The organism is Streptomyces sp. NPDC001157 (assembly GCF_053598255.1).
In genome coordinates this window covers 225,686-281,618 of record NZ_JBSFJW010000009.1, presented here as the reverse complement: position 1 = coordinate 281,618, position 55,933 = coordinate 225,686, and the positions used below count along the sequence as shown (strand labels likewise).

The window sequence follows — 55,933 nt, the reverse complement described above, 5'->3', positions numbered from 1 at the left end:
ACCGCGGCGGGCCTGGCCCTGGCCGGCTACGTCCTGCGCCTCGACGCCGAAGCTCGGGGCAGCGCCCAGCGCCTGCTCGCCCAGGAGCGTGCCGCCCGGGCCGCGGAGGCGGAGTCGGCGGCGCTCGCGGAGCGGGCCCGCATCGCACGGGAGATCCATGACGTGCTGGCGCACAGCCTCTCGGCCCAACTCGTGCACCTTGAGGCAGCCCGGCTGCTGATCGAGCGAGGCGCCGGCCGGGAGCAGATCCTGGAGCGGGTGGTGGCGGCAAGGGGAATGGCCCGTGACGGTCTGGACGAGACGCGGCAGGCGCTCTCGGCGCTACGCGGAGAGCTGACTCCGCTGGAGGACTTCCTCTCGCAGCTCGTCGGTGCATCGACCGGTGCCGAGGTCACCATTACGGGTGAGCGCAGGCCGCTGCCCGCAGAGGCGTCGCAGGCCGTGCGCAGAGTCGCGCAGGAAGCCCTGACGAACGTGCGCAAGCACGCGCCGGGGGCCAAGGTGCGGGTGCAGCTGGACTACACCGACCATCAAGTGACGTTGGATGTACGGGACTCCGGCGGTACGCCGGGCGAACTCGCCGGGGCGGGCGGCGGGTACGGTCTGCTGGGCATGCGCGAGCGTGCCGAGCTGTTGGGCGGTTCGCTGGAGGCCGGACCGGACGAGGAGGGGTTCGCGGTGACTCTGAAGGTGCCCGTATGACGGAAGGGGCGGAGCTGCGGCCTGCGCGCGTGGTGGTCGCGGACGACCAGACCGTGGTGCGTGAGGGCATCGTGATGCTGCTGGGCCTGCTGCCCGGGATCGAGGTCGTCGGTGCCGCGGGGGACGGGGACGAGGCGGTGCAACTCGTGGCGGAACTGGCCCCGGACGTGGTGCTGATGGACCTGCGCATGCCGCGCTGCGACGGTGTGGAGGCGACCCGGCGCATTCGCGCGGAGTACCCCGGGACGCAGGTCGTGGTGCTCACGACGTTCGCGGACGACGAGTCTCTGTTCCCGGCGTTGCGGGCGGGGGCGCGGGGCTATCTCACCAAGGACGCGGGTGGGGACGAGATCGTACGGGCCGTGCAGAGCGTGCTGTCCGGGGACGCCGGGCTGTCGCCGAGCATCCAACGGCGGCTGCTGGAGCGGTTGTCCGGCCCCGAACCACAGCCGCCTGCCGTGACCGAGGTGCCGGACGGGCTCACCGCGCGCGAGACCGAGGTGCTGCTGCTGATCGCCGAAGGCCTCAGCAACCAGGAGATCGCCCGCAAGCTGCATGTCTCCACCGCAACCGTGAAGACTCACATCAACAACCTCTTCTCCAAGACGGGACTCAAGGACCGTGCCCAAGCGGTGCGTTACGCGTATGCAAAGGGGCTCGCGCGGCCACCGGCGGGATGAGTCACCTGATGGGGTGAAGAGCGCGGAGAAGCAGAGTCGGGGATCTTTCCGTTCTGTCCATCCTTGGACATGCAGTCAAGCAACGGCCGTCCCCGCGGCGGCGGGGGTGGTGCCGATGGTTCGGCCGGGCACCGCGATCACGACTCGTCCCCTGCAGAGGCTTCCGGAGGCGCGAGGTACGACGACCCGTGGTACGACGCGCTTGCCTCCGGATGGGGCGAGTCGGACGCCGTCGGGAGCCCCGTGCCCGAGGCCGGGCCTGCACGCCGGGCGGGCGGGGACGAGACGGCCGCTGCGGCCGACGTGTATCTCGAGGTGCAGCGCAGCGCGGCGTTCCAGGAAGTGCGCAGCAGATACCTCAGGTTTGTCGTGCCGGGAGTCGCCGTCTTCCTCGTCTGGTACGTGGCGTATCTCGTGACCGCCACCACCGCGCCCGGGCTGATGGCGCATCCCGTGGCCGGCGCCCTGAACGTGGCGATGCTCGCCGGGCTGGGCCAGTTCCTCAGCACCTTCCTGTTCGCGTGGGCCTACGCCCGGCATGCGCGGCTGCGCCGGGACCGGGCTGCTCTCGAACTGCGGTGGAACACTCAGGAGTTGGCGCGGGGATTTCGGGGTGGTGCGTTGTGACGGGCGGCCATCAGACGCTTTCGTTGTTCCTGTTCAGCGTGTTCGTCGCCATCACGCTGGCGATCACGACGTGGGTGAGCCGCAACCGGCAGGGTTCGGCGGAGGAGTTCTACGCGGGCGGGCGTCTTTTCTCGCCCATGGAGAATGGTTTTGCCATCGCGGGCGACTACATGTCGGCCGCTTCCTTCCTGGGCGTCACGGGGCTCATCGCGCTGTACGGCTACGACGGTCTGCTGTACGTGGTCGGCTTCCTCGTCGCCTGGCTGCTGGTCCTCTTCCTCGTCGCCGAACTGGTGCGCAACTGCGGGCGGTTCACGCTCGCCGACGTGGTCGCGGCGCGCATGAGCGAGCGGCCCGTGCGGATCGCGGCGGGTACTTCCTCGGTGACCGTGTCCGTCCTGTATCTGGTGGCGCAGATGGTGGGGGCGGGCAGCCTGGTCGCGCTGCTGCTCGGGGGTACGAGCGCGGCGGCGCGCGCCTGGACCGTCATCGGTGTCGGCGCGCTCATGGTGATCTATGTGTCGCTGGGAGGGATGCGGGCCACCACCTGGATCCAGATCGTCAAGGCGGTGCTGCTGCTCGCCGGTACGGTCGCCTTGACCGTGCTCGTCCTGCTGCGGTTCCACGGCGACTTCGACCGGCTGCTGCTGACGGCGGCCGAGCGCAGTGGTCACGGCGATGCGTTCCTGGCGCCGGGGCTGAAGTACGGCGGGGACTGGACCTCCCGTTTGGACTTCATCAGCCTGGGGCTCGCCCTGGTGCTGGGCACGGCAGGGCTGCCGCACATCCTGTCCCGCTTCTACACGGTGCCCACGGCCCGGGCGGCGCGGTGCTCGGCGCTCTGGTCGATCGGGCTCATCGGCGGCTTCTACCTGATGACGATCATCCTCGGCTTCGGGGCGGCCGCGATCGTAGGGCCGGATGCGGTACGTGGGTCGAACGCGGCAGGGAACACGGCCGTCCCGCTCTTGGCGCTCGCTCTGGGAGGCGGCGCGAACTCCACAGGAGGAACGGTTCTCTTCGCGGTCGTCGCCGCCGTCGCCTTCGCCACCATCCTCGCGGTGGTCGCCGGAATCACGCTCGCCTCCTCGGCGTCCGTGGCACATGACCTGTACGCGTCCCTGAGGCGCAGCCGTGCCAGGCCGCGCAGCGAAGTGGCTGTGGCGCGCGTCGCCTCGGTCGGCATCGGCGTGGTCGCGATCGCCCTGGGCCTGCTGGCCCGGGACCTCAACGTCGCCTTCCTGGTGGGCCTCGCCTTCGCGGTCGCCGCATCCGCGAACCTCCCGGTGCTGCTCTACTCGCTGTTCTGGCGCGGCTTCACCACCCGCGGTGCCGTGTGGGCCGTATACGGCGGACTGGTCCCCGCACTCGCCCTTGTCGTGCTGTCGCCCGTGGTCTCGGGCAGTCCCGAATCGCTGTTCCCGGCCGTCGACTTCCAGTACTTCCCGCTCCAGAACCCCGGCCTGGTGTCGATCCCGATGGGCTTCCTGGCGGGCTGGCTCGGCACCGTCACCTCCGACGAGGTGCCCGACGAGGCCAAGCACGCGGAGACCGAGGTGCGGGCGCTGACGGGGGCCGGGGCCGCGTAGGAGCCGCCGCCCTCACCGCCGAGGGACGTCCACATCATCGTCGTACACCTGCCGTACCGGCGTTCGGCGCACAGCTCAGACTTCGGGCTACGGCGCCACCCACGCGTACCGGTGTTCCGGGCGCCCTGTGTCGCCGTACTTGAGGGAGAGGCGGAGGCGGCCGGCCTGTTCGAGGTGGCGGAGGTAGCGCTGTGCGGTGGAGCGGCTGAGGCCGGTCTCCGCGGCCACCTCGTGGGCCGAGAGCGGGTGTTCGGCGTGGTGCAGGACCCGGCAGATCAGGTCGGTGGTCGGTTCCGAGTGGCCGCTGGGCAGGCCTGGTGACGACGGCGCCGGCGTGGTGCGCAGGGCACCGAAGATCCGGTCCACCTGCTCCTGGCCTGCGATGCCGCGGCCACCGACCCGGTCGACGGTGCGGCGCAGGGCGGCGTACGAGTCGAGGCGGGTACGCAGAGCGGCGAAGGTGAACGGCTTGACCAGATAGTGCAGCGCGCCCAGGCGCATCGCGGCCTGCACGGTCGCCACGTCGCTTGCCGCGGTGATCATGATGACGTCCGTACCGAGGCCCTGTTCCCGCATGCGGTGGACGAGTTCGAGGCCCGTCTGGTCGGGCAGGTAGTGGTCGAGCAGGACCAGGTCGATGGCCCCGCGCTGCACGCTGGCCAGCGCCTGGGCAGCGCTGTGCGCGCGGGCGGCGACCCGGAAGCCGGGAACCTTTCCCACGTACTTGGCGTTGATCTCAGCAACGCGGAAGTCGTCGTCCACGACCAGGACATCAATCATCGGGCCTCTTTCTGTCAAGGCCTGGCGGGCGTTAAGCCCGTGTTTCGGCTCCGCTGTTGTAGCGCGCGCAAAACGAGCACAACAGGCTGTTGCAAGCAAAAGAACGGCATGCGCTCACAAGGCTGCTGCTGTGGCCCGGGCCACATCTACCGTCCCCGGCCATGAGCGCAGACACCAGCCCCGCCATCCAGCTACGGGGCGCGAGCAAGATCTTCAGGACCCCGTCGGGGGGTCTGCACACGGCCGTCAGGGAGCTGGACCTCACGGTCGGGCGCGGTGAGTTCGTGGCGGTCGTCGGCCCTACGGGCTGCGGCAAGTCGACCACGTTGACCCTGGTCAGCGGCTTGGAGGAGCCCACCGAGGGTGACGTTCTGGTCGCCGGGGAGCCCGTTCGCGGCGTCGGCGACAAGGTCGGTTTCGTCTTCCAGCAGGACGCCACCTTCCCCTGGCGCACCGTGCTGTCCAACGTCATGGCGGGCCCGCGTTTTCGCGGCGTGCCCAAGGCGGAGGCGAAGGAGAAGGCGCGAGAGTGGCTGGCCCGGGTCGGGCTCGCCGCCTTCGAGGACCGCTACCCGCACCAGCTCTCCGGCGGCCAGCGCAAACGCGTGGCGCTCGCCGCGACCTTCGTCAACGACCCCGAGATCCTGCTGATGGACGAGCCGTTCTCGGCGCTCGACGTGCAGACCAGGGCGCTGATGTCGGACGAGCTGCTCGAGCTGTGGGAGGGCACGGGCGCCTCCGTGGTCTTCGTCACACACGACCTGGAGGAGTCGATCGCGCTGGCCGACAAGGTCGTCGTCATGACGGCCGGTCCGGCCACCGTGAAGCAGGTCTTCGACATCGACCTGCCGCGGCCGCGCAAGGTCGAGTCGGTGCGGCTGGAGCCGCGATTCATCGAGATCTACCGCGAGATCTGGGAGTCCCTCGGCGAAGAGGTCCGCATCACCCGTGAGAGGGGTGCCGCCAATGTCGCCTGACGTCATGCCTGAGGCACAGGTCGCGCTGACCATGACCGAGCCCGGCAACAAGACGGACCGTGCGCAGTCTCGCGCGCGTGCCGCCCGTAGACGCACGATTGTCGTTCTGATCACCCGCGTGCTGCTTCTGGTCGCCGTCCTGGGGCTGTGGGAGATGCTCTCCCGGGCCAAGGTCATCGATGCGTTCAACTTCTCGATGCCCTCGAAGATCTGGGACCAGATCTACACCTGGGTGATGCACGGGACGGCGCAGGGGTCTCTGGGAGAGCAGATCTGGTACACGTTGTACGAGGCACTGCTCGGTTGGGTGCTTGGCGTGATCGCCGGTGTCGTCCTCGGCATTGCGCTCGGGCGGATCGCCTTCCTCGCCGATGTCCTTGGTCCATACATCAAGGTACTCAACTCGATGCCGAGGATCATCCTTGCCCCGATCTTCCTGATCTGGTTCGGTCTCGGCCCGGCCTCCAAGGTTGCCTCGGCTGTGGTCCTCGTCTTCTTCCCGGTCTTCTTCAACGCCTTTCAGGGTGCCCGTGAGGTGGATCGCAATCTGGTCGCCAATGCCCGCATCCTGGGCGCCAGTGACCGTCGGGTGACCCTTCAGGTCGTCATCCCGTCCGCCACCTCGTGGATCTTCACCAGCCTCCACGTCAGCTTCGGCTTCGCACTCATCGGAGCCATCGTCGGCGAGTACATCGGAGCCACCAAAGGCATCGGCCTGCTCGTGTCGCAGTCCCAGAACACCTTCAACCCGGCCGGTGTGTACGCCGCGATGGTCATCCTCGCCGTCGTCGCGCTGGCGGCCGAAGGGCTGCTCACCTTCGTCGAACGCCGTGTCTTCCGCTGGAAGCCGACGAACTCGTAGCACCGAGCGCCCTCTTGGGGCTCCCTGTCTCCTCACCTCCCCGCACCGCTCTCTCACAAGGACGTGAATCACCATGCGCAAGTCCGTCAGATATGGCACCCTGGCCGCCGCCGGCCTGCTCACCCTCTCCTCCCTCACCGCCTGTGCCAACGACGCGGCCAGTACCGCCTCCACCAGCAAGGGCGACGGCAAGGGGACGAAGGTCAAGATCATGGTCGGTGGCCTGGACAAGGTCATCTACCTCCCCGCGATGCTCGCCCAGCGGCTCGGTTACTTCGACGCCGAGGGCCTCGACGTCGAGATGCTGAGCGAGCCCGCCGGTGTCCAGGCCGAGACCGCGCTCGTCTCCGGGCAGGTCCAGGGGGCCGTCGGCTTCTACGACCACACCCTCGACCTGCAGACCAAGGACAAGGCTGTGGAGTCCGTGGTCCAGTTCTCGCACGCGCCCGGCGAGGTGGAGATCGTCTCCAGCAAGGCGGAGGGTGACATCAAGTCGCCCAAGGACTTCAAGGGGAAGAAGCTCGGCATCACCAGTCTCGGCTCGTCGACCGACTTCCTCACCAAGTACCTTGCCGTCAAGAACGGAGTGAACGTCAGTGACTTCACGCCGGTCGCGGTCGGAGCGGGACCGACCTTCATCGCGGCGCTCCAGAAGGGTGCCATCGACGCCGGCATGACGACCGACCCGACCGTCGCCACCGTCCTGGACAAGAAGGCGGGCAAGGTTCTGCTCGACATGCGCACCCCTGAGGGCTCCCAGGAGGCGCTCGGCGGCCCGTACCCGTCGTCAAGCCTGTACATGCAGACGGACTGGGTCAACAGTCACAAGGACACCGTCCAGAAGTTGGCCAATGCATTCGTCAAGACGCTCAAGTGGATGTCCACCCACAGCTCGACGCAGATCGCCGACAAGATGCCCGCCGACTACTCGCAGGGCAACAAGGTCCTGTACGCGGCAGCCATCGACAGCACTCTGCCGATGTTCACCAAGGACGGCGTCATGCCCAAGGACGGCCCTGAGACCGTCGAGAAGGTCCTCAAGGCGTTCAACCCCAACATCAAGAATGCCAAGATCGATCTGAGCAAGACGTTCACCACCGAGTTCGTGGAGAAGGCCGCGGGCTGAATCCGTAAGTAGGGAAGGGGCACGGCTCCTTCCCCCACCCCCACAGGCCGTGCCCTCAGGCGCGGGTCGCCCACACGTAACGGTGTTCAGGGCGGCCCGCGTCGCCGTATTTCAGGGTGAGCCGGGCCCGCCCTGTGCGCTCCAGGAGCTTCAGGTACCGCTGGGCGGTCTGGCGGCTCACGCCGGTCCGGTCGGCGATCTCCTGGGCCGACAGCGGACCTTCGGCGCTCATCAGCGACTGACGTACCAGCTCCGCCGTGTTGGGGGAGTGGCCCTTGGGCAGCCCAGGCTCCGAAGAGGCCGACAGGGCGCCGAAGATACGGTCCACCTCGGCCTGCTCCGCCTCGCCGCCGCCGTCGAGCGTGCGGCGCAGCTGCGCGTACGCCTCCAGCTTGGCGCGCAGGCCCGCGAAGGCGAACGGCTTGACCAGGTACTGCAGCGCGCCGTGCCGCATCGCGGCCTGGACGGTCGACACGTCGCGCGCAGCCGTCACCATGATCACGTCGGTCTGGTGGCCTCGTCGGCGCATCTCCTGGACGACCGCAAGACCCGTCTCGTCGGGCAGGTAGTGGTCCATGAGGACCAGGTCCAGACGGGGCAGCGTCTCCAGCTGACCCAGCGCCTCGGCGGCGCTGTGCGCCACGCCGGCGACACGGAAACCCGGCACCTTCTCGACGTAGGCGGCGTTGACCTGCGCGACCCTGGTGTCGTCGTCCACGACCAGGACCTCGATCATCGCGACTCCTCCTTGACGGTCGTGTCCGCGGTTGCGGTCAGAGCCGGCTCCGGTTCGGTCAGTGCTTCCGGCAGCACGACGGTGAATTCCGCGCCGCCACCGTCCGCTTCGCCGACCGCCGCGCTGCCGCCCTGCCGCTCCGCGAGCCTGCGCACCATGGACAGGCCGATGCCGCGCTTGCGGTGTGCGGGCGGCTCCTTCGTGGACCACCCGTCAGTGAAGATCAACTCGCGTTGTTCCACCGGGATTCCGGGCCCGGTGTCGCGCACTCTGAGGACGGCGGTACGCCCTTCGGCGCGCAACTCGATCTCCACGCGCGCGTGGAGGGTGCCCGCGACCGCGTCGAGCGCGTTGTCCACCAGGTTCCCGACGATCGTGACGAGCCCCCTGGGGTCGATCAACCGGTCCGGGAGCCGCGTCCGGTCCGAGACCCACAGGGCGACACCGCGCTCGGCCGCCACCGTCGCCTTGCCGACCAGCAGAGCAGCGATCAGCGGGTCGTGGATCTTTTCGGTGACCTGTTCCGCCGTGACCCGGTGGTCACCGACCACCTCTCCCACGAACTCCACGGCGTCGTCGTACATCTCCAGTTCGAGCAGTCCCAGGAGCGTGTGCATACGGTTGGCGTGCTCGTGGTCCTGGGCGCGCAGGGCGTCGATCAGGCCGCGCGTCGAGTCGAGTTCCCGGCCGAGCTGCTCCAGTTCGGTGCGGTCACGCAGAGTGGCCACGGCGCCGCCGTCGTCGGTGGGCATGCGGTTGCAGACCAGGACGCGCTGGCCGCGGACGGTGAGCAGGTCGGTGCCGGTCACCCGGCCGGCCAGGATGTCGGCCGTACGTCCTTCCCCGAGCGCCTCGTCGGGGGACCGGCCGACGGTATCCGCGTCGATGCTCAGCAGCCGGTGTGCCTCGTCGTTCAGGAGACGTATCCGACCGGCCCGGTCCAGGGCCACGACGCCCTCCCGGATGCCGTGCAGCATCGCCTCGCGCTCCGCGAGCAGCGCCGAGATGTCGGAGAAGGCCAGGTCGCGGGTCTGTCGCTGGACCCGCCGCGAGATCAGCCAGGCGGCCAGCGCGCCGACCGCGAGTGCGCCGCCGGCGTAGGCGAGCAGCCCGGGAATCGCGCCGATGAGGTCGGCCCGCACGCTGTCGTACTTGATCCCGACCGAGACGGCCCCGATGATCTCGCCGTGGTCGTCCCGCAGGGGCACCTTGCCGCGGGCCGAGCGGCCCAGGGTGCCCTTGTCGATCTCCATGACCTCCTTGCCGGACAGGGCGTCTTCGGGATTCGTGGAGACGATGTGGCCTATCTGCGACGCCGTTGGGTGCGACCAGCGCACCCAATTCCGGTCCAGCACCACGATGTACTCGGCGTGCGTGGCTCGCCGGATCCGCTCGGCCTCCTTCTGCACCGGACCGTCCTTGGTCGGCGGGGTGTGCAGGACTCCGTCGGCGATCTGCGGGTTCTGCGCCGTGGTCTCGGCTATGGCGAGCGCCTGGCGCATCGCCTCCTCGTCGAGCTGCTTGCTGAGCGGCGCCAGGAACAGCCCGGTCGCGAGCACCGCGACTCCCGCGGCGATCGCCACCTGCATCAGCAGCACCTGCGAGAACACCCGCTTCGGCAGACCGAGGCGCAGGCGGCGTGCGGGGGGAGTGGGGCTCATACCCACGACGGTACGTGGACGGGCCGAAACCGCCGTAGGGGGTGTGGCATGCATCTCTTGATCAATGCTGAGCCCAAGTGGTCGAAGCGTTGACGCGCCGGGTCAACTCGCGAGGGCGGTCATGCTCAGCTCGTGCACCGCCAGGACCTCCATTCGCGCAGGTGAGCCGAGAATCGACGTCCCGCAGCTTTCCGGACGGGGTGGCAGGGACGCACCCTGGGCCACCTCGACGCGCCACCGGCGTCCGTCCGTGTGGGCGACGGTCACCTGCCAGTACGGCGTGGCTCCGTCCGTTCGTACGACGCTCAGGGCGTCCGCGGCATACTCGCGCGCGGCGGTGCGCACGGCCAGCTCGGCCGCCTGGCCGGGCCGCTCCCAGGCGGAGCTGCCGCGGCAGCCCTCCACGACGATCCGTCCTTCCTGGACGCCGTGCAGGACCTCCGTCACGGCGTCGGCCTCGGCGCGGCCGTATGCGTATCCGTACGGAAGGACGAGCAGCGTGGGCGAGAAGCGATGGCCACCCAGATGAGTGACCTCCCAGACGCCCTCGACCTCGGAGGCGGCGAGCTCGGCCGCGAGCGGGCGACCGAGCAGCGCGCAGCAGCGGTCGCGCTTGCCGTTGGTGCAGACGAGCGCGAGAGGGCCACCGGCGTGCGGCCGGGCGCCGAGCGCCGTGTCGAAGGTGTGGTGCTCGCCCCTGCCGAGCGCGGCGAAGTCGAGGTCGAGCAGAGCCCGCGGATCGCAGACCGTGGCGGAGTGCAGCCATGCGTTGCCGGGCACGGTGTGGGCCGCGTACACCTGCCGCGTGGTGGGAGTGCCGCAGTCGGCGTGCCGTCCCGGGCGGCGGATCAGCGCGATACGTACGCCCGTGCCGTCCGTGGCCGCCTCCAGGGCGCGGCCGAGGGCCGGATCGAGGTGGCTCGAAGTGAGCGCCTTGGCGCCCCAAGGACCTGGCTGCTCCAGCAGCAGCCAGGTCCTCGCGGTGGCCGCGGTTCCCGAAAGGGGCTCGTCGAGCTCCTGGGAGACGATTGAGCACGTACTCACAGAGGTGAGCCTAACCTGAGTTGACTCACGGCGACTTCCGGCCGCGTCGGTGTCCGGCGCCGGCAGGCGCCGATCCGGCTAGGGCAGCGGCTGGGGCGGCCTCGGGCCGACGTAGTGTCCACTGGGCCGCATGCGCAGCGGGCGTTCGCCGTACTCCTCGAGCGCATGGGCGATCCAGCCCGCCGTACGCGCCACGGCGAAGATCGTCTCGCCCGCGGTGGAGGGCATGCCCGAGGATGCGGTGAGCACCGCCAGCGCCAGGTCGACATTGGCATGCAGCGGGGTGTGGCGGGCGGTGGTGGCCACGATGTCGCGGGCCGCGGCGAGGGCGGGGGCGGCGCGGGGGATCTCCTCCAGGAGGCCGAACAGGACACGCGCGCGTGGGTCCTCGCCGGGATAGAGCCGGTGGCCGAGGCCCGGGATGCGGCGGCCCGCCCGCAGCTCTTCCGCGATGACGGGGCCGGCGTTGCCCTCGTCGAGCACGTCGAGCAGCAGCCGGTGGGCGAGGCCGCTGGCCGCTCCGTGCAAGGGGCCCTCCAGCACGCCGAGCCCGGCGGAGACGGCCGCGTAGGCGTGGGCGCGGGCCGAGGCGGCGACGCGCACTGCAAGCGTCGAGGCGGCGAGGTCGTGGTCGACGAGGAGGGCCAGCGCGGTGTCCAGCACGCGCAGCGAGGCCTCGTCCGGGTCGACTCCGCTCAGCCGCGCCCACAGGCGGTGCGCCAGCGGACCCTCGTCGCGGTGGCCGCGCCGGGCCGGTGGCAGGGCCGCGACCAGGGTGGGGATGAGGGTTCGCGCGGTGCCGAGCACGGCGTCCTCGGAGAGGTCGAAGCGCAACGGGTCCGCCACCGCGGCGGCGATCGCGGCAACCCGCAGCCGGTCGGTCGGTCCGGTGTGTTCGGGCAGCGTGTCGACGGCGCGGCGGGCCAGGGCGACGGAGGCCTTCGGTGCGGTGAACGCCATGCCGGGGCGCAGTCGGCCGGTCCACAGCCACTCGGCGACCTCTTCGTAGGAGTGGTGCGTGGCCAGTTCGGTGGCGTCGACGCCGCGGAAGAAGTACCGGTCCGCCTCGATGAGGGTGATGCGGGTCCGCACGGAGAGCTCGCCGCTTGAGGGTGAACTCCCGCTGCTCTCCCGTCTGTTGCGCCGGGCGAGTGCCTCCACCTCCTTGACGTCGAAGGTGCTGCCCCGGCCGCCGGGCACGCGGCGGCTGCCGAGCTGGCCGCGGCTCACATACGCGTACACGGTCTCGGGCTTCACGCCCAGCAGTTCGGCGGCTTCCTTGGTGGTCAGCCGGCGTTCGGCGTGACCGGCGGAGGGGTCTTGATCGCGCATGGGGTCACCGTATCCGCATCACGACGCATGGATCCAAAGCATTGATCCAATCAATATTGACAGAGAATGAGTCAAGCATCGACAGTTGAATCAAGTCCAGGGAGGAATCATGTCCGTCAACAGGTCAGCCGTCGCCGCCGTCGACGTGCCGCGGGGGCTCGCCGGTGTCGTCGTCACCGACACCGAGATCGGGGACGTCCGGGGGCTCGAGGGCTTCTACCACTACCGCCAGTACTCGGCCGTCGAACTCGCGCAGACCCGTGGTTTCGAGGACGTCTGGCATCTCCTGGTCCACGGCGAACTGCCGGACGCGGCGCAACGTGCGGTGTTCGTCTCCGAGACGACGGCCCTGCGGCGGCTGCCCGACGAGGTGCGGGCGGCTCTGCCCGCCATTGCCGCGGCGAGCGGGAGGTCGGGCCCGCTGGCCGGTATGCGCACCGCGCTGTCGCTGCTCGGCGCGGCGAAGGGCTTCCGGCCGGTGTACGACATCGACGCGCCCGACCGCCGTCAGGACACTCTCGTGGCGGCCGCGGCCGTCCCGACCCTGCTTACGGCGCTGCATCGGCTGGGCCGGGGTCTCGAACCGGTGGAGCCCCGGGACGACCTTTCCTATGCGGCCAACTACCTCTACATGCTGACGGGTTCGGTGCCGGAGCCGAAGCGGGCCCGGGCGGTCGAGCAGTACTTGATCTCAACCATTGATCACGGCTTCAATGCATCAACCTTCACCGCGCGGGTCATAGCGTCGACCGGAGCGGACGTTGCCGCCTGCCTCGTCGGAGCCGTGGGGGCGCTCTCCGGTCCGCTGCACGGTGGTGCGCCCAGCCGCGCGCTGGACACGCTGGATGCGATCGGTACCCCGGATCGCATCGACCCCTGGATCCGTGAACGCGTCCTTGCCGGCGACCGGATCATGGGCTTCGGCCACCCCGTGTACCGCACCGAGGACCCCCGTTCCCGGATGCTCCGTGAGGTGGCCCAGAGCTTCGGCGGCCCGCGCGTGGAGTTCGCCGTGGAGGTGGAACGTCACGTCGAGAGGATCCTGACGGAGCTGAAGCCCGGCCGCGAACTGCACACGAACGTCGAGTTCTACGCGGGCGTGGTCATGGAACTGTGCGGCCTGCCCCGCGAGATGTTCACCCCGACGTTCGCGGCGGCGCGGGTGGTGGGCTGGAGCGCGAACATCCTCGAACAGGCGGAGGACTCGAAGATCATCCGTCCGGTGGCGCGGTATGTGGGGCCGGGGGCGCCGGTGCGGGTGCCAGAGCCGGCCTGAGAGATGCGTGCGGCCTGGTGCCGTTCTGGCGCCAGGCCTCATCGGTGGTGATCGAGCAGGAACGGGGTGCCGGCTGCTCATCGAGGGATGCCCGGCTCGGACCGTGGTTGTGTGGGGCCGGGACACGAACGGGACGGGGGTGGTCAGGCGTCGGGGATGTCCGCCTTGGCGCGGATCAGAGTCTCCCGACTCACGATGACGATGCGTTCGTAGTCGGCTCGGGAGGCGTCTGCGGGCAGTTCCCCCTCCAGCGCCTCGGTGGCCTCAGTGCCGATGACGGCGAAGTTGCCGTCGTTCAGTTCGAAGACGTCCGGGCAGTTTGCTCCTGAGGCACTGCCGCGGGCACTCGGAGGCACACCGATGCGGCGCACGATTTTCAAGGGTACCGGTCCTTACACAAGATGTGGGCAGAGTGGTGTGGAGCACGTTACTGGGATTGCTGATGCACGTGCGTCTGCATCCACGAAAGTCACCCAAACCGCCCTGGTGACGTCCCTCCGTTGACCGGGCCCTCCCGAAGATCAATCAGTGGGTGGGTTACCCACCACCCACCACTGGTCAGCGTCGGACTCTTCGATCTCCTTGATGAGATCGTCGACCATCCGTCCGAGCCTGGCCTCGTCGGACGACGCCTTCAAGGTCGCGCGCTGCCCCTTGGAGGCCTCCCAGTACTCGCGCATCAGGGGATTCTGGAAGAGCTCGCGTGCGTGACCGTAGAACTCCCGCTGGTCAAGGATCCCTGCCCGATGGAGGTGGTAGAGGTTGATGTACCAGGCGTTGGCATAAAAGTACTGGCGCCGCTTGGCTTCCGGGATGTTCGCGTCATAGGTGTCGATCACGGCGGCAAGGGAGGGATCGTCGATCGCCCTGGACAGCAACTCCCAATGCATGCGCTGCTGGTGTGCCAAGGCCCTGCGGCGAGCGGCCAGTTCCTCGAGCTCCAGCCGCTTCACCTGCAGTTGCTCTGCTTCGAGTCGCCGTCGGCCTGCGGCCAGTGTCAGCCCGGCAGTGGCGAGCAGGCCGGCCGTGACGAAGGCGAGCCTCCCCGCTGATGTATTCCGTGTGGCCATGTCAACCCCCGAGTCAGGCGGCCGTCCGCCGGTCGTCGGAATGCGGGTCGACTGATGGGGACCGGCGAGCGGTGGGCGGCGCTTGCCGTCTCCCAGGGTGCCGAGCGGCTCTGATCGGCAGGGAGGCGGAGAGGCGGCGCACGGAGGGAAGCGAGGGTCGCACACTCCGGCGCCTTGCCCAACGTCTGCCCCGCAAGTGCTGCTAACAATCGTTCACTTCGCGGTGATTATTCCGGCTCGTATCCTGGTCCGGCATTCAATCCTCGTGCGTGCGCCGGGACCGCGATCCGGTGTGCGCGTCGGTGTCAGAGAGGTCGCACGTTGAGTCAGCCGAGCCACAGCCTCCGGCAGATCCCGGTCGTCGTACTCGCCGGATTCCTGGGCTCCGGCAAGACCACCCTCCTCAATCACCTCCTCCACCGCAGCGGTGGCAGTCGTATCGGCGCCGTCGTGAACGACTTCGGCGCCATCGAGATCGACGCCATGGCCGTGGCCGGAGCGCTCGGCGATTCCACCGTCTCGCTCGGAAACGGCTGCCTGTGCTGTGCCGTGGACGTCAGCGAGCTCGACCTCTATCTCGAGCGGCTCGCCCGGCCCTCCGCCGGCATCGACGTCATCGTGATCGAGGCCAGCGGCCTCGCCGAACCCCAGGAACTGGTGCGCATGGTGCTCGCCAGTGAGCAACCGGGGATCGTGTACAGCGGCCTCGTCGAGGTCGTCGACGCCGCCGAGTTCGACGACACGCGCGCGAAGCACCCCGAGGTCGACCGGCATCTCGCCCTCGCCGATCTCGTCGTCGTCAACAAGCTCGACCGGGTGCAGGACGCAGAGCGCGTCCTCGGGCTCGTCCGCTCGCTCGTCGACCGTGCAGCCGTCGTCCCGGCCACCTACGGCCGCATCGATCCCGAGTTCCTCTTCGACTGCAAGCCGAGCGAGGAGCGCATCGGGCAGCTGTCCTTCGACGACCTGCACGAACACGGCGAGCACGGACACGCCGACCACCTCCACGCGGCCTACGACAGCCTGTCCTTCAGCTCCGAAGTGCCCCTGGACCCACGTCGGTTGATGGAGTTCCTCGACAGCAGGCCAGAGGGGCTGTACCGGATCAAGGGGTACGTCGACTTCGGGGCGTACGACGTCCACAACCGCTACGCCGTGCACGCGGTGGGGCGCTTTCTGCGCTTCTACCCTGAGCCCTGGGCACCGGGCGATGCCCGCCTCACCCAGCTGGTTCTCATCGGCTCCGGCATCGACGCGCCCGCCCTCGGCAAGGAACTGGAGGCGTGCAACAGCGACGCCCCGCACACCGCCGACGAGCACGGTATGTGGGGCGTCCTGCGCTACGTACAGGATCCGGAAGAGGACCCGGACCTGGTGGAGCCGTCGGCCTAGACGGGTCCTGCCACCACCGCCACCGTCTTCCCCAGTGACACGCCCGAGCCGTCGCGGCGCGGGTCGATCTCGGGGAGGTCGGCCGGGGTGCCGTTCTTCTGCGCCGCCTTGGCCGGAACGGTGCCCGCCCAGGCCAGGGACAGGCAGTCCTCGCCCTTCAGGAACCGCTGGCAGCGCACCCCGCCGGTGGCGCGGCCCTTGCGCGGGTACTGGTCGAACGGGGTCAGCTTGGCCGTCGTCTGGACCGAGTCGTCGAGTGTGCCGCGCGAGCCCGCGACCGTGAACACGACCGCATCCGCCGCCGGGTCCACCGCCGTGAAGGAGATGACCTTCGCGCCCTCGGTGAGCTTGATGCCCGCCATACCGCCCGCGGGGCGGCCCTGGGGGCGGACCTGCGAGGCCTGGTAGCGCAGCAGCTGCGCGTCGTCCGTGATGAAGACCAGGTCCTCCTCGCCGGTACGCAGCTCGACCGCGCCCACGATCCGGTCGCCGTCCCTGAGCGTGATGACCTCCAACTCCTCCTTGTTGGACGGGTAGTCGGGGACGACACGCTTGACGACGCCCTGTTCGGTGCCGAGGGCGAGGCCGGGGGAGGACTCGTCCAGCGTGGTCAGGCAGACCACCGTCTCGTCGTCCTCCAGGGAGAGGAACTCCGACAGGGGCGCCCCGCCGGAGAGGTTCGGCGCCGACACCGTCTCCGGCAGCTGGGGAAGGTCGACGACGTTGATCCGCAGCAGACGGCCCGAGGAGGTCACCGCGCCGATCTCGCCACGTGCCGTCGCCGGCACCGCGGACACGATCACGTCGTGCTTGGTGCGCCGGGCGTCGGCGTCCTCCGGGAAGGGCTCGCCGTTCGACGTGCGGGCCAGCAGGCCCGTGGAGGAGAGCAGCACCCGGCAGGGGTCGTCCGCGACCTGCAGCGGTACGGCGGCTGCCGGGGCGCCCGAGGCCTCCAGCAGGACCGTACGCCGCTCGGTGCCGAACTTCTTGGCCACCGCGGCCAGTTCGGAGGAGACCAGCTTGCGCAGTTCCGCGTCCGACTCGAGGATCCGGGTCAGCTCCGCGATCTCCGCGTTGAGCTTCTCCTTCTCCGATTCCAGTTCGATGCGGTCGTACTTGGTGAGGCGGCGCAGCGGCGTGTCGAGGATGTACTGGGTCTGGATCTCCGAGAGCGAGAAGCGCTCCATCAGGCGTTCCTTCGCCTCCGCGCTGTTCTCGCTGGAGCGGATGAGGCGGATGACCTCGTCGATGTCGACGAGCGCCGTGAGCAGGCCTTCGACCAGGTGCAGACGGTCGCGGCGCTTGGTGCGGCGGAACTCGCTGCGGCGGCGCACGACATCGAAACGGTGGTCGAGATAGACCTCCAGGAGCTCCTTGAGGCCCAGTGTGAGCGGCTGGCCGTCGACCAGTGCGACGTTGTTGATGCCGAAGGACTCCTCCATCGGCGTCAGCTTGTACAGCTGCTCCAGGACTGCCTCCGGCACGAAGCCGTTCTTGATCTCGATGACCAGGCGCAGGCCGTGCGCGCGGTCGGTGAGGTCCTTGACGTCGGCGATGCCCTGGATCTTCTTGGAACCGACCAGATCCTTGATCTTGGCGATCACCTTCTCCGGGCCGACCGTGAAGGGCAGTTCGGTGACGACCAGGCCCTTGCGGCGGGCGGTGACGGTCTCGATCTCGACCGTGGCACGGATCTTGAAGGTGCCGCGGCCCGTCTCGTACGCGTCCCGGATGCCGGCGAGGCCCACGATGCGGCCGCCGGTGGGCAGATCCGGGCCGGGGACGTGCTTCATCAGGGTGTCGAGGTCCGCGCCCGGGAAGCGGATCAGGTGGCGGGCGGCCGAGATGACCTCGGCGAGGTTGTGCGGCGGCATGTTCGTCGCCATGCCGACCGCGATGCCCGACGCGCCGTTCACCAGCAGGTTCGGGAAGGCCGCGGGCAGGGCGACCGGCTCCTGCTCCTGGCCGTCGTAGTTGGGCGCGAAGTCGACCGTGTCCTCGTCGATCGACTCCGTCATCAGGCTCGTCGCCTGGGCCTGGCGGCACTCGGTGTACCGCATGGCGGCCGGCGGGTCGTCGTTGCCCAGCGAGCCGAAGTTGCCGTGGCCGTCGACCAGCGGCACGCGCATGGAGAAGGGCTGGGCCATGCGCACCAGGGCGTCGTAGATCGACGCGTCGCCGTGCGGGTGCAGCTTGCCCATGACCTCGCCGACCACGCGCGCGCACTTCACATAGCCGCGGTCGGGGCGCAGCCCCATCTCGTTCATCTGGTAGACGATGCGACGGTGGACCGGCTTGAGGCCGTCGCGGGCGTCGGGCAGGGCTCGGGAGTAGATGACCGAGTACGCGTACTCGAGGAAGGAGCCCTGCATCTCGTCGACGACGTCGATGTCGAGGATGCGCTCCTCGAACGAGTCGTCGGGCGGCGGGGTCTTCGTGCTGCGGCGGGCCATCGCTGCCGGCTCCTCTTTTCTGGCTGCTCGCCTACGGGTCGCTCACGTCCCCTTCGGCTCGCTCATGCTGAAGCGTGAACGGTATCTGTCGCGGACCATTGTGGACCGCGGCACTGACAACGCGGGCCAGGACCCTGTGTCGGCGGTCCGGGCCGGTGGGCGGGGCCAACCTCGCCGCGGCTGCCCGCAGGCTACGCGATCCGCTGTGGGCGTACGTCGTCCGGGAACTTCGCCGACGATCTGCACGCTTGCATACAGTGGCGGGACCGGCAGGAAAACCGCGGTTCGAACCACCGCATCCGCGAGGCGAAGGGATGTACATGCCCATGGGTCACACGGCCACAGACCAGGCAGGCACCGGGGGCCTGACAGCGACGGAGCACCGCCTGGCCAACGGCCTGCGCGTGGTGCTCTCGGAGGATCACCTGACCCCGGTGGCGGCGGTGTGCCTCTGGTACGACGTCGGCTCGCGCCACGAAGTCAAGGGACGTACCGGCCTGGCTCACCTTTTCGAGCACCTGATGTTCCAGGGCTCCGGGCAGGTCAAGGGCAACGGGCACTTCGAGCTGGTGCAGGGCGCCGGCGGCTCGCTGAACGGCACCACCAGCTTCGAGCGCACCAACTACTTCGAGACCATGCCCGCCCACCAGTTGGAGCTCGCCCTCTGGCTGGAGGCGGACCGGATGGGCTCCCTGCTCGCCGCCCTCGACGACGAGTCCATGGAGAACCAGCGGGACGTCGTCAAGAACGAGCGCAGGCAGCGCTACGACAACGTGCCGTACGGCACGGCGTTCGAGAGGCTGACCGCCCTCGCCTACCCGGAGGGCCACCCCTACCACCACACACCGATCGGCTCGATGGCCGACCTGGACGCGGCGACCCTGGAGGACGCGCGCGCGTTCTTCCGCACGTACTACGCGCCGAACAACGCCGTCCTCTCGGTGGTCGGCGACATCGACCCGGAGCAGACGCTCGCCTGGGTCGAGAAGTACTTCGGGTCCATCGCCTCGCACGACGGGAAGCCGGAGCCCCGCGACGGCTCGCTGCCCGAGATCATCGGTGAGCAGCTGCGCGAGGTCATCGAGGAGGAGGTCCCGGCGCGTGCCCTGATGGCGGCCTACCGGCTGCCCGAGGACGGCACGCGCGCGGCGGACGCCGCCGACCTGGCGCTCACCGTCCTCGGCGGCGGCGAGTCCTCCCGCCTCTACAACCGGCTGGTACGGCGTGACCGCACGGCCGTCGCGGCCGGATTCGGCCTGCTGCGGCTGGCCGGAGCGCCCTCCCTGGGCTGGCTGGACGTGAAGACCTCCGGTGACGTCGAGGTGCCGGTCATCGAGGCCGCCATCGACGAGGAGCTCGCCCGGTTCGCCGCGGAGGGCCCCACGGCCGAGGAAATGGAGCGCGCCCAGGCCCAGTTGGAGCGCGAGTGGCTGGACCGGCTCGGTACGGTCGCGGGCCGCGCCGACGAACTGTGCCGGTACGCCGTCCTGTTCGGCGACCCGCAGCTCGCCCTCACCGCCGTCCAGCGCGTCCTGGAGGTGACGGCCGAGGAGGTCCAGGAGGTCGCCAAGGCCCGCCTGCGGCCCGACAACCGCGCGGTCCTCGTCTACGAGCCGCTCTCGCCCGAGTCCGCGGAGCACACCCAGGACGAGGACTTCCCCGAAGACCCCGAGTCCGAAGCCACGGTGGAAGCCACCGACCAGAACGAGGAGGCGGCCAAGTGACCGAGCTCGCCACGATGCAGTTCCACCCGCAGCCCCGGGCGGGCGAGGCCAAGCCGTGGGCGTTCCCGTCCCCCGAGCGCGGCGCGCTCGACAACGGCCTGACCGTCCTGCGCTGCCACCGCCCCGGCCAGCAGGTCATCGCCGTCGAGGTGCTCCTGGACGCGCCCCTGGAGGCCGAACCGGCCGGCTTCGAAGGCGTCGCCACGATCATGGCGCGGGCCTTCTCCGAGGGCACCGACAAGCACTCCGCCGAGGAGTTCGCCGCCGAACTGGAGCGCTGCGGCGCCACCCTCGACTCGCACGCCGACCACCCGGGCGTCCGCCTCAGCCTCGAGGTCCCGGCCTCCCGTCTCGCCAAGGCGCTCGGTCTGCTCGCCGACGCCCTCAGGGCGCCCGCGTTCGCCGACAGCGAGGTCGAGCGGCTGGTCCGCAACCGCCTGGACGAGATCCCGCACGAGCTGGCCAACCCGTCCCGCCGTGCCGCCAAGGAGCTCTCCAAGGAGCTGTTCCCGGCGACCTCGCGCATGTCCCGCCCGCGCCAGGGCACCGAGGAGACCGTCGAGAAGATCGACGCGGCGGCCGTACGCGCCTTCTACGACCGCCATGTCCGGCCCGCCACGGCCACCGCCGTCGTCGTCGGCGACCTCACCGGCATCGACCTGGACGCGCTGCTCGGAGACACCCTGGGCGCCTGGACCGGCTCCAAGGCCGACCCCCGCCCCGTGCCGCCGGTGACCGCCGACGACACCGGGCGCGTGATCATCGTCGACCGCCCCGGCGCCGTCCAGACGCAGCTGCTCATCGGCCGCGTCGGTGCCGACCGGCACGACCGTGTGTGGCCCGCCCAGGTGCTCGGCACGTACTGCCTCGGCGGCACCCTCACCTCGCGCCTGGACCGCGTCCTGCGCGAGGAAAAGGGCTACACCTACGGTGTGCGTGCGTTCGGCCAGGTCCTCAGGTCCGCCCCGGACGGCTCCGGAGCCGCGATGCTCGCCATCAGCGGCTCCGTCGACACCCCGAACACCGGCCCGGCGCTCGAAGACCTCTGGACGGTGCTGCGCACGCTCGCCGAGGGCGGCCTCACCGACGCCGAGCGCGACGTCGCCGTGCAGAACCTCGTCGGTGTGGCACCGCTGAAGTACGAGACCGCGGCGGCCGTCGCCAGCACACTGGCCGACCAGGTCGAGCAGCACCTGCCCGACGACTACCAGGCGACCCTGTACCAGCAGCTCGCCGCGACCGGCACCGTGGAGGCCACCGCGGCGGCCGTGAGCGCCTTCCCGGTGGACCGTCTGGTGACGGTTCTCGTCGGTGACGCGGCCCAGATCAAGGAGCCCGTCGAGGCCCTCGGGATCGGCGAAGTCAAGGTCGTGGCAGCCGAGTAGAGGCTCGGTCAGCGGCACGCGCGCGTAGGGGCCCTGGTGACTGATGCGTCACCAGGGCCCCTTAATGTCCGAATTGAGGGAGAGGTTGCCTGTCTGCCCTGTGGCATGCGCTACAAAAGCCGTGATCCGTTTGGGGATTGAAAGATGCCCCGCTTAGCGTCGTCCGGGCTGTCCGTCAGGCACCGCGCCGCATCCGCGGCACCGGACAGCCATCGCCGAGTCCCCGTACGGCGCGAGCCAGGGGAGCCGGGGACCCATCGCAGTCCCTGGGGTGAATCGGACGCCCGCGCGTGCAGCGAGGGGGTCCGTAGGAGACCTTCCTGCTCCGAACCCGTCAGCTAACCCGGTAGGCGAGAGGGAAGGAAAGGACCAGCCACTACATGGCGTTCACGCGCGCCACCGGGAAGCACCGTCGTCCCCGCCGGATGCATCGCACCACCACGGCCGCCGCAGGCGTCGCGGCCCTCGCCACCACCGGCGTCATCGGAACCCTCGCAGCCCCCGCGCTCGCGGCCGAGAACTCCGTCGAGCAGACCGGCCTCACCCCCGTCATCACCATCGGCGACACGATCGCCGACAAGATCGACGCCCAGGCCGACGCCCAGAAGCAGGCAGCCGAGGAGGCCGCGCTCAAGAAGGCGGCCCTGGAAGCGGCACGCGAGAAGGCCGCCGCGAAGGCCAAGGCGGAGCGCGAGGCCAAGGAGCGCGCCGCCCGCGAGGCCGAGCGCAAGCGCCTCAACACGTTCGTCGCGCCGATCTCGAACTCGTACGTGTCGACCGGCTACCAGGCCAGCAGCTCCCTGTGGTCCTCCGGCAGCCACACCGGCATCGACTTCCACGCCGCGAGCGGCACGACCGTCCACGCGGTCGGCTCCGGCACCGTCGTCGAGGCAGGCTGGGGCGGGGCGTACGGCAACCAGATCGTGATCAAGATGGCCGACGGCATGTACACCATGTACGGCCACCTGTCGTCCATCGGCGTCTCGGTGGGCCAGACGGTCACCCCGGGCCAGCAGATAGGCCTCTCCGGCGCGACCGGCAACGCCACCGGACCGCACCTGCACTTCGAGGCCCGTACGACCTCCGAGTACGGCTCGGACGTCGACCCCGTCGCCTACCTGCGCTCGCACGGCGTGAACGTCTGACGACGTACCGCAAGATCTCCTGAGGCCCCGGCTCTTCAGCCGGGGCTTTCGGCGTTTCTGCTTCCCCGCTGTCCAAAAAATATCCCTGGATTCCGCCCCGCCGTCGGAAATTCCGGCTCCGTGCAATAGAGTCGCCGATACACGTCAATCATCGACGTTTCACGGGGATTAAGTCGGAGGTCGGTCATGCGTATTCCGGCGCACTCGGTGTGCACGGCGATCCGGGACGACATCGTCGCCGGTGTCTACGAGCGCGGCAGCCGGCTCACCGAGGAACTCCTCGCGCGCCGCTACGGCGTCTCGCGTGTCCCCGTGCGCGAGGCGCTGCGCACCCTGGAGGCCGAGGGCTTCGTGGTGACCCGGCGGCACGCGGGCGCGTGCGTCGCGGAGCCGACCGAGCAGGAGGCCGCCGACCTGCTGGAGATGCGGATGCTCCTGGAACCGCTCGGCGCCTCCCGGGCCGCCCAGCGGCGCACCGACGCCCATCTCAAGGTCCTGCGCGGCCTGGTCAGACTGGGCCAGGAGCGGGCCAGGAGGGGCAACAGCGAGGATCTGCGCTCCCTGGGGGGCTGGTTCCACGAGACGCTCGCCCAGGCCTCCGGCAGCCCCGCGCTGACCTCGATGCTGACCCAGCTGCGCCACAAGATCGCCTGGATGTACGCCGTGGAGGCCCCGGCCAACCCCGTGGAGTCCTGGGCGGAGCACGGCGCGATCGTCGACGCCGTGGCCCGCGGCGACAGTGAGCGCGCGCGTGCGCTCACCACGCTGCACTCCGAACGCTCGAGCGCGGTGCACCGGCTGCGCTTCGGCGTCCCGGAGCGGGTGAACGGTGTGAGGAACTCGCAACATCCCGTAAACATGTCGGGCCTGCGGCATTAACACGGGCGCCGTATACAAAGAGGGAACAATTCGCGGGGCATTACTTCTGCTGCCCGCGATCGGAAATTGCACCACCCTTGTGCGGGAAATGCGAAGGGCTCGCCCGGCAATTCGGACGAGCCCTTCTGTGGTGCCGTGATCAGACGGTCTCGGGAAGCTCCTCGAGCCCCTCGGAGACCAGCTTCGCCAGACGGTCGAGGGCGACGTCCGCGCCCTCGGCCTCGGAGGCGAGGACGATCTCCTCGCCGCCCTGGGCGCCCAGGCCGAGAACGGCCAGCATGGAGGCCGCGTTGACGGGGTTGCCGTCGGCCTTGGCGATCGTCACCGGGATACCTGCGGCCGTGGCGGCCCGGACGAAGATGGAAGCGGGGCGGGCGTGGAGGCCCTCGGCCCAGCCGACGTTGACGCGGCGCTCAGCCATGTGATGCTGCCCTTCAGTGTCTCAGGGTTGTCTAGACCAGTTTCCCACATGTGAAGCGTCTCCGGAGCGGTCCTGTGTCCCGTCCGGGGTGGGCAGTCGGACCGCGGCCTCGGCCCGACTTTCGTCCTTGTTCTCTTCTCGAAGGACTGCGGTGTTCTCCACAGACTGCCCCGCGCCGTTGTCGGACGCGAGCCGTACTCTGGGGCCCATGCAGACCTCGCCGGACCGGCACGAGTACCCCGCCCACTGGGAGGCCGACGTGGTGCTGCGCGACGGCGGCACCGCGCGCATCCGCCCCATCACCGTTGATGACGCCGAGCGCCTGGTCAGCTTCTACGAGCAGGTTTCGGACGAGTCGAAGTACTACCGCTTCTTCGCGCCCTACCCTCGTCTGTCCGCAAAGGACGTCCACCGCTTCACGCACCACGACTTTGTGGACCGGGTGGGACTCGCGGCCACGGTCGGCGGCGAGTTCATCGCCACCGTACGCTATGACCGCATCGGTGCCGATGGCATGCCCGCGTCAGCTCCGGCCGACGAGGCCGAGGTCGCCTTCCTCGTGCAGGACGCCCACCAGGGGCGCGGCGTCGCCTCCGCCCTCCTCGAACACATCGGCGCGGTCGCCCGGGAGCGCGGCATCCGCCGCTTCGCCGCCGAGGTGCTGCCCGCCAACACCAAGATGATCAAGGTGTTCACGGACGCCGGGTACACCCAGAAGCGCAGCTTCGAGGACGGCGTCGTACGCCTGGAGTTCGACCTCGAACCCACCGACCGTTCCCTGGCCGTGCAGCGCGCGCGTGAGCAGCGCGCCGAGGCCCGGTCCGTACGGCGGCTGCTCGTGCCGGGCTCCGTCGCCGTCGTCGGCGCCGGCCGTGCCCCCGGCGGCGTGGGCCGCAGCATCCTCGACAACCTCCGCCGTGACGCCGGCTTCACCGGGGCGCTGTACGCCGTGAACAAGGCGCTCCCCGAAGACGTGAAGGAGCTCGACGGCGTCCCCGCCCACCGCTCGGTCCGGGACATCGACGGGCCCGTCGACCTCGCGATCGTCGCCGTGCCGGCCGAGCACGTCCCCGAGGCCGTCACCGAGTGCGGCGAGCACGGAGTGCAGGGACTCGTCGTCGTCTCCGCCGGGTACGCCGAGAGCGGGCCCGAGGGGCGCGAGCGCCAGCGCGAACTCGTGCGGCACGCGCGCACGTACGGCATGCGGATCATCGGGCCGAACGCCTTCGGGATCATCAACACGTCCCCGGACGTCCGGCTGAACGCCTCCCTCGCCCCCGAGATGCCCCGCCCCGGCCGGATCGGCCTGTTCGCCCAGTCCGGCGCCATCGGCATCGCACTGCTGTCCCGGCTGCAGCGACGCGGCGGCGGCGTCACCGGAGTCACGGGCGTGTCCACCTTCGTGTCGTCCGGCAACCGCGCGGACGTGTCCGGCAACGACGTCATCCAGTACTGGTACGACGACCCCGACACCGATGTCGTCCTCATGTACCTGGAGTCCATCGGCAACCCGCGCAAGTTCACCCGCCTCGCCCGTCGCACGGCCGCCGCGAAGCCCCTGGTCGTGGTCCAGGGCGCCGGATCCGCCCCGCAGGGACATGCCGTACGGGCCACGCGGTTGCCGCACGCGACGGTGTCCGCGCTGCTCAGACAGGCCGGCGTGATCCGCGTGGACACGATCACCGAGCTGGTCGACGCGGGCCTGCTGCTCGCACGGCAGCCGCTGCCGGCGGGCCCACGGGTGGCGATCCTGGGAAACTCCGAGTCCCTCGGGCTGCTGACGTACGACGCCTGCCTCTCCGAGGGGCTCAGGCCGCTGAGGCCCCTGGACCTGACCACCGGGGCCTCGGCGGAGGACTTCCATGTGGCGCTGCTGCGGGCGCTCGGGGACGACTCGTGCGATGCGGTCGTGGTCACCGCGATCCCGGCGATCGGCGAGGGGTCACCGGGGGAGGCCGAGCTGGCGGAGGCGCTGCGATCGGCCGCCGAGTCCGTTCCGGGCAAGCCCGTGCTCGTGGTGCACGTGGAGCTCGGCGGCCTCGCGGAGGCGCTGTCGGCCGCGACGAGCACGGCACCGCAGCCGGGCACCGCGGCGACCGGCACCCGCCGGCTGCGCCCCTCACAGCAACTGCCCCCTCCGGTGCGGACACAGGAACCCGCAGCCCCCGCCACCTGCTCCCGCCTCATCCCCGCCTACCCCGCCGCCGAGCGTGCCGTCCGTGCCCTCGGCGAAGCCGTGAAGTACGCGCAGTGGCGGCGCGAGAGCGCCGACCCCGGCAAGGTGCCCGAGTACGAGGACATCGACGAGAAGGGAGCCGCCCGGCTCATCGGCGGGATGCTCGCACGCGGGCAGGGGCTCACGCTCGGCACCGAGGACACCTGCGAGCTGCTCGGGCAGTACGGCATCCCCGTGCGCAGGGCGGTGCCCGCGTTCACCCCGGACGACGCCGTGCGGGCCGCCGAGACCCTCGGCTACCCCGTCGCCCTCAAGGCCACCGCCCCGCACCTGCGCCACCGCGCCGACCTGGGCGGCGTACGCCTGGATCTCGCGGACGAGGAGCAACTGCGCCGGGCGTACGCCGAGTTGACGGAACTGTTCGGAAAGCCGGAGGAGCTCAGGCCGGTCGTGCAGGGGATGGCGCCACGCGGCGTGGACACGGTGGTACGGGCCGTCATCGACCCGGCGGCCGGGGCCGTCCTGTCCTTCGGGCTCGCCGGAGCCGCCTCCCAGCTGCTCGGTGACATGGCGCACCGACTGGTCCCCGTCACGGACCGGGAGGCGAGCTCGCTGGTCCGGTCGATCCGGACGGCGCCGCTCCTGTTCGGCTGGCGCGGCTCGACGCCGGTCGACACTCCTGCGCTGGAAGAGCTGCTGCTGAGGGTGTCCAGGCTGGTCGACGACCACCCCGAGGTCGTCGCGGTGACCCTGGAGCCGGTCGTGGTCGCACCCCGTGGTCTGACCGTCCTCGGCGCCTCCGTCCGCCTCGCGCCGCCGCCCGCCCGCGACGACCTCGGGCCGCGCACCCTTCCCGTCTACTGAGACGTCCGCTCGGACAGCGCTGACCGGTGCCTCGCAGTCAGTGCGCCCCCGTAGGATGGACGTCATGGCCAAGACCAGTACGACGACCCAGGGGCTGCGCGCGGCGATCGAGCGCAGCGGCTACTACCCGGCCCTCGTGGCCGAGGCGGTGGAGGCCGCCGTGGGCGGCGAGCCCATCCGGTCGTACCTGGTCCACCAGGAGACCACCTTCGACGCCAACGAGGTGCGCAGGCACGTCACGGTGCTCGTCCTCACCGGCAACCGCTTCATCGTCAGCCACACCGACGAGCAGGCCGCGGACACCACCTCCCCGACGCCGTACGCCACGACCTCGACGGAGTCCGTGAAGCTCGGCCGGATCTCCTCGGTCGTGCTCAGCCGCGTGGTCGCCAACCCCGAGCAGTACCAGCCCGGCACCCTGCCCCGTGAGGTCGTCCTCACCATCGGCTGGGGCGCCGTCGCCCGCATCGACCTCGAACCCGCGGCCTGCGGCGACCCCAACTGCGACGCCGACCACGGGTACACGGGCAGCTCGACGGCGGACGACCTCAGCCTGCGCGTCAGCGAGGCAGGCGACGGGCCGGAGACCGTCCGCCAGGCGCTCGCCTTCGCCCAGTCGCTCTCCGAGGCCACCGCGGACACCACCCGCTGATGTCGCAGTCCGCTCCGTGGGACACCCACCCGGAACCCCTCACCGTCGACTCCGCGCCGCCGCCCGAGTACGGCAGCGGCTCCCTCGCCGACCTGCTGCCCACACTGGCCGCCGGCATGGCCGTACCGGGCATGACCGCCGCGATCACCGAGCTGACCCCTGCCGACCGGAACTGCGTGTTCCTGATCGACGGGCTCGGCTGGGAGCAGCTGAGGGCACACCCGGACGAGGCGCCCTTCATGACCTCGCTCCTCGGCACCTCGCGCGGCGGCACCGGTCGCCCCCTGACCGCCGGCTACCCGGCGACCACCGCGACCTCCCTCGCCTCCGTCGGTACCGGTCTGCCGCCCGGTGCGCACGGCCTGCCCGGCTACACCGTGCGCAACCCGGAGACCGGCGAGCTGATGAACCAGCTGCGCTGGCGGCCGTGGACGTCGCCGCGCGCCTGGCAGCCGTACCCCACCGTCTTCCAGCTGGCCGAACAGGCCGGCGTGCACGCCGCCCAGGTGACCTCGCCGACCTTCGAGAACACCCCGCTGACCAAGGTCGCGCTCAGTGGCGGAACGTTCCACGGGCGGCTGTCCGGCGAGGACCGCATGGACCTGGCCGCCGGGCAACTGGCCGCCGGCGACCGCTCCTTGGTCTACACGTACTACGCCGAGCTGGACGGCGCCGGCCACCGCTACGGCGTCGCGTCGGACACCTGGCGCGGCCAGCTCATGCATGTCGACCGCCTCGTCCAGCGCCTCGCCGAGCAACTCCCGCCGCGCACCGCGCTGTACGTCACCGCCGACCACGGCATGGTCGACATCCCCTTCGACGAGCAGCACCGCATCGACTTCGACGAGGACTGGGAACTGCGCGCCGGTGTCGCCCTGCTGGGCGGCGAGGGCCGCGCCCGGCACGTGTACGCGGTCCAGGGCGCCGAGAACGACGTACTCACCGTCTGGCGCGAGGTGCTCGGCGAGCAGTTCTGGGTCGCCTCCCGGGACGAGGCGATCGCGGCGGGCTGGTTCGGACCGCACATCGACGAGCGGGTGTACGCCCGCATCGGCGACGTGGTCGCGGCCGCCCGCGACGACGTCCTGATCATCGCCTCCGAGCGGGAGCCCAAGGAGTCGGCGATGGTCGGCAACCACGGCTCGATGACCCCTGCCGAGCAACTGGTCCCCCTGCTCGAAGTACGCTCCTGAGGCCCACCCTCCGATCCCCTTCACCGAAAGGTGCTCAACTCCCCATGCCCGAGCTGGTGTTCTTCTCCGGAACCATGGACTGCGGGAAGTCGACGCTGGCTCTGCAGATCGAGCACAACCGCTCGGCACGCGGCCTGGCAGGGATGATCTTCACCCGTGACGACCGCGCGGGCGAGGGCAAGCTCTCCTCCCGCCTCGGCCTGGTCACGGACGCGGTGGAGGTCGAGGACGGACAGGACCTCTACGCCTACCTCGTCGACCACCTCTCGCAGGGCGGCCGTGCGGACTACGTCATCGCGGACGAGGCGCAGTTCCTGGCACCGGAGCAGATAGACCAACTCGCTCGCGTGGTGGACGACCTGGGCCTCGACGTCTACGCCTTCGGCATCACGACCGACTTCCGCACCAAGCTGTTCCCCGGCTCCCAGCGCCTGGTCGAGCTGGCCGACCGCGTCGAGGTCCTCCAGGTGGAGGCCCTGTGCTGGTGCGGCGCCCGCGCCACGCACAACGCCCGGACGGTGGGCGGCGCCATGGTCGTCGAGGGCGCACAGGTCGTCGTCGGCGACGTCAACCAGTCGGAGGCAGTCGGCTACGAGGTCCTGTGCCGTCGCCACCACCGCCGCCGCATGACGGCGACGACGTCAGGCTCGGCGGCCCTGTCCCCGGACGTGCTGCCGGTCTCGCAGAGCTAGAAGGACCGCTCGGCCCCTACTGCGGGCTCTCGATCAGTGAGAAGCGGGCGCCCTCGGGGTCGGCGACCGTGGCCACGCGGCCGTGGGCGCTGTCCCTGGGGGACTTGAGGACGTGGCCGCCCAGGTCCACGAGGCGGGTGACTGCTTCGTCCGTGTCGGCGACTTCGAAGTACGTGATCCAGTGCGGGCCCCGATCGCGCGGCAGGGCGGTGCCCACGCCGTGGATGCCGGCGACCGGACGGCCCTCGATGTGCAGACTCACATAGTCGAAGTCGGCGGAGACGACCGGCTCCTCCTCGTAGCCGAAGACCGTCTCGTAGAACTTGGCCACGCTCGCCGACTCGAAGGTCAGCAGCTCGTTCCAGGCCGGAGTGCCGGGCACGCCCGTGAGAGCCGTGCCGAGGTGCTCGGCCGCCTGCCAGATGCCGAAGACGGCACCGGCGGGGTCCGAGCCGATCGCGAGACGGCCGGCCTCGGCGGCGTCCAGGGGCCCCACCCCGATCGTGCCGCCGCACAGCCGTACCGTCTCCGCGGTCAGGTCCACGTCGTCCGAAGCGAGGTAGGGCGTCCAGGCGATCGGCAGATGGCGGTCCGGCGGCAGCTGGCCGATGCCGGCCACCTCGTAGCCGTCGAGCAGGGCCCGTGCGTACGGGCCGAGCTGCTGGGGGCCCGGCTGGAACTCCCAGCCGAACAGCGCACCGTAGAAGTCCTGGGTCGCGGCCAGACCGTGCACCATCAGGCTCACCCAGCAGGGCGTGCCGGGTGCGTGCCGAGCGTGCGTCTCGCCGTTCGGGCCGGCCGACCCCCGTGCCTCCGTCATCGTCACTCTCTCCTCGACCCCTCGCGGTCGCCGTGTCGCTTCCGCACTCCGGATCTCCGTGCAGATGCTCGCACCACAGATGCGACCGCGCGCTCCGGGCGCGCCGCATGCCAGGAGGATGCCCGGTGTGCGGTTCGTCGTCCGTTTCTGTGCGATTGCCGACGGATGGCGATCAGCTGTACAGCATGTGCCCGAACCCGTACGCCTCGTGATCGGGCCTGTCCGGCCGAGCAGAGTAGCCGGACAGGGACGATGCGGCCACCCCGTGCGCAAGGATGGGGGCCATGAACGCCATCATCTCCGCGTCCGAACTCGCGAGCGCCCTGGCGGGGCCGCGCCCGCCCGTAGTGCTCGATGTCCGCTGGCAGCTCAGCGTGGCCAAGGCGGCCGGCGAGCCGCCCTTCGACGGCCGGGCCGCATACGCGGCCGGCCACATCCCCGGTGCCGTCTATGTCGACCTGGACTCGGAGCTCGCCTCCGCGCCCGGCGAACGCGGCCGCCACCCGCTGCCCGGCCTCGATGTCTTCGGCGCCGCGATGCGACGGGCGGGTGTCTCGGCCGGGACGCCGGTGATCGTGTACGACGGCGGGCAGGGCTGGGCCGCGGCCCGTGCATGGTGGCTGCTGCGCTGGACGGGTCACCCGGACGTGCGGGTCCTCGACGGCGGGTTGCCGTCGTGGGAGGGGCCGCTGGAGACGTCGGCACCCGCGCCGGCGGAGGGCGACTTCGAGCCGGTTCCGGGCGGTGCGGGGCTGCTGGACGCCGACGGCGCGGCGGCGCTCGCGCGGGCCGGGGTGCTGTTCGACGCGCGGGCGGGGGAGCGGTATCGCGGGGAGGTGGAGCCGATCGACCGGGTCGGCGGGCACATTCCCGGGGCGGTGTCGGCGCCCACGAACGAGAACGTGGGGGCGGACGGCCGGTTCCTGCCCGCGGAGGAACTGGCCGAGCGCTTCAAGGCTCTTGGCGCGGCCGACGGTTCGCCGGTCGGCGTGTACTGCGGTTCGGGTGTCTCCGGGGCGCACGAGGTGCTGGCACTGGCGGTCGCGGGGATCGACGCTGCGCTGTACGTGGGCTCCTGGTCGGAGTGGTCGTCGGACCCGACTCGCCCTGTTGCTGTGGGGGCTGATCCTCAGTAGCCCTGGGGTGCGGCGCGGGGTGGGTGCGCTTGCCGGCGCCGGCGGGTGCCGCCTTTCCTCGGGTCGGGAGCCGCCCTAGGCGGCACGCATGCCCGCAGGCTACGCCGGGTGGGGGGCTGCCCCAGGCGGTACGAGTGCTTGCGGGTTGGGCAGGGTCGGATGCCGCCCCAGGCGGTACGACCAGCGCGCAGGGCAGGCAGGGCCGCGCAGGGGCGGGGGCTGCCCCAGGCGACTCGCATGGCCGCAGGCTGCGCACGTGGCCGATCGGGTGCATGAGTGAGGGCCGTGCCCGGTCGGCGCGGCCCTCACCCCCGTACAGCCGTCTGCATGGCTGTGCGACCGACTACTCCTGCTTCTTGCGCCGTGTCCCGAACACGATCTCGTCCCAGCTGGGGACCGCCGCGCGGCGGCCGGGGCGGACGCCGTCGGCCTCGGCCTGGCGGTCCGTGGCGCCGACGAGGCGGTCGCGGTGGCTGGTGACCGAGCGGGGCATGAGGACGTCCGCGTAGGCGGAACCGGCCGAGGCCGCGGGGGCCGGGGGTTCCTCCTCCTCGGGTTCGGCAGCGGCGGCGGGCTCCTCCGGCGGTGGCGGCGGAGGAGACGCCTCTGCGGGGCGCTCCGGGACCACCAGGTCGCCGCGGAAGCTCGGTACCGCCTCCAACAGGCTGGTCAGCGAGTCCCGTTCACCCGAGCTCTCCTCGGCGGGCTCGGACGCCTGCGCAGGCAGGCTCGGCCGATCGAGGGCACGGTCCAGAGGGCGGTCGCGCGGCAGCCGTGCGATGCGCGGGACGAACGGAAAGCTGGGCTCCGGCGCGGCGAGGTCCTCGGACTCGCCGATCAGCGAGCGCGCCTCCTCGTCGACGGCCTGGACGAGCCGCCGGGGCGGGTCGTACGTCCAACTCGCCGAGTGCGGTTCGCCCGCGACCCGGTAGACCAGGAGGACCTCCCAGGTGCCGTCGTCGCGGCGCCAGGAGTCCCACTGCACGGTGTCCTTCTCGGCGCCGCGCAGCAGCAGTCGCTCCTGGACGGCCTCGCCGAGCTGGGGTCCGGCGTTCTCGCCGGGCCGCCGGACGGGTGTCTTGCGGGCCCGCTCGGCCATGAACGCGCGCTCCGCGAGCACGGGGCCCTCGAAGCGTCGTACGCGGTCGACGGGGATACCGGCGAGCTGGGCGACTTCTTCCGCGGAGGCACCGGCGCGTATACGCGCCTGGATGTCACGGGGGCGGAGATGGCTCTCCACCTCGATCTCGATCTGGCCGAGGCGGGGCCGGTCGCCGCGGACGGCGGCACGCAGCCGTTCGTCGATCGGAAGCGTGTACTCCGTTGCGTCGGCAGCCTTCAGCACCAGCCGTGTGCCGTCATTCGAGACGGCCACGACACGCAGTTCGGGCATGGGGACCTCCCGGGTGGTGCCTGCCGACGTCACGTGCGTCGCTGCTTCCGCTAGTCGAGTGTGGCCTGCCCGGGTGCAGCCTGCCACAACCTTGCCGAGTTGCCCGGCGTGTCGGGCCAGGGCCCTGGATCGCCGTTATGGCACGGTTACCTATTCGCAACGCTAAGTGACCAACTCCGTCACCCTGTGCAACTGGCCCCCTCCCGGCGGTCCTTGAAGGTCACGGACGCCCTGGCGGGAGACCGGACCCAGGGCTCGCAACAGTACTCCATTCGGGCCACGTGCGTGGATTGGCGCGCCGCCCAACTTCTGGCAACGGACCGGACGCGGCCGCCCGTTGCGCGGATTCCGGGATCTTGAACGTGGCGTACTTCACGGAATCGGCAGAAACGGAACCAATGGCTACGGCCCCAACACCCGCCGCAGGTAGTCGTTCTGGAAGCGCCGGTCCGGGTCGAGCCGGTCCCGCAGCGCGGTGAACTCGCCGAAGCGCGGGTAGACCCCGGAGAAGTACTCGGCGTCCCGTGTGTGCACCTTGCCCCAGTGCGGCCGGCCCTCGTGAGCGGTGAAGATGCGCTCGGCGGCGGTGAAGTACGCCTGATAGGGCGTCCCCCGGAACATGTGGACGGCGACGTACGCGCTGTCGCGGCCCGATGCCGTGGACAGGGTGATGTCGTCGGCGGGAGCCGTGCGCACCTCGACGGGGAAGCTGATCCGCAGACCGGAGCGGTCCAGCATCGTCTTCAGTTCGCGCAGCGTCTCCGTGAGGGCCTCGCGCGGAACGGCGTACTCCATCTCCACGAAGCGCACCCGGCGCGGTGAAGTGAAGACCTTGTACGGAATATCGGTGTAAGTGCGCGAGGACAGGGCCTTGCTGGAGATCTGGGCGATCGTCGGGACGGTCGCGGGCGCCGCGCGACCCACCAGCTGGGCCACCTGGAAGACGCCGTTGGAGAGGAACTCGTCCTCGAACCAGCCCGCGATCTTGCTCACCGGCTTCTCGGGGCCCGCGCTGCGGTTGTTGCGCTTGGTGTTGGTGGAGCCGGTGTGCGGGAACCAGTAGAACTCGAAGTGCTCGTTCTCGGCCCACAGTTCGTCGAACTCGGCGAGCACCCTGTCGAAGGGCATCGGTTCCTCCCGCGCCGTGAGGAGGAAGATCGGCTCCACGGCGAAGGTGATCGCGGTGACGACACCGAGGGCGCCGAGGCCGATCCGGGCGGCCGCGAAGACCTCCGGGTTCTCCTTCTCGGAGCAGGCGAGCACCGATCCGTCGGCCGTGACCAGCTCAAGTCCCTTGATCTGCGCGGCGATCGAGGCCGACTCGCGGCCCGTGCCGTGCGTGCCGGTGCTGGTGGCGCCGGAGATCGTCTGCTCCATGATGTCGCCCATGTTGGTCAGCGACAGACCCTCGCGGGCCAGAGCCATGTTGAGCCTCTTGAGCGGGGTGCCGGCCTCCACCGTGACCGTCATGGCATCGCGATCAATCTTGCGGATGCCGGTCAACAGTTGAGGGCGGATCAACACACCGTCGGTGGCCGCGATGGACGTGAAGGAGTGCCCCGTGCCGATGGCCTTCACCGTCAGCCCGTCCTGAGCGGCCTGCCGTATCGCCGCCGACAGTTCCTCCACGGAGGCCGGCTCGACCTCCCGCGCGGGACGGGCCGTGACGTTGCCGGCCCAGTTACGCCACGTGCCGTTCTTCCCGCTCGCTGTGCTGCTCAACGACGCCTCCCCGACGCGGAGCCGGCCTGCTGAGCCGGCGGTACCCGAGGAAACCGACCGCGACCGCGACGGCCCCGGACACCGCCGGAACCCCGTACCCGGCACGCGCGCCGGCCGCGTCGATGACCCAGCCGGCCACCGAGGAGCCGAGTGCGACACCGACCGCGAGGCCGGTGCTCACCCAGGTCATGCCCTCGGTCAACTGTGCGCGTGGTACGTGCTCTTCGATCAGGGACATGGTGGTGATCATCGTGGGAGCGACGGCCATGCCCGCAACGAACAGCGCCACGGCCAGAAACGGCAAGTTTCCGACCAGTAGGAGGGGGATCATACTCACGGCCATCGCGCATATGCCCAGCAGCCAGCGGCGTGCGGGCACCCCCTTGAAGTGCCGCAGCCCGAACACCGCTCCGGCCGCGCAGGAACCCGCCGCGTACAGCGCAAGCACAAGGCTCGCGGCGGCCTTGTGGCCCCGCTCGTCGGCGAAGGCCACGGTGACCACGTCGACGGAACCGAAGATCGTCCCGGTCGCCACGAAGGTGGGCACGAGGACCTGCAGGCCACGCGCGCGCAGTGCCGTACCACCGCCGTGCTGCTCCCGGGGGTGTGGATCGGGCTCGGTGGCGCGCTGGGCGGTCAGCCAGAAGACGCCGGTCGCCAGGAAGCAGGCGGCGAGCAGCGGCCCCGCCTCCGGGAACCAGGCCGTGGACAGACCGATGGAGATGATCGGCCCGAAGATGAAGCACACCTCGTCCACCACCGACTCGAAGGAGTACGCGGTGTGCAGCTGCGGAGTGCCCCGGTACAGGGCCGCCCAGCGAGCGCGGATCATCGCGCCGAGGCTCGGCACCGAGCCGATGCCGGCGGCGCACACGAACAGCACCCCGTCCGGCCACCGGAAGTGTGAGGCGAGCAGCAGCCCGGCCGCCGAGGCGAGCGCGACGAGCGTCGCGGGCCGCAGCACCCTGCGCTGCCCGTACTGGTCCACCAGCCGGGATATCTGCGGCCCGATCGCCGCGGCCGCGAGCGCGATGGTCGCCGACAGGGCGCCTGCGAGCCCGTAGCGCCCGGTGAGCTGGGAGATCATCGTGACCACGCCGATGCCCATCATCGACAGCGGCATCCGGCCGATGAGGCCCGCGGCGGAGAACCCCTTGGTGCCGGGGGCGGCGAACAGGGCGCGGTAGGGGCTGGGCACGGGGTCTCCGATGGCTACGGCTCAGAAAGGTGCTGGCGACGACAGCGGTGCTGGCTGGAACTCAGTAAGGTGCGAACTTGGCTGATACAGCTTACGAGTGAGGTCACCCTAATGCACCCGGCGATTCGGCCGGTGAACGCGTCCGGAATGCGGCCCGCCGCTCGCTCGTCACCCCGCCGTTTCCCGGCTGTCAGTGCCGGGTGGCAGGATCGACCCATGTCAGACGCGCTCGATGCCACCCCCTACGACGCCCTGCTCCTGCTCTCGTTCGGCGGCCCGGAAGGCCCGGACGACGTGGTCCCGTTCCTGGAGAACGTGACGCGCGGGCGGGGCATCCCCAAGGAACGCCTGAAGGAAGTCGGGCAGCACTACTTCCTGTTCGGCGGGGTCAGCCCCATCAACGACCAGAACCGCGCCCTGCTGGACGCCCTCCGCAAGGACTTCGCGGACCACGGCCTGAACCTTCCGGTCTACTGGGGCAACCGCAACTGGGCGCCCTATCTGACGGACACCCTGCGAGAGATGGTCGCCGAGGGCCACCGCCGCATCCTGGTCCTCGCCACCAGCGCCTATGCCTCGTACTCGGGCTGCCGTCAGTACCGCGAGAACCTCGCCGACTCGCTCGCCGAGCTGGAGGCCGAGGGCCTGGAGCTGCCGAAGATCGACAAGATCCGGCACTACTTCAACCACGAGGGCTTCGTGGAGCCCATGATCGAGGGCGTGCTGCAGTCCTTGGCCGACCTCCCCGAGGACGTCCGGGACGGAGCGCACATCGCCTTCTCGACGCACTCGATCCCCACCGCGTCCGCCGACACCTCGGGCCCGGTCCAGGACCACGGGGACGGCGGCGCGTACGTCGAGCAGCATCTGGAGGTCGCTCAGCTGATCGCCGACGCGGTCCGCGAGCGCACCGGCATCGACCACCCCTGGCAGCTCGTCTACCAGTCACGCTCCGGCGCCCCGCACATCCCGTGGCTCGAGCCCGACATCTGCGACCACCTGGAGGAGCGGCAGGCGGCCGGCGCCCCGGCGGTCGTCATCGCCCCCATCGGTTTCGTCTCCGACCACATGGAGGTCCTCTACGACCTCGACACGGAGGCCAAGGCGAAGGCCGGGGAGCTGGGCCTGCCGATGCGCCGCTCCGCCACCGTGGGCGCCGACCCGCGCTTCGCCGCCGCGATCCGCGACCTCGTCCTGGAGCGGGCGTCCGTGGAGCGCGGCGAGGAGGTCACGCCCTGCGCCCTGGGCGCGCTCGGCGCGAGCCACAACCTCTGCCCGGTCGGCTGCTGCCCGGCCCGCGCCCCCCGCCCGGCCGCCGCCGGCGCCGACAGCCCCTACGTGTGAGGAGCCCCGTGACCGACCCCCTGCATCAGGAACTGCTCGCCCTCGCCCAGGAGGCCGCCCGCCGCGCCGGGGAGCTGCTGCGGGACGGCCGCCCGGCCGACCTCGCGGTCGCCGCGACCAAGTCGAGCCCGATCGACGTGGTGACCGAGATGGACATCGCGGCGGAGAAGCTGATCACGGACCTGATCTTCGAGCACCGCCCGGACGACGGCTTCCTCGGCGAGGAGGGTGCCTCCACCGAGGGCACCAGCGGGATCCGATGGGTGATCGACCCGCTCGACGGCACGGTCAACTACCTGTACGGGCTGCCCACTTGGGCCGTCTCCATCGCGGCCGAGCAGGACGGCGAGACCGTCGTCGGGGTCGTCGCGGCCCCGATGCGCGGCGAGACGTTCCACGCGGTCCGCGGCGGCGGAGCGCGCGCCACGGGCGCCTGGGAGGGCGAGCGCGAGCTGGCCTGCCGTCCCGCGCCGCCCCTCGACCAGGCCCTGGTCTCCACGGGCTTCAACTACGTCACCGAGGTCCGCACCCACCAGGCCGAGGTCGCGCAGAAGCTGATCCCCCTGCTGCGCGACATCCGGCGCAGCGGCTCGGCCGCCGTCGACCTGTGCGACGTCGCGGCCGGCCGCCTCGACGGCTACTACGAGCGCGGGCTGCACCCATGGGACCTCGCCGCCGGGGACCTCATCGCCCGGGAAGCGGGCGCGCTGACCGGTGGACGCCCCGGAGAGCGCCCCGCTCACGCTCTGACGATCGCCGGCACCCCGGGCGTCTTCGAGCCCCTCCAGCGCCTCCTGGAGGACTTCGGCGCCTGGCACGACTGAGGGCCGTACGGCGGGGCGACATCGCCACCAACGGGCGGTGAACACCGTCGTACGACAACGCGGCGGGCCCCCGGCGCTGGATTCGCCGGGGGCCCGCTGTCGTGCGTACGTGCTGATCAGACGCAGACGCTAGGCGCCGACCTCCACACCGTGCTCGGCGGCGAGGCGGCGCAGGTCGTCGAGCTCGCCCTGCTCCACCTCGACGAGGAAGTCGTCGCCCTCGTCGCGAGCCCGCGTCAGGTCGGACTCGGTCGTCCTTATGCGCTGCAGAAGTCCTGCGGTGAATGCGTCCATGCTGCGCCCCCTCGTCCTGGGTCGTGGGTCGGTGGCACGGGGGTGTGCCGTTGGGAAGGGGCGATCACGTCTCCATCAGGTGCCCGGCACACGGGCGCCGGGGGTGGCGACGGTGCCGGACACCCACGCCCACTCTGCGGAAAGCGGATTGCGCCGTACCGCATGGTGCTGCGGCACTAGCAGAGCGTGATCGCGGGGTATGAACCGTCCTCCCCGCCCTTCCTCCCACGAAAACCTCAACCGGCCGAGAAAATTCCCGAGGCCGCACCCAGGGCGGCTCAGAGGCAAGCGTGGCGCCGAGCTCTAGGTGTGGAGCCTGCTCTCCGCCTGGTAGCTGGTGCTCTTGACCCAGGCATACGTTCCGCCACAGCTGTAGGACGAGGTCGCATTGTCAGTTGTCTTGACCCACGAACCCTCGAACGACGCGACGACGCCGCGGCTGTCGACACACTTGACGATGACGCGCACGTACCCCCATCCGCCAGTACAGGCCGCGTACCCCCTGATGGCCTTGCTGTCCGTCCAGCTGGAGCAGCCGGTCGGCCCACTGACCGCCGTTGCCGGAGTGGCCACGGCGACACCGGAGGCGACCAGGGCGGCCACACCCATGGCGACAGCGCTCGTCATTTTCTTCATAGAAAACACAAATTCCCCTTTTGCGGAGCTGGTCAGGCTCTGCGGGCTTGCGCCTCCGCGAAACAGCCGATCCGACGCGGCTTGCGTATGGCTTGATCCCCTGCCCGTCATGAGCACGCTAACCCTACAGGGCCTGGAACAGCGGGAGTCGGGAGGTTCTCCCGCGGCCGTCTTACAGCCGACTTACGGCCGAAAAGGGCAGGATGGGGGCACACACTCATGGTGGACCCTGCCCACATACCCCTCTGCCCGCGCGCCCGCCCGGCGCTACGCGGGTGGACATCAGGAAGGACAAGCGACGTGCGCGTACTCGTCGTCGAGGACGAGCAACTGCTCGCCGATGCGGTGGCCACCGGACTGCGCCGGGAGGCCATGGCCGTCGACGTCGTGTACGACGGTGCGGCCGCCCTGGAGCGCATCGGCGTCAACGACTACGACGTGGTCGTCCTCGACCGCGACCTCCCGCTCGTCCACGGCGACGACGTCTGCCGCAAGATCGTGGAACTCGGCATGCCCACGCGCGTGCTGATGCTCACGGCCTCCGGCGACGTCAGCGACCGCGTCGAGGGCCTGGAGATCGGCGCCGACGACTATCTCCCCAAGCCCTTCGCGTTCAGCGAGCTCATCGCACGCGTGCGTGCCCTCGGCCGGCGCACCAGTGTGCCGCTGCCGCCGGTCCTGGAGCGTGCGGGCATCAAGCTCGACCCCAACCGCCGCGAGGTCTTCCGTGACGGTAAGGAGGTCCAGCTCGCGCCCAAGGAGTTCGCCGTCCTGGAGGTGCTGATGCGCTCCGAGGGCGCCGTCGTCTCCGCGGAGCAACTCCTCGAGAAAGCCTGGGACGAGAACACCGACCCGTTCACCAACGTCGTGCGCGTGACCGTGATGACGCTGCGCCGCAAGCTGGGGGAGCCGCCGGTCATTGTGACCGTCCCCGGCTCCGGCTACCGGATCTGATCCCCGTGGCCACAACGCCCGTACCTCCCCAGGCCCCGCCGAAGCCCACCTGGGACCCCAGAAGGCCGGTGCCGGCGCCTCCCTGGCTGCGTCCGACCATCCGGATACGGCTGACGCTGCTGTACGGCGGCATGTTCTTGATCGCGGGCATCCTGCTGCTCTCGATCATCTACCTGCTCGCCGCGCACGCACTGAACGTGGGCAGCGAGCTCCCGTTCAAGATCCTCTCGGGCCAGCTGACCAGCGACAGCTGCAACTTTCCGTCTCAGCCGTCGGTGACCCAGATCAACCACGCCATGAACGAGTGTGTGAACGACCAGCGCCAACACGCCCTCGATGACCTGCTCAGCCGCTCCCTGCTCGCCCTCCTGGGCCTCGCGATCATCGCCTTCGCCTTCGGCTACGCCATGGCCGGCCGGGTGCTCTCCCCGCTCGGCCGGATTCTCCGCACCGCGCGCGCCGTGGCCGGCTCGGACCTGTCCCGCCGGATCGAGCTGGACGGCCCGGACGACGAGATCAAGGAACTGGCCGACACCTTCGACGACATGCTGGAGCGCCTGCAGCGCGCTTTCACCGCCCAGCAGCGCTTCGTCGGCAACGCCTCGCACGAGCTGCGCACACCCCTCGCGATCAACCGCACGCTCCTCGAGGTGCACCTGTCCGACCCGAACGCCCCGGCGGAGCTGCACCAGCTCGGCAAGACGCTGCTGGCGACCAACGAGCGCAGCGAGCAGCTGGTCGAGGGCCTGCTGCTGCTCGCCCGCAGCGACAACCAGATCGTCGAGCGCAAGCCGGTGGACCTCGCCGAGGTCGCCGAGCAGGCCGTCGACCAGGTGCGCTCGGAGGCGGAGGCCAAGGGCGTGGTGATCCGCGGCGAGCAGAAGCCCGCAGTCGTGCAGGGCAACGGCGTGCTCCTGGAGCGGATCGCGCTGAACCTGGTGCAGAACGCCGTGCGGTACAACGTGCCGGAGGACGGCTGGGTCGAGGTCACCACCGAGGTCCGGCACGGCCAGGCGGTCCTGGTCGTGTCGAACACGGGGCCCGTCGTACCGGCGTACGAGATCGACAATCTCTTCGAGCCCTTCCGGCGCCTGCGCACGGAGCGCACGGGTAGCGACAAGGGCGTCGGCCTCGGCCTCTCCATCGCCCGGTCCGTGGCCCGGGCTCACGGCGGGCACATCTCGGCCCAGCCCCGTGAGGGGGGTGGACTCGTGATGCGCGTCGCGCTCCCGATCTGAGATCATGTCGCCGACACACAGGGATGTTCGCTTTGCGCGGAATTTTCTGGCCGCCGAACGGCGCATCCCATGTGTGATCGATCACAAGGGCGATTTTCCAGCCATCTACTCTCCGTGATCATGAGGACTGCCGTAAAGCCGGGAAAATCCGGGTTTTCGGGTGTCCTGATCACGGGAAGTACAGGGTGAGGCGCCTTTGAAGAGCGGTAGGGGGACCGTGTACGGTCCCGTTCGCCATCCAAGCCGATCACTCTTGAGGAGTCCGGTTGGGTGTCGATTGAGTAACAGACCTTGATGTGAGGCAAAATCTCCGCCTCGGGTCGGGCACAAGTCCGGCCTCTCACGCGTTACGTGCGCTGGAGACACCGCAGACACCCAGAGGGGGAGAGCGCGACATGGCAACGGATTACGACACCCCACGCAAGACCGACGACGACGTCGACTCGGACAGCCTTGAAGAGCTGAAGGCCAGGCGGAACGACAAGTCGACGTCCGCAGTGGACGTCGACGAGTTCGAGGCCGCCGAAGGCCTGGAGCTGCCCGGCGCGGACCTCTCGAACGAGGAGTTGGCCGTCCGGGTGCTGCCCAAGCAGCAGGACGAGTTCACCTGCATGAGCTGCTTCCTGGTGCACCACCGCAGCCAGCTGGCCCGGGAGAAGAACGGTCAGCCGATCTGCCGCGACTGCGACTGAGGTCGGGTCGGCCGTGACTGGCTCGACCCCTCCTTGGAAGCGCCGCTCCCCTTTGCCGGGAGCGGACGAAGGGCCGCCCGACGGCCCTGATGGCGCGCGTGACGACGAGCGGGGCCCATCCGGTACGACACCGGGTACGACAGGGTCGGGGTCGGCCTCGCTCGAACCGGTGGCCGGCCGGGTTGACCTCCCGGCCCCGTCGCGGACACCCGTGCCCGTCGCCAGGCGGGCCGGGATGATCCGCGACAAGGCCAGGGAAGGGGTCCGCAGGGGCGGCAGCGCCGCCAGGGCGGGCCTCGCGTATGTCGCCGACCGGATCATCGAGAACGCCCCGCGGATCCCCGTGAGGGATCTCGCGGCGCTCCGCAGACAGTTCCCGGGCCTGGGGCCCGAGCAGCTCGCGGACAAGCTCGTGGCGGGCGCGGCTGCCGCCACCTCGACGGTCGGCGCGGGGATCGGAGCGGCGGCGATGCTGCCGGTACCGCCCGCGATGCCGACGGAACTGGCTGCCGAGATCACCGGGGTCGCGGCGATCGAGCTGAAACTGATCGCCGAACTCCACGAGGTCTACGGCGTACGCCCGCCCGGCGACCTCAAGCAGCGCAGCACCGCGTATCTCAACTCCTGGTCGGGAGAGCGCGGTATCGACGTGACCAAGCCGTCGACCGTGAGTTCCGCGCTGAACGGCCCCATGAAGCGCGAACTGCGCCAGCAGATCATGAAACGCATGGTCCGCGACCTGCCGAACCTCATGCCCTTCATGGTGGGAGCGGCTGTGGGGGCGGTCATGAACCGCCGGGACACCAAGAAGCTCGCGGCGCGGATCCGCAAGGACCTGAGAAAGGTCCAGGTGCCCTGGGACGCGCTCCCCGAACTCCCGCCCCTGGAGGCCCCGGAGCGACCGCTGGAGCTCGGGGGCGACTCAGCGGGCTGAGAGCCGTTACGCCACGGCCTCCCGGGCCGTCCTCAGCGCCTCCGCGAGGCGCTCCGGCTCCCGCGTCGACAGGTACAGATACGGCGTCGGGTCCTCGGGGTCGGTGACCTCCACCCGCAGGGCCGTGGGGATGTAGGCGCGCAGCAGCAGGAAGGCGCGGGTGTCGGCCTTGTAGGTGCGCCAGGCGCGCGCCTCCTCCGGGTCCAGGACCTCCGCCTTGCCCAGTGCCGTGACCGGGATCTTCGCCTCGCCCGCGATCAGTGAGCCGCCCACCACACGGATGCGGACCGAGCCGTACGCGCTCGCCGCCACCGCCATCGCCGCAGTGCCGCCGACCAGGCCGCCGAGCAGCGGCAGGGTGCCGAAGGGCAGCAGGATGAGGGCGAAGGAGACGCCCACCAGGAAGGAGATCAGCCACCACGAGCGCGGGGCCGTGAGGCGTTCTTCGTAAGGGGTGGCGGAGAGCTGCATGCAGCCAAGCTTGGCATGGTGTCCGGATTTGGTGGACGCGCGGGTAAGGTCTGCGGCTGTGAGTGGTACTTCCCCAGCTCTTCAGCCTCCCGCAGACGCGGTGAAACCGGTGCGGCACCCTGATGCTCCCGTGCCCGGTGAGCTGCTCGGTGCCCACTACGAACAGTGTTTCGGATGTGGCGGCGAGCAGCCCCATGGACTGCATCTGGAGGCGCGGGCCGGCGAAGGCGTCACGATCACCGCGGAGTTCACCGTCCAGCCTGCTCACCAGGGGGCGCCCGGACTGGCCCACGGCGGGGTGCTGGCCACCGCCCTGGACGAGACCCTCGGCTCGCTGAACTGGCTGCTCAGGACGATCGCCGTGACCGGGCGGCTGGAGACGGACTTCGTGCGACCCGTTCCGGTCGGGACGGTGCTGTATCTGGAGGCCGAGGTCACTGCGGTGGCCGGCCGCAAGATCTACTCGTCCGCCACCGGACGCATCGGCGGCCCGGACGGGCCCGTGGCCGTCCGCGCCGACGCGCTCTTCATCGAGGTGAAGGTCGACCACTTCATCGACAACGGCCGCCCGGAGGAGATCCGGGCCGCCATGAACGACCCGGACCAGATCCGGCGCTCCCGTGCCTTCGAGGTGAACCCGTGAGCCGTGACCCCGTGAACGTGCTGATCCGGCGCGTCGACCCCGACGTACCCCTTCCGTCGTACGCACATCCCGGTGACGCGGGCGCCGATCTGCGTACCACCGAAGGGTGTGAACTGAAGCCGGGTGAGCGGGTCGTGCTGCCCACGGGGGTGTCGATCGCGCTCCCGGAGGGGTACGCGGCCTTCGTGCACCCCCGGTCGGGGCTCGCCGCCCGCTGCGGTGTTGCCCTGGTGAATGCCCCGGGGACGGTTGATGCCGGGTACCGTGGGGAGATCAAGGTGATCGTGGTGAATCTCGACCCGCGCGAGGCCGTGCGGTTCGAGCGCTTCGACCGGATCGCCCAACTGGTCGTCCAGCAGGTCGAGAAGGTCCGCTTCCAGGAGGTCGCGGAGCTTCCCGGGTCGGCGCGGGCCGAAGGGGGCTTCGGGTCCACCGGAGGTCATGCCGCGGTGGCCGGGACGAGCAGCACAATCGGTCAGGCCGCCATGGGCGGCACTACGGGTGGGAATCGATACGCTTCGGTCGTATCCGACCGGGAAGGACAGTGACGTGTTCGGACGTCGCAACAAGAAGGGTGCCGCCGAGGACGCGGCCGGCGAGGCCGAGCAGGTCGTCGACTACGTCGACACTGAGGCGGACGACGAAGAGCGCGAGCGTGTGAGGCTCGAGCCCGAGCCGCGGCCCGACGGGCCCTGGGACAGCTCGGAGGTGCGCGACCCGGCCGAGGGGCGCGTGGACCTGGGCGGACTCTTCGTGCCCGGAGTCGACGGCATGGAGCTGCGGGTCGAGGTCGCAGGCGACGCGATCGTCGCGGCGACCGTCGTGCTGCGCGACAGCGCCATCCAGCTGCAGGCCTTCGCCGCACCCAAGCGCGAGGGCATCTGGGGCGAGGTGCGCGAGGAGATCGGCTCGGGCATCACCCAGCAGGGTGGCATCATCGACGAGGTCGAGGGCCCGCTGGGCTGGGAGCTGCGGGCCCAGGTGCCGGTGCAGCTGCCGGACGGCACGGGCGGTTTCCAGGTCGTACGGTTCGTCGGTGTGGACGGCCCGCGCTGGTTCCTGCGTGGTGTGATCTCGGGTCAGGGCGCGGTGCAGCCGCAGGCGGCCGGTCTGCTCGAACAGATCTTCCGGGACACGGTCGTGGTCCGCGGTGAGGGCCCGATGGCACCCCGCGACCCGATCGTCCTGAAGCTGCCGAACGACGCCCAGATGGTCCCCGAGGGGGTCCAGCAGGAGGAGGGCTCGCGCTTCTCCGGCGGCATGGGACAGCTGCAGCGCGGACCGGAGATCACCGAGGTCCGCTAGGCGTTCGCCGGGCACGACGTCCGAGAGCCGCACCCTTCGGGGTGCGGCTCTTTTGCGTGCGTGGCCTCTTGACGACGGATTGGTCTGTACCTACGGTCTCCGCTCAACGCGTCTGTTCATAAAGGCGCTTAACGTTCACATACGAGAACGGATGACCCCCGCCATGCGCCGTACCGCACTCCTTGCGACCGCCTCCGCGCTTGTCGTGGGCATGATCGCCTGGCCCGCCGCCCGCCATGCCGACGCCGCCCCCACCGCCTTCGTGCACCCCGGAGTCACCGTCTCCAAGGCGCAGATGGACTTCACCCGCAGCAAGGTCGATGCAGGTGCCCAGCCCTGGAAGAGCGCTTTCGACCAGATGATGGCGAGCAAGTACGCCGACCTGAACCGCACGCCGAAACCGCGGGCGACGGTCGAGTGCGGCTCGTACTCGAACCCCGACCACGGCTGCACGGACGAGCGTCAGGACGCGATAGCCGCGTACACCGACGCACTCGCCTGGTACATCACCCGCGACGACCGGTACGCGAAGAAGGCGATCGAGCTGATGGACGCCTGGTCCGCCGTGATCAAGGAGCACACCAACAGCAACGCGCCCCTGCAGACCGGCTGGGCGGGCTCCTCCTGGCCGAAGGCCGCCGAGATCATCAAGTACACGTACACCGGCGCCTGGCCGAACTCCGGCCGCTTCGCGACCATGCTCCGCAATGTCTACCTCCCCGAGATCATCAACGGCTCCGACTCCAACGGCAATTGGGAACTGTCGATGATGGAGGCCGCGGTCGGCATCTCCGTCTTCCTCGAGGACAGGACGTCGTACGACAAGGCCATGGCGAAGTTCCGGACCCGTACGGCCGCGTATGTCTATCTCTCCTCGGACGGCGATCTGCCGAAGACGGTGCCCAGCCAGCACCTCGACACCAAGGCGAAGATCGTCAGCTACTGGCAGGGGCAGTCCACCTTCGTCACCGGGCTCACCCAGGAGACCTGCCGCGACCTCACCCACACGGGGTACGGCATCTCCGCGATCTCGCACGTGGCCGAGACCAGCCGGATCCAGGGCCAGGACCTCTACGGCACCGACGTCGGCGAGCGGCTGCGGCAGGCGCTGGGGTTCCAGGCCAAGTACCAGCTGGGCGCCGCGGCGCCCAGCTGGCTGTGCGGCGGCTCGCTGAAGCTCGGGCTCGGACCCGTCACCGAGGTCGGCTACAACGCCCTGCACAACCGCCTCGGCATCGCCATGAGCAACACCCAGACGCTGACCGAGCAGCAACGCCCGGCCGGCAGCAACAACCTCTTCGTCGCCTGGGAGACCCTCACTCACGGGGACAATCCGAGCTGACCGACCGTTGAAGGACCGGGCGCCGGGTGACGATACTGACGCCCGGCCGACGGCTGCACGGGGGAGGGCGCATGAGCCAGGTGGTCACCGAGACCATGGTGCGGGTCGAGAACGTCCACAAGTCCTACGGCGGGGGAGCGGCCGCCGTGCACGCCCTGCGCGGTGTCTCCTTCGAGGTGCCGCGCGGCGAACTCGTGGCCCTCAAGGGGCGCTCGGGATCGGGCAAGACGACGCTCCTCAACATCGTCGGCGGACTCGACGCACCGGACGAGGGGCGGGTGCGCGTCGACGGCCTCGACCTGTCGGAGCTCGGCGAGGACGGACTCCTCGCCCTGCGGCGCGACCGCGTCGGCTTCGTGTTCCAGTCCTTCGGGCTCATCCCGATCCTCACGGCCGCCGAGAACGTCGGCGTGCCGATGCGGCTGCGCCGGGCCGAGGTGCGCGAGCGCGAGGAGCGTGTCGAACTGCTGCTCGCCCTCGTCGGCCTCGCCGAGCACGCGGGGCAGCGGCCCGGCGAGCTGTCCGGCGGCCAGCAGCAGCGGGTCGCCATCGCCCGCGCCCTCGCCAACAGCCCCTCGCTCCTCGTCGCCGACGAGCCGACCGGTCAGCTGGACGCGGAGACCGGTCACGACGTCATGGAGCTGCTGCGGGCCGTCGTCGACAGCGAACAGGTCACCGCCCTGGTCGCCACCCACGACGCGACCCTGCTGGACCTCGCCGACCGGGTGCTGGAGCTGCGGGACGGGGAGATCGTCGAGTCCTGAGCGACCCGGCGTCAGAGTTCCGTCAAAGACGGCTCCGAGGCCCCTCCCGGGACCTTTTGTCGCGATTGCTGGCCGTAAGGTCGACGCTGCGTAGGCAGCAGTGACCGGAAGACAATGGGGCCATGGGACGCGGCAAGCTTCGGATCTACCTCGGTGCGGCACCGGGCGTCGGCAAGACGTACGCGATGCTCTCCGAGGCGCACCGGCGGGTGGAGCGTGGCACCGACTGCGTGGTGGCCTTCGTGGAGCACCACGGGCGGCCGCGCACCGAGGTGATGCTGCACGGCCTCGAACAGGTGGCGCGCAAGGAGCTGGCGTACCGGGGCACGACCTTCACCGAGATGGACGTCGATGCCGTCCTCGCCCGAAGCCCCCAGGTGGCTCTGGTGGACGAACTCGCCCACACCAACGTCCCCGGCTCCCGCAACGCCAAGCGCTGGCAGGACGTGGAGGAACTCCTCGCGGCCGGCATCGACGTCGTCTCGACCGTCAACATCCAGCACCTGGAGTCGCTGGGCGACGTCGTCGAGTCGATCACCGGGGTGCGGCAGCGGGAGACCGTGCCGGACGAGGTGGTGCGCCGGGCGGACCAGATAGAGCTGGTCGACATGTCGCCCCAGGCGCTGCGCCGCCGGATGGCGCACGGCAACATCTACCAGCCCGACAAGGTCGACGCGGCCCTGTCGAACTACTTCCGGCCCGGCAATCTGACCGCCCTGCGGGAGCTGGCCCTGCTGTGGGTGGCGGACCGGGTCGACGAGTACCTGAAGCAGTACCGAAGCGACCACCGGGTGTCGAAGATCTGGGGCTCCCGGGAGCGGATCGTGGTCGGCCTGACCGGCGGACCCGAGGGCCGGACCCTCATCCGGCGGGCCGCGCGCCTGGCCGAGAAGGGCGCGGGCGGCGAGGTGCTGGCCGTCTACATAGCCAGCAGCGACGGCCTGACGGCCGCCTCGCCCAAGGAACTCGCCGTGCAACGCACCCTCGTGGAGGACCTCGGCGGCACCTTCCACCACGTGGTCGGCGACGACATACCGGCGGCGCTGCTCGCCTTCGCGCGCGGGGTCAACGCCACCCAGATCGTGCTCGGCGTCTCCCGGCGCAAGGGCTGGCAGTACGTCTTCGGGCCGGGCGTCGGCGCGACGGTCGCCCGCGACTCCGGTCCAGACCTCGACGTCCACCTGATCACGCACGACGAGGCGGGCAAGGGGCGCGGCCTGCCGGTGAGCCGAGGGGCGCGGCTCGGCCGGTCGCGGATCATCTGGGGCTGGGTGGTCGGCGTGGTCGGCCCGGCCGTCCTGGCGGTGCTGCTCAACACCGTCGACCTGGGCCTCGCCAACGACATGCTCCTGTTCCTCGCCGTGACGGTCGCCGCGGCCCTGCTCGGCGGGCTGCTGCCCGCGCTGGCCTCGGCGGCGGTCGGCTCGCTGCTGCTGAACTACTACTACACGCCGCCCCTGCACAAATGGACCATCGCCGACCCGAAGAACATCGTCGCCATCGTGATCTTCGTGGGTGTCGGCATCTCGGTGGCCTCGGTGGTCGACCTCGCCGCCCGGCGCACCCACCAGGCGGCACGGCTGCGCGCCGAGTCGGAGATCCTGTCCTTCCTCGCGGGCAACGTGCTGCGCGGCGAGACCGGTCTGGAGGAGCTCCTGGAGCGGGTCCGCGAGACCTTCGGCATGGAGTCGGCGGCCCTGCTGGAGCGGGCGAGCGACCACGACCCGTGGACCTGCGCGGGCCGCGCGGGCCTGGGCCCCGCGGTGGAGCGGCCGGACGAGGCGGACGTCGACGTGCCGGCCGGGGACCACATGGCGCTGGCGCTGACCGGGCGGGTGCTGCCCGCCGAGGACCGCCGGGTGCTGGCCGCGTTCGCCGCGCAGGCCGCTGTCGTACTGGACCGCCGACGCCTCCAGGAGGAGGCCGAACGGGCGCGGGCACTGGCCGAGGGCAACCGCATCCGTACGGCGCTGCTGGCCGCCGTCAGCCATGACCTCCGTACCCCCCTGGCCGGGATCAAGGCGGCCGTGTCGTCGCTGCGCTCGGACGACGTGGCGTGGTCCGAGGAGGACCAGGCCGAGCTGCTGGAGGGCATCGAGGAGGGCGCCGACCGGCTCGACCACCTGGTGGGCAACCTCCTCGACATGTCCCGCCTGCAGACCGGCACGGTCACCCCGCTGATCCGCGAGGTCGACCTCGACGAGGTCGTACCGATGGCGCTGGTCGGAGTGCCCGAGGACAGCGTCGAGCTGGACGTGCCGGAGACCCTGCCCATGGTCGACGTGGACCCGGGCCTCCTGGAGCGGTCGGTGGCCAACCTGGTCGAGAACGCCGTCAAGTACAGCCCGCGGGGCGAGGCGGTGCTGGTCGCCGCCAGCGCCATCGCCGACCGCGTCGAGGTCCGCATCGTGGACCGCGGGCCCGGCGTCCCCGACGACGCCAAGGAGCGCATCTTCGAGCCCTTCCAGCGCTACGGGGACGCCCCGCGCGGAGCCGGCGTGGGCCTCGGCCTGGCCGTGGCGCGCGGCTTCGCCGAGGCCATGGGCGGCACCCTCAACGCAGAGGACACACCCGGCGGCGGCCTCAGCATGGTCCTCACCCTGCGCGCGGCAGGACCGCGCGCGCACGAGCTTCTCCACCCGGCGGAACCCGAAAGGCAGGCCACATGACCCGTGTGCTGGTCATCGATGACGAGCCGCAGATCGTGCGCGCCCTCGTGATCAACCTCAAGGCGCGCAAGTACGAGGTCGACGCGGCCCACGACGGGGCCACCGCGCTCCAGCTCGCCGCCGCCCGCCACCCCGACGTGGTCGTCCTCGACCTGGGCCTGCCCGACATGGACGGCGTCGAGGTGATCCGGGGCCTGCGCGGCTGGACGCGGGTGCCGATCCTGGTGCTGTCCGCCCGGCACACCTCCGACGAGAAGGTCGAGGCCCTCGACGCGGGCGCCGACGACTACGTCACCAAGCCCTTCGGCATGGACGAACTGCTCGCCCGGCTGCGGGCCGCCGTCCGCCGCGCCGAGCCGGTCGGCGCGGGCGAGGACGACGTGACCACCGTGGAGACCGAGGAGTTCACCGTCGACCTGACGGCGAAGAAGGTCAACCGGGGCGGGAAGGACGTACGGCTCACGCCCACGGAGTGGCATCTGCTGGAGGTGCTGGTGCGCAACACGGGCCGGCTGGTGAGCCAGAAGCAGCTCCTCCAGGAAGTGTGGGGTCCGTCATACGGGACCGAGACGAACTACCTGAGGGTGTACATGGCCCAGCTGCGCAGAAAGCTGGAGGCCGACCCCTCGCACCCCAAGCACTTCATCACGGAGCCTGGGATGGGGTACCGGTTCGAGGCGTGAGCTGCGCGGTGGGCCGGGGGTCCGGGGGTTGGCCCCCGGGGGATGCAGCATCACGGAGCCTGGGACGGGGTACCGGTTCGAGGCGTGAGGGGCTTCGGTTCGAGCGTTGGGGCCGCGGGTACGTAGCTGTCAGTGCACCCCGGTACGCTTCAGATATGAGTGCTGTTCCTCGTTCCGAAAAGCCGGTGGGCCGGTTCCGGCGCATGCTAGACCGGCTCTCCTCGTCGCAGGAGGACCTGGAGTCCGAGGAGCTGCGGGAGGACACCGCGACTGCCGGATGTACCCGGATCGGTGACTGTCACGACCGACAGATCGTCACGGTTACTGGTACCTTGCGCACGGTCACCCTGCGGCCGCGCGCGGGCGTCCCGGCCCTGGAGGCCGAGCTGTTCGACGGCAGCGCCGCCCTGGACGTGGTGTGGCTCGGCAGGCGCTCCATCGTGGGCATAGAACCAGGGCGCAGGCTGATCGCATCGGGCCGCGTCTCGCTCAGCCGGGGCCGCCGGGTGCTGTTCAATCCGAAATACGAACTGAGACCCCTCGGACGGGAGTAGCCGGTGACGTCGCTCGACAAGCCGACCGAAGACACTCAAGCCGACGAAGCCCGGGCGGTGACCGAGGCCGCCCTGTTCGAGGCGTTCGGCGGAGTGCGGGGCATGGTCGAGACGGTGCTGCCCGGCCTCCTCTTCGTCACCATCTTCACGATCAACAAGGACCTGCACTGGTCGGCCATCGCCGCCCTCGCGGTGTCCCTGCTGCTCGTGGTGGTCCGCCTGGTCATGCGGGACACCGTCAAGCACGCCTTCAGCGGTGTCTTCGGTGTCGCCTTCGGTGTCGTCTTCGCGATGATGACGGGCAACGCCAAGGACTTCTACCTCCCCGGCATGCTCTACACGCTGGGCCTGGCGCTGGCGTACATCGTCACGACCCTGTGCGGGGTGCCGCTGCTGGGGCTGATCCTCGGGCCGGTGTTCAAGGAGAACCTCTCCTGGCGGACGCGCAATCCGGGGCGCAAGAAGGCGTATGCCAAGGCCAGTTGGGCCTGGGGGCTGATTCTGCTCGCCAAGTGCGCGATTCTCTTCCCGCTGTACTGGTGGGCGGACACGGCGCAGTTGGGCTGGGTGCTGGTTGCGCTGAAGATTCCGCCGTTCCTGCTGGCTGTCTGGCTCACCTGGGTGTTCCTGGCGAAGGCGCCCGCGCCCATCGACGTGTTTGCGGAGATGGAGGCGGAGGAGAAGGCCGAGAAGGAGCGGGCCGCTGCCGCGGAGGCCGAGCCGAGCGGTGGCCGGCACCGCCGGGAGGCGTAGAGGCGTTTTTCGCCCCCGCCGCCCCTTCCCGTCCCGACCCTGGGGGCTGCCGCCCCCAGACCCCCGCTTTCGGCCTGACGGCCTCGTCCTCAAACGCCGGACGGGCTGAACACAACAACCGGACGGGCTGAAAACAGCAAAACGAAGGGCGCCCCTGGGTTCAGGGGCGCCCTTCGTCGTACCGGACGAGCGATCAGCTCGCCGTATCCTCGCGCCGCACCGACAGCAGATCCTCCAGCTGCTCCTCCCGGGCCTGCGCGGCGACGAAGAGGAGTTCGTCGCCCGGCTCCAGGGAGTCGTCGCGGGACGGGGTGAGGACTCGGGTGCCGCGGATGATGGTGACCAGGGACGTGTCCTCGGGCCATTCGACGTCGCCGACCTGGGTACCGGCCAGGGCCGACTCCTCCGGCAGCGTCAGCTCCACCAGGTTCGCGTCGCCGTGGCTGAAGCGCAGGAGGCGGACCAGGTCGCCGACCGAGACCGCTTCCTCGACCAGGGCCGACATCAGACGGGGGGTCGAGACCGCCACGTCGACGCCCCAGGACTCGTTGAAGAGCCACTCGTTCTTCGGGTTGTTGACGCGGGCCACGACGCGCGGGACGCCGTACTCCGTCTTCGCGAGGAGCGAGACGACCAGGTTCACCTTGTCGTCGCCCGTCGCGGCGATCACCACGTTGCAGCGCTGCAGCGCCGCCTCGTCCAGGGACGTGATCTCGCAGGCGTCGGCGAGCAGCCACTCCGCCTGTGGGACGCGCTCGACCGAGATGGCCGTCGGCGCCTTGTCGACGAGCAGGACCTCGTGGCCGTTCTCCAGCAGCTCGCCCGCGATCGAGCGGCCGACCGCACCGGCACCGGCAATGGCGACCCTCATCAGTGACCGCCCTCCTCTTCGGGACCCTTGGCGAAGGACGCCTCGACCTTGTCGACCTCGTCGGTGCGCATCATCACATGCACCAGGTCGCCCTCCTGCAGCACCGTCTGCGAGCTGGGCAGGATCGCCTCGCCGAGCCGGGTCAGGAACGCCACGCGGACGCCCGTCTCCTCCTGCAACTTGCTGATCTTGTGGCCGACCCAGGCCGCCGAGGCATGCACCTCGGCGAGCTGGACACCGCCGGTCGGATCGCGCCACAACGGCTCGGCGCCCGAGGGCAGCAGCCGGCGCAGCATCTGGTCGGCCGTCCAGCGGACCGTCGCGACGGTGGGGATGCCGAGGCGCTGGTAGACCTCGGCACGACGCGGGTCGTAGATGCGGGCTGCGACGTTCTCCACGCCGAACATCTCGCGGGCCACCCGCGCGGAGATGATGTTCGAGTTGTCGCCGCTGGACACGGCGGCGAAGGCGCCGGCCTCTTCGATGCCGGCCTCGCGCAGGGTGTCCTGGTCGAAGCCGATCCCGGTGACCCGGCGGCCGCCGAATCCGGGGCCGAGGCGGCGGAAGGCCGTGGGGTCCTGGTCGATCACTGCGACCGTGTGCCCCTGTTGCTCCAGGGTCTGGGCCAGCGCGGAACCCACTCTTCCGCAGCCCATGATGACGATGTGCACGACCGTCCTTCCGGTGTCAAGAGTTACTGCTCAGCCACATCAGGGTCTCAGACCGACGCCCAAGCTACACACGCGCGGTAGGACGTCGGCACCCCTGTGCACGGTTGCCGTACGCCTTGTGACCTCATCGACGGCTGATGCTGCGGACGCTGGCAAGAGTCAGGATTCCGAGGCCGACGAGGGCCGCCGCGGCGCCGATCAGCTCTGCGGTGGCGTGCATGGAACCTCCAAAGGGGCGGCAACTGGGCGGTGATTGTCATATAGGCATGAGGGCGCGGCGACCTGCGGAATCCGTCGCCGGAGCCCCCTTTGTTTTCACCCGGAGGGCAGATGGGTGGGGGAGGGTGGTTGGGTGCCCGTTCGAACGCCTACGATTACCTGTTGTGTCCAAACTGACCGACGTGCCCAAACGGATCCTGATCGGGCGCGCACTGCGCAGTGACCGGCTGGGCGAAACGCTCCTGCCGAAGCGCATCGCCCTCCCCGTCTTCGCCTCCGACCCGCTGTCCTCCGTGGCCTACGCCCCGGGAGAGGTGCTGCTGGTCCTGTCCATCGCGGGCGTGTCGGCGTACCACTTCAGCCCCTGGATCGCCCTCGCGGTCGTCGTGCTGATGTTCACCGTGGTCGCTTCCTACCGGCAGAACGTGCATGCCTACCCCAGCGGCGGCGGCGACTACGAGGTCGCGACCACCAACCTGGGCGCCAAGGCGGGCCTCACCGTGGCCAGCGCCCTGCTCGTCGACTACGTCCTCACCGTCGCCGTCTCGATCGCGTCCGGCATCGAGAACCTCGGCTCCGCGGTCCCGTTCGTGGTCGAGCACAAGGTGCTGTGCGCTGTCTCCGTGATCGTGCTGCTGACGCTGATGAACCTGCGCGGCGTGAAGGAGTCCGGCAAGCTCTTCGCGATCCCGACGTATGTGTTCGTCGGCGGCGTGTTCATCATGATCGCGTGGGGGGCGTTCCGCGGGCTGGTGCTCGACGACACCATGCGGGCGCCGACGGCGCAGTACACGATCAAGGCCGAGCACCAGGGGCTGGCCGGTTTCGCGCTGGTCTTCCTGATGCTGCGCGCCTTCTCCTCCGGCTGTGCGGCACTGACCGGTGTCGAGGCGATCTCCAACGGCGTCCCCGCCTTCCGCAAGCCCAAGTCGAAGAACGCCGCGACCACGCTCGCCGCGATGGGCCTGCTCGCCGTCACCATGTTCTGCGGGATCATCGTCCTCGCCCTGACGACCAAGGTCCGCATGGCCGAGAACCCGGCCACCGACCTGCTCAAGCACGGCGTCGGGGTCGGCGCCGGCTACGTGCAGAACCCGGTGATCACCCAGGTCGCCGAGGCGGTCTTCGGCAAGGGCAGCTTCCTGTTCATCGTGCTCGCCGCGGCCACCGCCCTGGTGCTGTTCCTGGCCGCCAACACCGCCTACAACGGCTTCCCGGTCCTCGGCTCGATCCTCGCCCAGGACCGCTACCTGCCCCGCCAGCTGCACACCCGAGGCGACCGCCTCGCCTTCTCGAACGGCATCGTGCTCCTGGCGGGCGCCGCCACGCTGCTGACCGTGATCTACGGCGCCGACTCGACGCGGCTGATCCAGCTGTACATCGTCGGCGTCTTCGTGTCCTTCACGCTCAGCCAGACCGGCATGGTGCGGCACTGGAACCGTCATCTGGCCGTCGAGAAGGACGTCGCCAAGCGCCGGCACATGGTGCGCTCCCGCGCGATCAACGCCTTCGGTGCCTTCTTCACCGGCCTGGTGCTGGTCGTCGTCCTCGTCACCAAGTTCACGCACGGCGCCTGGGTCGCCCTGCTCGGCATGGTGATCTTCTACGCGACGATGACCGCGATCCGTAAGCACTACGACGGCGTGGCCGCGGAGATCGCGGCGCCCGAGGGCCCGAGCGACGACAGCGTACGGCCGTCCCGCGTCCACTCGGTCGTCCTGATCTCGAAGATCCACCGCCCCACGCTGCGCGCCCTCGCCTACGCCAAGCTGATGCGCTCGGACAGCCTGGAGGCGCTCACCGTCAACGTCGACGCGGCGGAGACGAAGGCGCTGAAGGAGGAGTGGGAGCGGCGCGGCATCGACGTACCACTGAAGGTGCTCGACTCGCCGTACCGCGAGATCACGCGGCCGATCATCGAGTACGTCAGGGGCCTGCGCAAGGAGTCGCCGCGTGACGCGGTGTCCGTGATCATCCCCGAGTACGTGGTCGGCCACTGGTACGAGCATCTGCTGCACAACCAGAGCGCGCTCAGGCTCAAGGGCCGACTGCTGTTCACGCCGGGCATCATGGTGACGTCCGTGCCCTACCAGCTGCAGTCCTCGGAGGCGGCGAAGAGCAGGGCCCGCAAGCGGCAGGAGTGGAACGCGCCGGGCTCGGTGCGGCGCGGTCCGGCCCAGGAGGGCCGACCGAAGCAGCCCTCGGGTTCCCAGAACTGACACACGTCGGTCAACGGCCGGACGACACCCACGTAGACTGGTGGGCTGTTGTCCGGCTGTTGTCTTTCGCCAATTCCCTTTCGATGTTGTGGAGTCACCCCGCCATGCAGGCAGAACCGAAGAAGTCGCTGGTCGGGGAGGAGTAC

General features: G+C 70.2%; 53 protein-coding genes and 1 riboswitch (2 of these 54 cut by a window edge). Of the genes, 35 read left to right on the top strand and 18 right to left on the bottom strand.

Annotated elements, in window-relative coordinates; all coding sequences use genetic code 11:
* The 4 genes from ACWDAG_RS19600 to ACWDAG_RS19585 all read left to right on the top strand — a co-directional run.
* Window positions 1-702: the 3' portion of a sensor histidine kinase gene (locus ACWDAG_RS19600; RefSeq protein WP_450696844.1), read on the top strand. Its footprint begins 450 nt before the window's first position; the window shows 702 of its 1,152 coding nt (coding positions 451-1,152); its start codon lies beyond the left edge, outside the window; it ends in the stop codon at window positions 700-702.
* On the top strand, window positions 699-1,382 hold the full coding sequence (locus ACWDAG_RS19595; RefSeq protein ID WP_450696843.1) for a response regulator transcription factor: 684 nt from the start codon (window positions 699-701) through the stop codon (window positions 1,380-1,382). The genes ACWDAG_RS19600 and ACWDAG_RS19595 overlap by 4 nt, the downstream gene beginning before the upstream one ends.
* A 69-nt stretch (window positions 1,383-1,451) precedes the next feature.
* The gene (locus ACWDAG_RS19590) at window positions 1,452-2,009 is read left to right on the top strand and encodes a DUF485 domain-containing protein (protein WP_450696842.1); all 558 of its coding nucleotides are present in this window, start codon (window positions 1,452-1,454) and stop codon (window positions 2,007-2,009) included.
* Complete coding sequence (locus tag ACWDAG_RS19585) at window positions 2,006-3,598, top strand: solute symporter family protein (RefSeq protein ID WP_450696841.1); 1,593 nt, start codon at window positions 2,006-2,008, stop codon at window positions 3,596-3,598. Before ACWDAG_RS19590 ends, ACWDAG_RS19585 begins: the two co-directional genes overlap by 4 nt.
* 87 nt (window positions 3,599-3,685) lie before the next feature.
* On the opposite strand, the gene ACWDAG_RS19580 is transcribed toward ACWDAG_RS19585, so the two are convergent.
* Window positions 3,686-4,378, bottom strand: a complete 693-nt coding sequence (locus tag ACWDAG_RS19580) for a response regulator (protein WP_450696840.1) — start codon at window positions 4,376-4,378, stop codon at window positions 3,686-3,688.
* Window positions 4,379-4,539: 161 nt separating this feature from the next.
* Here ACWDAG_RS19580 and ACWDAG_RS19575 point away from each other — a divergent pair, with 161 nt between their 5' ends.
* The 3 genes from ACWDAG_RS19575 to ACWDAG_RS19565 all read left to right on the top strand — a co-directional run bounded on the left by ACWDAG_RS19575 (window position 4,540) and on the right by ACWDAG_RS19565 (window position 7,343).
* On the top strand, window positions 4,540-5,355 hold the full coding sequence (locus ACWDAG_RS19575) for an ABC transporter ATP-binding protein (RefSeq protein WP_450696839.1): 816 nt from the start codon (window positions 4,540-4,542) through the stop codon (window positions 5,353-5,355).
* A 4-nt stretch (window positions 5,356-5,359) separates the two neighbouring features.
* Window positions 5,360-6,217 (top strand): ABC transporter permease, encoded by an 858-nt coding sequence (locus tag ACWDAG_RS19570; RefSeq protein ID WP_450696838.1) that lies wholly within the window; start codon window positions 5,360-5,362, stop codon window positions 6,215-6,217.
* Between the two features lie 73 nt (window positions 6,218-6,290).
* Complete coding sequence (locus tag ACWDAG_RS19565) at window positions 6,291-7,343, top strand: ABC transporter substrate-binding protein (protein ID WP_450696837.1); 1,053 nt, start codon at window positions 6,291-6,293, stop codon at window positions 7,341-7,343.
* A 55-nt stretch (window positions 7,344-7,398) separates the two neighbouring features.
* Here the strand turns inward: ACWDAG_RS19565 and ACWDAG_RS19560 are convergent, their stop codons facing one another.
* From ACWDAG_RS19560 to ACWDAG_RS19545, 4 genes are all read right to left on the bottom strand, one after another.
* The gene (locus ACWDAG_RS19560) at window positions 7,399-8,079 is read right to left on the bottom strand and encodes a response regulator (protein ID WP_450696836.1); all 681 of its coding nucleotides are present in this window, start codon (window positions 8,077-8,079) and stop codon (window positions 7,399-7,401) included.
* Window positions 8,076-9,740, bottom strand: a complete 1,665-nt coding sequence (locus tag ACWDAG_RS19555; RefSeq protein ID WP_450696835.1) for an ATP-binding protein — start codon at window positions 9,738-9,740, stop codon at window positions 8,076-8,078. Before ACWDAG_RS19555 ends, ACWDAG_RS19560 begins: the two co-directional genes overlap by 4 nt.
* Window positions 9,741-9,842: 102 nt before the next feature.
* A complete protein-coding gene (locus ACWDAG_RS19550) occupies window positions 9,843-10,784 on the bottom strand; it encodes a sucrase ferredoxin (protein ID WP_450696834.1) in 942 nt (313 codons plus the stop codon).
* 78 nt (window positions 10,785-10,862) lie between these two features.
* A complete protein-coding gene (locus tag ACWDAG_RS19545; protein ID WP_450696833.1) occupies window positions 10,863-12,116 on the bottom strand; it encodes a citrate synthase in 1,254 nt (417 codons plus the stop codon).
* A 109-nt stretch (window positions 12,117-12,225) separates the two neighbouring features.
* Between ACWDAG_RS19545 and ACWDAG_RS19540 the strand changes: the two genes are divergently transcribed.
* Window positions 12,226-13,392 carry a citrate synthase/methylcitrate synthase gene (locus tag ACWDAG_RS19540; RefSeq protein ID WP_450696832.1) on the top strand — a complete coding sequence of 389 codons (1,167 nt, stop codon included), beginning with the start codon at window positions 12,226-12,228 and terminating at the stop codon, window positions 13,390-13,392.
* 143 nt (window positions 13,393-13,535) lie between these two features.
* Here the strand turns inward: ACWDAG_RS19540 and ACWDAG_RS19535 are convergent, their stop codons facing one another.
* Together ACWDAG_RS19535 and ACWDAG_RS19530 are read right to left on the bottom strand one after the other, a co-directional pair.
* Window positions 13,536-13,772: a hypothetical protein gene (locus ACWDAG_RS19535; RefSeq protein ID WP_450696831.1), complete on the bottom strand. Its 237-nt coding sequence runs from the start codon at window positions 13,770-13,772 to the stop codon at window positions 13,536-13,538.
* A 141-nt stretch (window positions 13,773-13,913) separates the two neighbouring features.
* A complete protein-coding gene (locus ACWDAG_RS19530; RefSeq protein WP_450696830.1) occupies window positions 13,914-14,462 on the bottom strand; it encodes a DUF6082 family protein in 549 nt (182 codons plus the stop codon).
* A 321-nt stretch (window positions 14,463-14,783) separates the two neighbouring features.
* On the opposite strand from ACWDAG_RS19530, the gene ACWDAG_RS19525 reads away from it, so the two are divergent.
* The gene (locus ACWDAG_RS19525) at window positions 14,784-15,854 is read left to right on the top strand and encodes a CobW family GTP-binding protein (protein WP_450696829.1); all 1,071 of its coding nucleotides are present in this window, start codon (window positions 14,784-14,786) and stop codon (window positions 15,852-15,854) included.
* On the opposite strand, the gene ACWDAG_RS19520 is transcribed toward ACWDAG_RS19525, so the two are convergent.
* Window positions 15,851-18,307 (bottom strand): DNA gyrase/topoisomerase IV subunit A, encoded by a 2,457-nt coding sequence (locus ACWDAG_RS19520; RefSeq protein ID WP_450696828.1) that lies wholly within the window; start codon window positions 18,305-18,307, stop codon window positions 15,851-15,853. The genes ACWDAG_RS19525 and ACWDAG_RS19520 overlap by 4 nt on opposite strands.
* 320 nt (window positions 18,308-18,627) lie before the next feature.
* Between ACWDAG_RS19520 and ACWDAG_RS19515 the strand changes: the two genes are divergently transcribed.
* The 4 genes from ACWDAG_RS19515 (at window position 18,628) to ACWDAG_RS19500 (ending at window position 23,440) form a co-directional block, all read left to right on the top strand.
* A complete protein-coding gene (locus ACWDAG_RS19515; RefSeq protein ID WP_450696827.1) occupies window positions 18,628-20,031 on the top strand; it encodes a M16 family metallopeptidase in 1,404 nt (467 codons plus the stop codon).
* Window positions 20,028-21,416 (top strand): M16 family metallopeptidase, encoded by a 1,389-nt coding sequence (locus ACWDAG_RS19510; protein WP_450696826.1) that lies wholly within the window; start codon window positions 20,028-20,030, stop codon window positions 21,414-21,416. The genes ACWDAG_RS19515 and ACWDAG_RS19510 overlap by 4 nt, the downstream gene beginning before the upstream one ends.
* A 203-nt stretch (window positions 21,417-21,619) precedes the next feature.
* Window positions 21,620-21,784: riboswitch (cyclic di-AMP (ydaO/yuaA leader) on the top strand.
* Between the two features lie 12 nt (window positions 21,785-21,796).
* A complete protein-coding gene (locus tag ACWDAG_RS19505; protein WP_450696825.1) occupies window positions 21,797-22,561 on the top strand; it encodes a M23 family metallopeptidase in 765 nt (254 codons plus the stop codon).
* Window positions 22,562-22,747: 186 nt separating this feature from the next.
* Window positions 22,748-23,440, top strand: a complete 693-nt coding sequence (locus ACWDAG_RS19500; RefSeq protein ID WP_450696824.1) for a GntR family transcriptional regulator — start codon at window positions 22,748-22,750, stop codon at window positions 23,438-23,440.
* 139 nt (window positions 23,441-23,579) lie between these two features.
* Here ACWDAG_RS19500 and ACWDAG_RS19495 read toward each other — a convergent pair whose 3' ends face one another.
* The gene (locus ACWDAG_RS19495; protein ID WP_030605519.1) at window positions 23,580-23,861 is read right to left on the bottom strand and encodes an HPr family phosphocarrier protein; all 282 of its coding nucleotides are present in this window, start codon (window positions 23,859-23,861) and stop codon (window positions 23,580-23,582) included.
* A 208-nt stretch (window positions 23,862-24,069) separates the two neighbouring features.
* On the opposite strand from ACWDAG_RS19495, the gene ACWDAG_RS19490 reads away from it, so the two are divergent.
* From ACWDAG_RS19490 to ACWDAG_RS19475, 4 genes are all read left to right on the top strand, one after another.
* Entirely contained in the window at window positions 24,070-26,901 is a 2,832-nt protein-coding gene (locus ACWDAG_RS19490; RefSeq protein WP_450696823.1) for a bifunctional acetate--CoA ligase family protein/GNAT family N-acetyltransferase, read from the top strand.
* A 64-nt stretch (window positions 26,902-26,965) separates the two neighbouring features.
* Window positions 26,966-27,553, top strand: coding sequence for a DUF5998 family protein (locus ACWDAG_RS19485; protein ID WP_450696822.1), 588 nt, complete (start codon window positions 26,966-26,968; stop codon window positions 27,551-27,553).
* Window positions 27,553-28,746, top strand: a complete 1,194-nt coding sequence (locus ACWDAG_RS19480) for an alkaline phosphatase family protein (RefSeq protein WP_450696821.1) — start codon at window positions 27,553-27,555, stop codon at window positions 28,744-28,746. The genes ACWDAG_RS19485 and ACWDAG_RS19480 overlap by 1 nt, the downstream gene beginning before the upstream one ends.
* Window positions 28,747-28,790: 44 nt before the next feature.
* Entirely contained in the window at window positions 28,791-29,438 is a 648-nt protein-coding gene (locus tag ACWDAG_RS19475) for a thymidine kinase (protein WP_450696820.1), read from the top strand.
* A gap of 16 nt (window positions 29,439-29,454) precedes the next feature.
* Here the strand turns inward: ACWDAG_RS19475 and ACWDAG_RS19470 are convergent, their stop codons facing one another.
* Window positions 29,455-30,258, bottom strand: a complete 804-nt coding sequence (locus tag ACWDAG_RS19470) for a VOC family protein (protein WP_450696819.1) — start codon at window positions 30,256-30,258, stop codon at window positions 29,455-29,457.
* A 275-nt stretch (window positions 30,259-30,533) separates the two neighbouring features.
* Here ACWDAG_RS19470 and ACWDAG_RS19465 point away from each other — a divergent pair, with 275 nt between their 5' ends.
* Complete coding sequence (locus tag ACWDAG_RS19465; RefSeq protein WP_450696818.1) at window positions 30,534-31,394, top strand: sulfurtransferase; 861 nt, start codon at window positions 30,534-30,536, stop codon at window positions 31,392-31,394.
* A gap of 343 nt (window positions 31,395-31,737) precedes the next feature.
* On the opposite strand, the gene sepH is transcribed toward ACWDAG_RS19465, so the two are convergent.
* The 3 genes from sepH to ACWDAG_RS19450 all read right to left on the bottom strand — a co-directional run bounded on the left by sepH (window position 31,738) and on the right by ACWDAG_RS19450 (window position 35,707).
* Window positions 31,738-32,787 (bottom strand): septation protein SepH, encoded by a 1,050-nt coding sequence (sepH, locus tag ACWDAG_RS19460; protein ID WP_450696817.1) that lies wholly within the window; start codon window positions 32,785-32,787, stop codon window positions 31,738-31,740.
* A gap of 402 nt (window positions 32,788-33,189) precedes the next feature.
* On the bottom strand, window positions 33,190-34,509 hold the full coding sequence (locus ACWDAG_RS19455; protein ID WP_450696816.1) for a D-arabinono-1,4-lactone oxidase: 1,320 nt from the start codon (window positions 34,507-34,509) through the stop codon (window positions 33,190-33,192).
* Window positions 34,469-35,707 carry an MFS transporter gene (locus ACWDAG_RS19450; protein ID WP_450696815.1) on the bottom strand — a complete coding sequence of 413 codons (1,239 nt, stop codon included), beginning with the start codon at window positions 35,705-35,707 and terminating at the stop codon, window positions 34,469-34,471. Before ACWDAG_RS19450 ends, ACWDAG_RS19455 begins: the two co-directional genes overlap by 41 nt.
* 216 nt (window positions 35,708-35,923) lie before the next feature.
* On the opposite strand from ACWDAG_RS19450, the gene ACWDAG_RS19445 reads away from it, so the two are divergent.
* Window positions 35,924-37,051: a ferrochelatase gene (locus ACWDAG_RS19445; protein ID WP_450696814.1), complete on the top strand. Its 1,128-nt coding sequence runs from the start codon at window positions 35,924-35,926 to the stop codon at window positions 37,049-37,051.
* Between the two features lie 8 nt (window positions 37,052-37,059).
* A complete protein-coding gene (locus tag ACWDAG_RS19440) occupies window positions 37,060-37,875 on the top strand; it encodes an inositol monophosphatase family protein (RefSeq protein WP_450696813.1) in 816 nt (271 codons plus the stop codon).
* Window positions 37,876-38,004: 129 nt separating this feature from the next.
* On the opposite strand, the gene ACWDAG_RS19435 is transcribed toward ACWDAG_RS19440, so the two are convergent.
* On the bottom strand, window positions 38,005-38,169 hold the full coding sequence (locus ACWDAG_RS19435) for a hypothetical protein (protein ID WP_016432180.1): 165 nt from the start codon (window positions 38,167-38,169) through the stop codon (window positions 38,005-38,007).
* Between the two features lie 303 nt (window positions 38,170-38,472).
* The gene (locus ACWDAG_RS19430; protein ID WP_450696812.1) at window positions 38,473-38,796 is read right to left on the bottom strand and encodes a hypothetical protein; all 324 of its coding nucleotides are present in this window, start codon (window positions 38,794-38,796) and stop codon (window positions 38,473-38,475) included.
* A gap of 309 nt (window positions 38,797-39,105) precedes the next feature.
* Between ACWDAG_RS19430 and ACWDAG_RS19425 the strand changes: the two genes are divergently transcribed.
* From ACWDAG_RS19425 to ACWDAG_RS19410, 4 genes are all read left to right on the top strand, one after another.
* The gene (locus ACWDAG_RS19425) at window positions 39,106-39,759 is read left to right on the top strand and encodes a response regulator transcription factor (RefSeq protein WP_003993508.1); all 654 of its coding nucleotides are present in this window, start codon (window positions 39,106-39,108) and stop codon (window positions 39,757-39,759) included.
* Between the two features lie 5 nt (window positions 39,760-39,764).
* Window positions 39,765-40,997: a sensor histidine kinase gene (locus ACWDAG_RS19420; protein WP_450696811.1), complete on the top strand. Its 1,233-nt coding sequence runs from the start codon at window positions 39,765-39,767 to the stop codon at window positions 40,995-40,997.
* A 395-nt stretch (window positions 40,998-41,392) separates the two neighbouring features.
* The gene (locus tag ACWDAG_RS19415) at window positions 41,393-41,689 is read left to right on the top strand and encodes a DUF4193 domain-containing protein (RefSeq protein WP_005481602.1); all 297 of its coding nucleotides are present in this window, start codon (window positions 41,393-41,395) and stop codon (window positions 41,687-41,689) included.
* A 13-nt stretch (window positions 41,690-41,702) separates the two neighbouring features.
* The gene (locus ACWDAG_RS19410; RefSeq protein ID WP_450696810.1) at window positions 41,703-42,623 is read left to right on the top strand and encodes a hypothetical protein; all 921 of its coding nucleotides are present in this window, start codon (window positions 41,703-41,705) and stop codon (window positions 42,621-42,623) included.
* A 6-nt stretch (window positions 42,624-42,629) separates the two neighbouring features.
* Here the strand turns inward: ACWDAG_RS19410 and ACWDAG_RS19405 are convergent, their stop codons facing one another.
* On the bottom strand, window positions 42,630-43,094 hold the full coding sequence (locus tag ACWDAG_RS19405; RefSeq protein WP_450696809.1) for a DUF3093 domain-containing protein: 465 nt from the start codon (window positions 43,092-43,094) through the stop codon (window positions 42,630-42,632).
* 58 nt (window positions 43,095-43,152) lie between these two features.
* Between ACWDAG_RS19405 and ACWDAG_RS19400 the strand changes: the two genes are divergently transcribed.
* The 9 genes from ACWDAG_RS19400 to ACWDAG_RS19360 all read left to right on the top strand — a co-directional run bounded on the left by ACWDAG_RS19400 (window position 43,153) and on the right by ACWDAG_RS19360 (window position 51,807).
* The gene (locus ACWDAG_RS19400) at window positions 43,153-43,737 is read left to right on the top strand and encodes a PaaI family thioesterase (protein ID WP_450696808.1); all 585 of its coding nucleotides are present in this window, start codon (window positions 43,153-43,155) and stop codon (window positions 43,735-43,737) included.
* Window positions 43,734-44,285 carry a dUTP diphosphatase gene (dut, locus tag ACWDAG_RS19395; protein WP_450696807.1) on the top strand — a complete coding sequence of 184 codons (552 nt, stop codon included), beginning with the start codon at window positions 43,734-43,736 and terminating at the stop codon, window positions 44,283-44,285. The genes ACWDAG_RS19400 and dut overlap by 4 nt, the downstream gene beginning before the upstream one ends.
* 1 nt (window position 44,286) lies before the next feature.
* Window positions 44,287-45,042 carry a DUF3710 domain-containing protein gene (locus tag ACWDAG_RS19390; protein WP_450696806.1) on the top strand — a complete coding sequence of 252 codons (756 nt, stop codon included), beginning with the start codon at window positions 44,287-44,289 and terminating at the stop codon, window positions 45,040-45,042.
* A 163-nt stretch (window positions 45,043-45,205) separates the two neighbouring features.
* A complete protein-coding gene (locus tag ACWDAG_RS19385; RefSeq protein WP_450696805.1) occupies window positions 45,206-46,384 on the top strand; it encodes an alginate lyase family protein in 1,179 nt (392 codons plus the stop codon).
* Between the two features lie 71 nt (window positions 46,385-46,455).
* The gene (locus ACWDAG_RS19380) at window positions 46,456-47,148 is read left to right on the top strand and encodes an ABC transporter ATP-binding protein (protein ID WP_450696804.1); all 693 of its coding nucleotides are present in this window, start codon (window positions 46,456-46,458) and stop codon (window positions 47,146-47,148) included.
* Window positions 47,149-47,270: 122 nt separating this feature from the next.
* Window positions 47,271-49,817, top strand: coding sequence for an ATP-binding protein (locus ACWDAG_RS19375; protein ID WP_450696803.1), 2,547 nt, complete (start codon window positions 47,271-47,273; stop codon window positions 49,815-49,817).
* Complete coding sequence (locus ACWDAG_RS19370) at window positions 49,814-50,500, top strand: response regulator (protein WP_450696802.1); 687 nt, start codon at window positions 49,814-49,816, stop codon at window positions 50,498-50,500. The genes ACWDAG_RS19375 and ACWDAG_RS19370 overlap by 4 nt, the downstream gene beginning before the upstream one ends.
* A 155-nt stretch (window positions 50,501-50,655) precedes the next feature.
* Window positions 50,656-51,054, top strand: coding sequence for an OB-fold nucleic acid binding domain-containing protein (locus ACWDAG_RS19365; RefSeq protein WP_099931846.1), 399 nt, complete (start codon window positions 50,656-50,658; stop codon window positions 51,052-51,054).
* A gap of 3 nt (window positions 51,055-51,057) precedes the next feature.
* Window positions 51,058-51,807: a DUF3159 domain-containing protein gene (locus ACWDAG_RS19360; protein ID WP_450696801.1), complete on the top strand. Its 750-nt coding sequence runs from the start codon at window positions 51,058-51,060 to the stop codon at window positions 51,805-51,807.
* Window positions 51,808-52,000: 193 nt separating this feature from the next.
* Here the strand turns inward: ACWDAG_RS19360 and ACWDAG_RS19355 are convergent, their stop codons facing one another.
* Window positions 52,001-52,678 carry a potassium channel family protein gene (locus ACWDAG_RS19355; protein ID WP_099931848.1) on the bottom strand — a complete coding sequence of 226 codons (678 nt, stop codon included), beginning with the start codon at window positions 52,676-52,678 and terminating at the stop codon, window positions 52,001-52,003.
* Window positions 52,678-53,349, bottom strand: coding sequence for a potassium channel family protein (locus tag ACWDAG_RS19350; RefSeq protein ID WP_030939613.1), 672 nt, complete (start codon window positions 53,347-53,349; stop codon window positions 52,678-52,680). Before ACWDAG_RS19350 ends, ACWDAG_RS19355 begins: the two co-directional genes overlap by 1 nt.
* Before the next feature lie 383 nt (window positions 53,350-53,732).
* Between ACWDAG_RS19350 and ACWDAG_RS19345 the strand changes: the two genes are divergently transcribed.
* Both ACWDAG_RS19345 and ACWDAG_RS19340 read left to right on the top strand, forming a co-directional pair.
* A complete protein-coding gene (locus tag ACWDAG_RS19345; RefSeq protein ID WP_450696800.1) occupies window positions 53,733-55,787 on the top strand; it encodes an APC family permease in 2,055 nt (684 codons plus the stop codon).
* Window positions 55,788-55,891: 104 nt separating this feature from the next.
* On the top strand, window positions 55,892-55,933 hold the 5' portion of the coding sequence (locus ACWDAG_RS19340) for a class I SAM-dependent RNA methyltransferase (protein ID WP_450696799.1). The gene runs 1,287 nt beyond the window's last position; 42 of the gene's 1,329 nt are visible here — the first part of the coding sequence; its start codon is at window positions 55,892-55,894; its stop codon lies off the right edge, out of view.

Coding starts and splice junctions, on each gene's coding strand:
- ACWDAG_RS19595 (WP_450696843.1), top strand. CDS start 699: ATGACGGAAGGGGCGGAGCTGCGGCCTGCGCGCGTGGTGGTCGCGGAC.
- ACWDAG_RS19590 (WP_450696842.1), top strand. CDS start 1,452: ATGCAGTCAAGCAACGGCCGTCCCCGCGGCGGCGGGGGTGGTGCCGAT.
- ACWDAG_RS19580 (WP_450696840.1), bottom strand. CDS start 4,378: ATGATTGATGTCCTGGTCGTGGACGACGACTTCCGCGTTGCTGAGATC.
- ACWDAG_RS19575 (WP_450696839.1), top strand. CDS start 4,540: ATGAGCGCAGACACCAGCCCCGCCATCCAGCTACGGGGCGCGAGCAAG.
- ACWDAG_RS19570 (WP_450696838.1), top strand. CDS start 5,360: ATGCCTGAGGCACAGGTCGCGCTGACCATGACCGAGCCCGGCAACAAG.
- ACWDAG_RS19565 (WP_450696837.1), top strand. CDS start 6,291: ATGCGCAAGTCCGTCAGATATGGCACCCTGGCCGCCGCCGGCCTGCTC.
- ACWDAG_RS19560 (WP_450696836.1), bottom strand. CDS start 8,079: ATGATCGAGGTCCTGGTCGTGGACGACGACACCAGGGTCGCGCAGGTC.
- ACWDAG_RS19555 (WP_450696835.1), bottom strand. CDS start 9,740: ATGAGCCCCACTCCCCCCGCACGCCGCCTGCGCCTCGGTCTGCCGAAG.
- ACWDAG_RS19545 (WP_450696833.1), bottom strand. CDS start 12,116: ATGCGCGATCAAGACCCCTCCGCCGGTCACGCCGAACGCCGGCTGACC.
- ACWDAG_RS19540 (WP_450696832.1), top strand. CDS start 12,226: ATGTCCGTCAACAGGTCAGCCGTCGCCGCCGTCGACGTGCCGCGGGGG.
- ACWDAG_RS19530 (WP_450696830.1), bottom strand. CDS start 14,462: ATGGCCACACGGAATACATCAGCGGGGAGGCTCGCCTTCGTCACGGCC.
- ACWDAG_RS19520 (WP_450696828.1), bottom strand. CDS start 18,307: ATGGCCCGCCGCAGCACGAAGACCCCGCCGCCCGACGACTCGTTCGAG.
- ACWDAG_RS19515 (WP_450696827.1), top strand. CDS start 18,628: ATGCCCATGGGTCACACGGCCACAGACCAGGCAGGCACCGGGGGCCTG.
- ACWDAG_RS19505 (WP_450696825.1), top strand. CDS start 21,797: ATGGCGTTCACGCGCGCCACCGGGAAGCACCGTCGTCCCCGCCGGATG.
- ACWDAG_RS19500 (WP_450696824.1), top strand. CDS start 22,748: ATGCGTATTCCGGCGCACTCGGTGTGCACGGCGATCCGGGACGACATC.
- ACWDAG_RS19495 (WP_030605519.1), bottom strand. CDS start 23,861: ATGGCTGAGCGCCGCGTCAACGTCGGCTGGGCCGAGGGCCTCCACGCC.
- ACWDAG_RS19490 (WP_450696823.1), top strand. CDS start 24,070: ATGCAGACCTCGCCGGACCGGCACGAGTACCCCGCCCACTGGGAGGCC.
- ACWDAG_RS19485 (WP_450696822.1), top strand. CDS start 26,966: ATGGCCAAGACCAGTACGACGACCCAGGGGCTGCGCGCGGCGATCGAG.
- ACWDAG_RS19480 (WP_450696821.1), top strand. CDS start 27,553: ATGTCGCAGTCCGCTCCGTGGGACACCCACCCGGAACCCCTCACCGTC.
- ACWDAG_RS19475 (WP_450696820.1), top strand. CDS start 28,791: ATGCCCGAGCTGGTGTTCTTCTCCGGAACCATGGACTGCGGGAAGTCG.
- ACWDAG_RS19470 (WP_450696819.1), bottom strand. CDS start 30,258: ATGACGGAGGCACGGGGGTCGGCCGGCCCGAACGGCGAGACGCACGCT.
- ACWDAG_RS19465 (WP_450696818.1), top strand. CDS start 30,534: ATGGGGGCCATGAACGCCATCATCTCCGCGTCCGAACTCGCGAGCGCC.
- sepH (WP_450696817.1), bottom strand. CDS start 32,787: ATGCCCGAACTGCGTGTCGTGGCCGTCTCGAATGACGGCACACGGCTG.
- ACWDAG_RS19445 (WP_450696814.1), top strand. CDS start 35,924: ATGTCAGACGCGCTCGATGCCACCCCCTACGACGCCCTGCTCCTGCTC.
- ACWDAG_RS19435 (WP_016432180.1), bottom strand. CDS start 38,169: ATGGACGCATTCACCGCAGGACTTCTGCAGCGCATAAGGACGACCGAG.
- ACWDAG_RS19430 (WP_450696812.1), bottom strand. CDS start 38,796: ATGACGAGCGCTGTCGCCATGGGTGTGGCCGCCCTGGTCGCCTCCGGT.
- ACWDAG_RS19415 (WP_005481602.1), top strand. CDS start 41,393: ATGGCAACGGATTACGACACCCCACGCAAGACCGACGACGACGTCGAC.
- ACWDAG_RS19405 (WP_450696809.1), bottom strand. CDS start 43,094: ATGCAGCTCTCCGCCACCCCTTACGAAGAACGCCTCACGGCCCCGCGC.
- ACWDAG_RS19385 (WP_450696805.1), top strand. CDS start 45,206: ATGCGCCGTACCGCACTCCTTGCGACCGCCTCCGCGCTTGTCGTGGGC.
- ACWDAG_RS19380 (WP_450696804.1), top strand. CDS start 46,456: ATGAGCCAGGTGGTCACCGAGACCATGGTGCGGGTCGAGAACGTCCAC.
- ACWDAG_RS19375 (WP_450696803.1), top strand. CDS start 47,271: ATGGGACGCGGCAAGCTTCGGATCTACCTCGGTGCGGCACCGGGCGTC.
- ACWDAG_RS19370 (WP_450696802.1), top strand. CDS start 49,814: ATGACCCGTGTGCTGGTCATCGATGACGAGCCGCAGATCGTGCGCGCC.
- ACWDAG_RS19365 (WP_099931846.1), top strand. CDS start 50,656: ATGAGTGCTGTTCCTCGTTCCGAAAAGCCGGTGGGCCGGTTCCGGCGC.
- ACWDAG_RS19355 (WP_099931848.1), bottom strand. CDS start 52,678: ATGAGGGTCGCCATTGCCGGTGCCGGTGCGGTCGGCCGCTCGATCGCG.